Raw genomic sequence first — 46,925 nt, 5'->3', positions numbered from 1 at the left:
GGTCTGGACAGACAAGAAACTGGGAGCCGATGGGCACTGTGATGTTGAACCCGGATCGGCAGCAGCAGACCGAGAAAAGAGCGGCATAGTTAGACGGCGACGCGACAACAACCTTGAAAAACGCCGCCGCTGGTAGCACCCATGCCAACGGTATTGTTTGGATCATCATGTTCGTCAGTCCTAAAAGCGGTCTCCTCAATATGGTAGACCTTCGGTTCTTCCGAAAAGTATCCCTCTAAGCCCATCATGAACAGCCGATGGTCTTCACTCGCTTCGAAGCCCGGCGTGTGATCTTCGAGTGATTGCCATCTCACTATCAGGTTGAACAGCTCGGGGCTTTCGATCCCTTGCGCTAGCAAGTGGCCGCCGTAGCCCTTTGCGCGGCTGAGCAAAGGAGCGACCTCGGCAAATGCACATCTGAACTTATCAATGTGTTCTTTGTGTACGGGGAGCAAAGCAATTTCATAAATCATGGCGTGCCTTTAAGTGAGTTCAACGGTTAAAAATACGCACTTACGGGATGAGCCTATGGCTCGACTGCGATCGCGATTTTTCCTTGAATGCCGTTGTTGGGACTCTCCAACCGGGCATGGGCGAGCGCAATGTCGGCAAGCGAATAGACAGCGCCAACGTGTGGCCGCAGCTGACCGCGCGCTACCAACGCGCTCAGTTCATCAAGCTTGCCGCGGTTTTGCCTGGTGAAAACGAAGTGATAACTCGCGTTCTTGCCCCAGGCCTGAACGACGTTTTGTGGCAGTGCAATGTCCACAATCGTGACCACGCGGCCAAGTTGTGCGAGCACGTCGGGGCTACGCGACAGTGTGTTGCCGCCGATGGTGTCAAACACGACATCGACTCCGCGGCCACCTGATTCCCGGATGATGGCGTCGACGTAATCCTCCTTTTCGTAGTCGATGACCACATCGGCACCTAAACTTCGTGCGAACTCGGAGTTTGCCTCGCGCACGGTCGTGTACACCCTTGCCCCCATGGCTTTTGCCAGCTGGATCGCCACATGACCGACTCCCCCCGCGCCACCGTGTATGAGGATGCTTTCCCCCACTCTGAGCGCTGCACGCACGACCAGTGCTTCCCACGCCGTCCCACCAACCAAGGTCAGGCTTGCCGCCTCAAGATGGCTCAGCGAGGGAGGCTTCTTCCCGACAATGCTTTCTGCAGCGACGTGGTACTCGGCATAACTTCCTGGCCCGTCAAATATTTGCGGGGTGTACCAGACTTCGTCTCCTGGTACGAAGGTCGTCACACCTGGCCCAACTTCTTCGACAACGCCAGATACGTCGTGTCCGGTAATGGCCGGCAGTTGCACCAGGTCGGGATAATCGCCACGTCGAACCTGGTAATCCAGTGGATTGATGGAGGTTGCGTGTACCCGGACCAGGACCTGTCCCGTGTGTGGCACGGGCTTGGGCACGTCGCAGAGTTCGAACGATTCAGGACCGCCAAATGATTTAAGTATCATCGCTTTCATAGTAAATCCTCGTATCTACAAAAAGGAATATCGAGATATCTAGATATATTGCGGTAAAAAAATTACAGATCTTTCCCAATGATCTCGGCAAGAGCACTGATGGTTGCCTCATTTCGTTTGTAGTAGGTCCACTGACCGATGCGCCTTACTTCGACCAGGCCCACTCGTTGCAACGTGGCAAGATAACCGGACACCGTTGACTGCGACAGTCCGATACCTTCTTGAATACTACTGACGCAGACTCCGACCGTGAGAACGTCACCTTCATCCTGCGGAGGGAAGTTCTTTGCGGGATCCTTCAAACCTTTCAAGATTTCAAGACGCGTAGGGTTTGAGAGGGCTTTGAATATTTCGATCAATTCCATAAGCTTAGGGTATCGAGATTTATCGATATGTCAATACGGGAGATTAGAACAATTTTGAACTTCGAATTGCCAACGGTTTCGTTGGCTAGACCGAGTGTCCGCTTCTGGCCGTTCTCTGCCGATCATGGTTACAAAGCGTGCTGGTCAAATCCGATGCGATCGGTGGTCAGGTCGAATGCAAACGGGTGGTCAAGTGGAGTGCAATTTCGCAGACAAAAGAGGCGGTCCGACAGGCCTCTACGATCAAGGCAAATTATTGGGCTTCAACCGCGGTATATTTTCTTGGCATCGTCGGCATCGTCGTTGCGACTTATTACGCCAATCAGGCCAACGTCATTGTAGCGATTCAAACGACTCTATCGGCGGTTCAAGCAGGCAAGGTTACCCCTCCACCTGACCCCGCGATGTTGCCATTACCGATCACGCCACCCTAAAAAACGGCCTTCAAAAGAAGGCCGTTTTTGTGGGCGTTAAACACTCGTTTATGGCATCTGCGGCAACTCTTGCGGGCGCAAGTCAAACACCAGCACTTCGGCATCCACGCCATTGCTCAAGGTCAGCACCTGCTCCTCGCGAACCCGCACGCCGTCACCTTCCTGCAACCGCTGGCCGTTCAGTTCAACGCTGCCACGCGCCACATGCACATAGGCGTAACGGTTGGCCGGCAAATCCAGCGTGGCGCTCTCTTTGCCATCGAACAGCCCGGCGAAGACTCGCGCATCCTGGCGCACGGTCAGCGAACCATCACGGCCATCCGGCGAGATGATCAGTTGCAGGCGACCGCGTTTTTTCTGCGCACTGAAATGCTCCTGTTGATAGCGCGGTTTGGCGCCGCCGACGTCCGGCACGATCCAGATTTGCAGGAAGTGCACAGGCTTGGTCGCCGAATGGTTGAACTCGCTGTGCGCCACGCCACTGCCGGCGCTCATCAGTTGCACATCGCCGGGGCGAATCACTGAGCCTGTGCCCAGGGTGTCTTTATGTTCCAGCGCGCCTTCGAGCACGTAGGAAAAGATCTCCATGTCGCGATGTGGGTGTTGGCCGAATCCTTTGCCGGCGGCAACACGGTCATCGTTGATCACCAGCAGATCGGAAAAACCCTGTTCACGCGGGTTGCGATAGCTGGCGAAAGAAAAGGTGTGGTACGACTTCAACCAGCCATGATTAGCGAGGCCACGATCGGAGGCTTTACGAAGAGTCAGCATGATGAAATCTCCTTGCGGGACGTGAATTCGTCCGAGTGAGGAGAAGGTTACTGGTTACTTTGCGATGCAATAAGTAGATGAAAATTGAAATACTGTCCCTCTCAGGTTGACAGTTTTGCGGTTCAGTTCACGCATTCTTTTTTAACGACTTCGCTGTACTTGGCCATAATGCTCACTCTGCCTCATGCCTTTCATTTTTGCTCTCAGTGAAGTCTCCCCATGAAAACCGTGGCAATGGTGTTGTTCCCCGACTTTCTTCTGCTCGACATGGCCGGGCCGCTGGAGGTGTTTTCGGTTGCCAACCGGTATTTGAAACCGCAACTGCATTATCAATTGACCACCCTTGGCACTGAACGCGGCCCTCTGCGCGCATCCAACGGTGTGCAAGTGCTGGCCGACTGCTCTATCGAAGACGCACCGCAGCGCTATGACTTGTTGCTGGTGCCCGGTGGTCCCGGCGCTTACAACGAAAAGCCTCCCGCATTGCTCGCTTGGCTAAAAGAGGCCGTCCCGCGCGCCGAGCGCTACGGCTCGATCTGCACCGGCGCGTTCATTCTTGGGCATGCCGGATTGCTCGACGGTTATCGCGTCACCACGCACTGGAATTACACCGAACGCCTGATCAAGGCATTCCCGAAGGCGAGCGTCGCGACCGATCAGATTTTCATTGAGGATCGCAACCTGATTTCCTCGGGGGGTGTCACTGCCGGCATCGACCTTGCGCTGGCGTTAGTCGCCCAGGATCACGGCAAGAAGCTGGCTCAGGATGTCGCCAAAGTGTTGCTGGTGGTGATGAAACGGCAGGGCGGGCAGGCGCAGTTCAGCCCATTGATGGCGGCAGTGGCGCCCCAGGAAACCCCGATCACGCGGGTGCAGACTTACGTGCTCGAACACCTCGACGAAGCCTTTAGCGTCGAACGCATGGCTCATTTGGCGAACATGAGTACGCGGCACTTCGCGCGGATTTTCGCCCGTGACATCAATATGACTCCCATGGAATTCCTGCAGAGTGCGCGCATCGACTGTGCGCGCAACCTGTTGGAAACCAGTGACCTGCCATTGAAAACCGTGGCCTACAAGAGCGGTTTCGGCAGCGTGCGGCACATGCGCTTGTTGTTCGCTGAAAAGCTCGGTCTGACGCCTGTGCAGTACCGCGAACAGTTCAGCTAGAGCCATTGTGTCCGTCACGCGCACTCGTATGTCCGTGATGCGCCCTGTGTGGTGGTTGTACCGTCAGCCGGGACTGCCAAGATAGCGGGTATGAACAACCGCCACGATGTGAACCCGGCGTCGGTGCTGTATTTCGGCCCCTACGCGTTTCATTTGCGCCAACGGTTGATCCTGGAAGGGGATCGGCCACTGCGTATGGGCGGGCGTGCGCTGGACATTCTGCAGGTGCTGGTCGAGCGAGCGGGGCGCGTGGTCAGAAAGGAAGAGTTGATTGCGCGGGTCTGGCCGACGTCAGTGGTTGAGGAAATCAACCTTCGCGTTCACATCGCGGCACTGCGCAGAGCATTGGGTGAGGGTGAGAAGGGGCATCGCTACATTGTCAATGTGCCGCAATGCGGCTATCGCTTCGCGGCGCCGGTGCACGGTGACAGCGCCGGGCAAGTGGTGTTCGAAGGTCTGCAAGCGCCCCTGCACAACTTGCCGGCGCGACTGACGCCGGTCACGGGTCGCGATTCATTGGTGGGCGCCATGGTGCGGCAATTGCCGCTGTGCCGGCTGATGACCGTGACCGGCCCGGCGGGCGTCGGCAAAACCACGGTCGCGTTGCGCGCGGCAGAGTTGTTGCTGGAGCATTTTGGTGACGGCGTGTGGCTGGTGGATCTGTCTGTGATCGACGAGCCCGCGTTGCTGCTCGATCATCTGCTGCAAACACTCGAAACCGATCTCGACGCGCTATCTCGCCGCCACACCTTGCTGGTGCTGGATAACTGTGAGCACCTGCTCGACGCTTGCAAGGCGTTGGTTGAACGCTTATTGGACGCAGCGCCCAGGCTGTCGATTCTTGCGACCAGTCGTGAAGCCTTGCACGCCAGCCTGGAGACCGTGCAACAACTGCCGCCGCTGGCCATTCCCAAATCCACGGCACTGAACAGTGTTGCAGAAGTCATGGGTTATTCGGCGGTGCAGTTGTTTGTCAGTCGTGCCCGCGCGCGGCAGCAGGGATTTACGCTGCGCGAACAGGATCTCAACGCTGTGCGTGACATCTGTCGGCGACTCGATGGTTTGCCGCTGGCGATTGAACTGGCAGCGGCACACATCGATGCTTTGGCGATGGTCGGGTTGCAGGCCCAACTCGACAACTGTCTACAGATGCTCAGTCATGGTCGGCGCACCGCCGTGCCTCGTCATCAAACCCTGACGGCCGCGCTGGACTGGAGTTATCAGCACCTGAGCAAGCAGGAACAACGGGTGTTGCACCGATTGTCGGTGTTCCAGACGGCGTTTGCCCTTGATGCCGCGTTGAGTGTGATCAGTTGCGCACAACTGCCGCCCTCGATGCTGGCCTTGATGATTGAGCGGTTGGCGCAGAAATCGTGGCTGGTGGTGGTGCGGGGCACCGGCGGGCTGCGCTATCGCATGCTCAACACCACCCGGCGTTATGCTCGCGAACGACTGGAACGCAGTGGTGAGTCGAGTGATTTCGAACACCGCCATGCACGCAGCCTAAGCCGCAGCCGTTGGCCTTCAGACTCGCAGTTGACTGCTCAACTCGTCGAGTAGCGAGCGCACCTTGCGCAAGTCCGGCGTGGCGTAGCCTTCGGTGAAGCGTTGGTAGATCGGGTTCAGCAGATCCAGCGCTTCGCGGCAGCGGTTTTGCCGTTGCCACAGTTGGGCCAGCGACGTGGCGCTGCGCAGTTCCCAAGCCAGGGCGCCCTGGGTTTGGGCGATCGAGAGTGCCTGTTGCAATACTTCTTCTGCCTGGCGGGTATTGCCGCCCGAACACCCTGATTCTTCAGCCAACAACCGATCCGCGCGAGCGCGCAAAATCTCCGCTGTACTCCAACCCGCTGCGCCGCTTTGCGCGCGTTCAAGCAATGCATCATCAACAAATCCGCTGTCCAGGGTCACCATGACTTCTCTGACTAGACCGCTGCTCTGCAACGGCATTGGCGTAGCGCTATCCGCGTCGATCACCTGCGCGTAGTGCCGTGCCCACGTATAGAACAGCATGACCGAATGCTTCTGTGCCTGCTCCAGCAACAGATGCAGCAGCGCACGGGCGTTTTGCCGGTCACCGTTGTAATGAGCAATCAAACAACTGGCCAGCGCCAAGGTGTAACAGATCGAGGTGCCGTGGTTGATCTGCACGGCAATATCCAGCGCCTGTCGCGCGGTGCGCCAGGCTTGCTCCGGGAAACCTTGCAGCCACAGCACACGGGCGAGCACTGTCAGCGAGGCGACGCTCTGGTCGTACTGCACGCCAAAACCGTGGGTAAAACGGTTGAGGTGACCGCTGTGTGCCATCCGTTCGATCACCTGCTCGGCATGAATGCGCGCCTGCGTCTGGTCGCCCGCGTAGTGCAGGGCCAGCACCCGCAACCGGTGCATGCTCAGCGACAGCAGCGGGTCGCCATGCAGGCCAATGCGGTCGAACTGCTCGCTCTGCTCCAGCGCTGCCTGGTAATGACCGCAACTGAGATTGACCGCCATGTGTCCGGACACCGCCCGCAGTTGCCCGGCGATATCGTCGTGTGCTTGCGCCAGCGTACGGGCGTCGACGAAGGCTGCGATGGTTTCCGGGGTGCCGCCCCAGGTGTGGTAGCAGGCACTGCCGAGCGCCAGTTTCAGAGCGATTTTCACACGCGGACAAGGTTCGGCGGCCTTGTCGAGCAGGGCCAGCGCCCGACGCACGTAACCGCCGTACTCCTTGAGCAGCGACAACTCTTGCCACAACGGTGCCGAGGTCGCGGCCAGATAAATCCCCACTTCATTGGGCCCGGCACCGTTCAGGCTCCAGTCCAGCGCAGCACGCAAGTCTTCGAGACCGCGTGCATAGCGTTCGATCCACAAAGCGGTCGAGGTGCTCTCCCAATCACTTTGCGCTTGATGCATCAGCGCCAGGCAGCGTTCGGCGTGGCGTTTGCGGGTGTCGGCAAGTTCCGCGCAGTGGTCGAGTTTTTCCAGGGCGTAGCGCCGGGTGGTGTCGAGCAAGCGGTAGAACACCTCTTCATCACCGACCTCGACGTTGAGCAGAGATTTGGCGACCAGTTGTGTGACGGAGCCAAAGACCTCGTCGGGTTCAATGTGCTGACCGACAATCACGGCGGCAGCGGACTCCAGTGTGAAACCGCCACGAAAGACGCCCAATCGTCGCAAGCAAGTCTGTTCGCAAGGCGTGAGCAGATTGAAGCTCCAGTCCAGCGTCGCGCGCAGGGTATGGTGGCGTTCCAGGCTGCTCTGATTACCTGCTGGCGAGGCGGGCAGGCGCCCCTGCAATTGGCTCAGCAAACCGCTCAGCCCCAGTTCGCTGACTTGCGCCGCCGCCAGTTCCAGTGCAAGCGGAATGCCATCCAGCCGTCGGCAGATTTCAATGACATGAGGCAACTCGGCATCCTGCAACTCGAAGCTCTCGTGAGCGGCAAGGGCTCGTTCGACAAACAGTTGCAGTGCCGAAAAGCTCAAGGCTTGCGCACGATCGAGCACCGCAATCGGCGGCGGGTAATCCAGGCATTCCAGGCGCTGCACATACTCGCCTTCGGCGCGCAGGCTCTCTCGGCTGGTGGCCAGAATGTGCACTTGCGGCGCACCGCGCAAAATGTGCTCGCTGAGCAGCGCTACGGCATCGATCAGGTGTTCGCAATTGTCGATCACCAGCAACATTTGCCGTTTGCTCAAGCCTTCGATCAACCTGTTAAGCGGTTCGCCATCGTGCAGCGACAGGTCGAGCAAGGTCGTCAGGTGCGAGCAGATCATTTGTGGGTCGTTGATTGGCGCCAGGTCCAGCAGCCGGATACCGTCCTGGTAGCGGCCGATCATCTGTTCGGCCACACGCAGGGCCACGGTGGTTTTGCCGATCCCGCCGGGGCCGACCAACGTGATGCAGCGCTGACGTGGCAGTTGGGCCACCAAGCTGTCGACCAGTGGCTGACGGCCGATCATCCGTGTGCGGCGCAGCGGCAGGTTATGCCGGGTGCCGCTATCGGCGAGCGGGCGCTGCCCGATGGACTCCAGCAGGGTCGGCGCGACAAAACTGTAGCCACGCTGCGCCACCGTGATGATGTAGCGCTGGCCGGCCTGGCCGTCGCCAAGGGCTTTGCGTAGCGCCGCCATGTGCACACGCAGGTTGATGTCTTCCACAACACTGTTCGGCCACACCTCGGCGATCAACTGCTGCTTGCTCACCACTTCGCCGGCGTTCGCCAGCAGGATCAGCAGAATGTCCATGGCACGTCGCCCCAGACGCAACGGCTGGTCGCCCTCAAGCACCAGCCGTTGTCCGGGATGGATCCGATAGGGGCCGAAACCGATGGCCTGATTCGGGGAAAGACTCAACAGCTCACTCCTGCAATGTTTTTATGATCCTGCCCGTACTGTGCGAAGCCTTTGTGACGAGCAGGGCGGAGGAAGAGAACAGCGCACGCAAGCCCTCTAATCCGCAGTATCGGGACATATTCCTCAGGTTCTTGCCTGCGTGCAACGTGCAGAAGGACGGCCTCGATGAACGCGAAGCGGCGCAACCCCCGTTTTTACGGACTGCCATGTTCCAAGCCGCGTCTTCAGGCGCGCCACAATTAACAACGATTAACTCGTCTGTGTCCGGTCTAGCCCCAAAAATCCAATCAGACAAGTTCAGCGACAGGCACCGGCCTGCTGGCTGCAATGGAATGCACACGTCCGGAGGACGGCGCAATGAGCAACGTGGTGGTTGTCTATCACAGCGGCTATGGGCACACGCGGGTCATGGCCGAAGCCGTGGCGCGAGGCGTCGAACGGCATTTGGGCAGCACCTGTCGGTTGATTGCGGTAGAGGAAGTGGATGCCCATTGGGATGAGTTGCATTACGCCGATGCGATCATCTTCGGTGCGCCGACCTACATGGGCAGCGCTTCGGCGGGGTTCAAGCAATTCATGGAGGCCAGCGCGGCGTTCTATCTGGCCAAACCGTGGCGCGACAAAATCGCCGCCGGGTTCACCAACTCGGGCAGCCTGTGTGGCGACAAGCTCAACACGCTGCTGCAAATGGCGGTGTTTGCCGCGCAACATTCGATGATCTGGGTCGGTCTCGACCTGCTTCCGGCGCGTTCAGCGGCCGGATGCTTTGATGGGCAATTGAATCGTCTCGGCAGCTCACTTGGCGCCATGTCGCAATCCAATGTCGAACAGACGCCCGACCAGGCGCCACCGCCTGAAGACCGGTGCACAGCGGCGCACTTGGGCGAGCGGGTCGCGCGTTTGGCGCAGCGCATGGCGCAAACGTGAGCCCCACCCTACAAAGCGATGCAAACGCTTGCGACTGGCGCAGGCTGCGATCGTTTGATTTTGCTGCCTTGCGCCTCACGACAGCGCCAGGCGAACGGATTGATCCCCTCGCTGCGGGTGAAGATGTGACAGAAGTGCGCCTGATCGCAGAAACCGCATTCCAGGCTGATTTGCGTCAGGCTCAAGTCGGTGTGCAGGATCAAAAGCTTGGCGCGGGCGATGCGTTGGGTGCGGATCCATTCTTGCGGTGAAAGCCCGGTGCTGCACTTGAACGCCCGGGAAAAGTGACTGCGCGACAGCGAACACGCTTGCGCCAGTTCCGTGACTTCCAGACTGTCGTCCAGACGCTCCAGAATCAACTGTTTGACCCGCCGTTCGCGTTGCGGACTGAGACCGCCGAGGCGCGGTGCGTGAGGTTCGCTGGCAGGGGCGAGGGCGACGCTGTGTTGTACGTGAACCATGGCCAATGTCCGTGTCGGTGGGGAACGCACGTTCGGCACTTTCCCCCAGGTCAAAAAAACAACGTTTCGCTGAGGGTTTCATTGTTGGGCGGGGCCAGAGGGCTGACGAGTTAAACGTTGTTAATTGCGCCGCGAAGCGTTGAACTCAGCACATCGCTGCAAGTCAGCCTGTGGCAGATCGGCGAAGATGATGAAGACGCCGGGCGCGTCCGCGTGTCCGCTGATGTTGGAGGCACGCAGAGTGGCTGTCGGGGGTGTAAGGCCCTGACAAACCCGCCGCCAAAGTGCCGTTGATCGAGTAAAGTAAGTCGCACTCGCGCCTGACTGAACAAGACTTCCAAGTAAGGAACAGATGCTCATGAACCGTAACGATCTGCGTCGCGTCGACATGAACCTGCTGGTGATTTTCGAAGCCCTGATGTTCGAAAAAAACCTCACCCGGGTCGCGGAAAAACTGTTCATGGGTCAACCCGCCGTGAGCGCGGCGCTTGGTCGTTTGCGTGATCTGTTCGATGATCCGCTGCTGCTGCGCAACGGTCGCGCCATGGAGCCGACCGCCCGCGCCCTGGCCATTCTCAAGGAATTGCAACCGGCGATGGACGTCATTTCCGGCGCTGTCAGCCGGGCCAAGGAGTTCGAACCGGCGAGCAGTTGCGACGTGTTCCGCATCGGCCTGTCGGACGACGCCGAATTCGGTCTGTTTCCGCCGCTGTTGCGTAACCTCCAACAAGAGGCGCCGGGGATCGTTGTGGTCGTACGGCGTGCCAACTACCTGCTGATGCCGGCGTTGCTGGCCTCCGGCGAAATCTCCGTCGGCGTCAGCTACACCACCGACCTGCCGGCCAATGCCAAGCGCAAGAAGCTGCGCGACATCCCTTGCAAAGTCCTGCGCGGCGACGACCGCCCGGGGCCAATGACGCTGGACGAATACTGCGAGCGTCCGCATGCGATGGTGTCGTTCTCTGGCGATTTGAGCGGCAACATCGACCTGGATCTGGCCAAGCTCGGCCGTTGCCGTCGCGTGGTGCTCGGCGTGCCGCAATTCAGCGGCTTGCGCGCGTTGCTCGCCGGCACCGAAATGATCGCCACCGTGCCCGATTACGCCGCGTGCGCGCTGGTCGATGGCTGCGCTCTACGCGCTGAAGACCCGCCGTTCCCGATTGATGCCGCGCAACTGTCGATGGCCTGGAGCGGGGTGCATGACAACGACCCGGCCGAGCGCTGGCTGCGATCCAGGATCAGTCAGTTCATGTCGGCATCGCTGGACATCCCGCCCGCCTGACGCTGCACACCTTTCCTGAAAATGACACAACACCCTGTGGGAGCGGACTTGCTCGCGAAGACGTCGGATCAGCCAGCATCATCGTTGAATGACACAGCACTTTCGCGAGCAAGCTCCGGCAGGTCTCTTTAGTTCCTTTTGGTTTTTGCTCGATCTGAGAAGAGAGCACATCCATCCAATTTCTCCCCGCCCCGCATTGGCATTATTGAGTTCAATGACATTTAAAGGGTCGGGTCATGAATGCCTTGCAACGCGACGAACGGGCGCGCGACGTCGGTTTACTGTTTCTACGGATCAGCGGCGGTCTGTTTCTGCTGTGGGTGCACGGTTTGCCCAAGCTGCTGGACTTCACCGCGCAACTGCAACTGATCGAAGACCCGTTCCACCTCGGTGCCCACCTCACGCTGATTCTGGCGATCTTCGCCGAAGTCCTCTGTCCGCTGCTGATCGTCGCCGGTGTCCTGGCGCGATTGGCCTGCTTGCCTATTCTATTTGTGCTGCTGGTCGCGCTGTTGGTCGTGCATCCGCAATGGAGTGTGGCCCAAGGGCAGTTCGGCTGGTTGCTGTTGATCGTGTTTGCCACTGTGTTTATCGCCGGGCCGGGACGGCTGGCGCTCAATGTTCGCCTGTCCGGAGTGCTGCGTTATGCCTGATAGCCCCTTTCAGAATGCACCCGGGAGCGATGAGATTGTCACGCTGATCGTCAAGCATCGGGTCAAGGCCGGTTTTGAAAAGCCCTATGAGGCCTGGTTGCGCAATATCGTCAGTGTGGCGGGGCGCAGCGACGGGCATCTGGGGGTCGATGTGATGCGCAGCAAGCATGGCGGGCTGGATCTGTTCACCTGCGTGCTGCGGTTTTGCTCGACCGAGGCGATGCAGCGCTGGCTCGACTCTGAGCAACGCCAGGCCCTGATCAATGAAGCCGCACCGATGCTCGCCGACGGCGACCAGACCGAAGTCGCACCGATCAACGAGTTCTGGTTCTCCCCACTGGCCGATGCCGCGTCACCGCCACCGCGCTGGAAACAAGCGGTCATCACATTGCTGGTGATTCTGCCGCACACCTTGCTCGTGCCGCTGATCTGGGGGCCGCTGCTCAAGCTGCATCCGCTGCTTTCCAACTACGTGGTGGCCACGTTCCTGATCACCCTGACCATCGTCGTGTCAGTGGTGTACGTGTTCATGCCCCGCGTGACCCGTTTGTTCGCGCCGTGGCTGGAAGCCAGTCAGGCCCATGAACACATTGACCCCGACGAACACCCGTCACGCTGAACCCCATTCACTTTTGTCGAAGGAACTGCGATGAACGCTGATCTGATTCTGTTCAATGGCCAATTTCATACCGTAGACCGAACCAAACCGCTGGCCAGCGCCGTGGCGATCAAGGACGGTCGCTTCGTGGTCGTCGGTAACGACACCCAAGCCATGGCCCTGCGCGGCTCGGCCACACAAGTGGTCGACATGCACGGGCGCTGCGTCATCCCCGGTCTCAATGACTCGCACTTGCACCTGATCCGTGGTGGTTTGAACTACAACCTCGAACTGCGCTGGGAGGGCGTGCCATCGCTGGCCGATGCGCTGCGCATGCTCAAGGAGCAGGCCGACCGCACACCGACCCCGCAATGGGTACGCGTGGTCGGCGGCTGGAACGAATTCCAGTTCGCCGAAAAACGCATGCCGACCCTTGAAGAACTCAACCAGGCCGCGCCGGACACCCCGGTGTTTGTCCTGCACCTGTACGACCGCGCCTTGCTCAACCGCGCCGCGTTGCGTGTGGCCGGTTACACCCGCGACACGCCCAACCCGCCGGGTGGCGAGATCGTGCGCGATGCCAACGGCAACCCGACCGGCATGCTGGTGGCAAAACCCAACGCGATGATTCTGTACTCGACCCTGGCCAAGGGGCCGAAGCTGCCACTGGAATATCAGGTCAACTCGACCCGCCAGTTCATGCGTGAACTCAATCGCCTCGGCCTGACCAGCGCGATTGATGCCGGCGGCGGTTTCCAGAACTACCCGGACGATTACCAAGTGATCGAGCAGTTGGCCAAAGACGACCAACTGACCGTGCGCATCGCCTACAACCTGTTCACCCAGAAACCGAAAGAAGAGCTGACCGATTTCCAGAACTGGACCGGCAGCGTCAAGTTGCACCAGGGCGACGACTTCCTGCGGCACAACGGCGCCGGCGAGATGCTGGTGTTCTCGGCAGCGGACTTCGAAGACTTCCTCGAACCGCGCCCGGACCTGCCGCAAACCATGGAACAGGAACTCGAACCGGTGGTGCGTCACCTGGTCGAGCAGCGCTGGCCGTTCCGTCTGCACGCCACCTACAACGAATCGATCAGCCGCATGCTCGACGTGTTCGAGAAGGTCAACCGCGACATTCCGTTCAATGGTCTGCCGTGGTTCTTCGACCACGCCGAAACCATCACCCCGCAGAACATCGAACGCGTAAAAGCGCTGGGCGGTGGCATCGCGATTCAGGATCGCATGGCGTTCCAGGGTGAGTATTTCGTCGACCGCTACGGCAAGCAGGCCGCTGAAGCCACACCACCGATCAAACGCATGCTCGCCGAAGGTGTGCCGGTTGGCGCGGGCACTGACGCAACACGGGTTTCGAGCTACAACCCATGGACGTCGCTGTACTGGATGGTCAGCGGTCGTACCGTCGGTGGCCTGGCCTTGTACGAGGAAGGTTTGCCGCGCACCACCGCGCTGGAGCTGTTCACCCACGGCAGCGCCTGGTTCTCGTCCGAGCAGGGCAAGAAAGGCCAGATCAAGGTCGGACAACTGGCGGATCTGGCGGCGCTGAGCGCCGACTTCTTCCACGTCGAAGAAGAAGCCATCAAGTGGATCGAGTCAGTGCTGACCGTGGTCGGCGGCAAGATCGTTTACGCCGCAGGCGACTTCCAGGACCTCGGCCCGGCCAGCGTGCCGGTGCTGCCGGACTGGTCGCCGGTGGCGAAAGTCCCGGGCCACTGGCGCCAGAACGCGCCATTGCAGGCGCAAGTACACCAGTGCGTCGGCGCGTGCGCCGTGCACTCGCACAGCCATGAAAAGGCCCGCCTGTCGAACGCACCGGTCAGCGATTTCGCCGGTTTCTGGGGCGCGTTCGGTTGTTCCTGCTTCGCGTTCTGATCCTTACAACAAAGCGCCGACCCCGACGGTCGGCGTCTCACGCAACAACCATCCACCGAGGAGTTTCACATGAGCAACGTTCCTTACTCGCGCCTGAACAAAGACGATGCCGTCGTGTTGTTGGTCGATCACCAGACCGGTCTGATCTCGCTGGTGCAGGATTTCTCGCCGAACGAATTCAAGAACAACGTGCTGGCACTGGGCGACATCGCCAAGTTCTTCAAACTGCCGACCATCCTGACCACCAGTTTCGATGCCGGCCCCAACGGCCCGCTCGTGCCTGAACTGCTTGAACAATTCCCGGATGCGCCGTTCATTCAGCGTCCAGGCCAGATCAACGCCTGGGACAACGAAGATTTCGTCAAGGCGATCAAGGCCACCGGTCGCAAGCAACTGATCATCGCTGGCGTGGTGACCGACGTTTGCGTGGCATTCCCGACCCTGTCGGCGATTGCTGAAGGCTATGAAGTGTTTGTGGTGACCGATTCGTCCGGCACCTTCAACACCACCGTGCAGCAAGCGGCATGGGCACGCATGTCGGCCGCCGGTGCACACCTGATGAACTGGTTCGCCGTGGCTTGCGAGCTGCAAGGTGACTGGCGCAACGATATGGAAGGCTTGGCACATTTGCTCTCGGAACGCCTGCCGAACTACCGCAACTTGATCAACAGCTATACCAAGTTCACGGCCAAGTGATGAACTGAAAAATGCCCGCAAATTTGCGGGCATTTTTGTCTCTTCTCCGCCGCAATACTGCGTTGGCAAACGCTGTGGCGAGAGATTTCGCTTAGTTCAGATGAGTCTTGAGTTCAGCCGCTGCCTGACGTACTGCAGCCTTCACCTCAGGAATCTGACTCAGCGGGTTGAGCAGCCCGAAGTCATGAATCATCCCGTTGTAACGCACGGCGGTCACCGGCACACCCGCTGCATCCAGATGCCGCGCATAGCCTTCGCCTTCATCACGCAACACGTCGAATTCGGCAGTCTGCACCAATGCAGCGGGCAAACCCTTGAGTTGTTCGGCGCTGGCATTCAAGGGCGAGGCGTGGATCTGTGCACGTTCGGCCGAGTGGGTGGTGTAGTTGTCCCAGAACCACTGCATCATGTTTTTGGTCAGGAAGTGGCCCTCGGCAAACTGCTGGTACGAACCGTCGTCGAATTGTGCGTTGGTCACCGGCCACATCAGCAACTGGAAACGCAGGGCCGGGGTTTTCTGTTCCTTGGCCATTAACGCTACGACCGCCGCCATGTTGCCGCCGACGCTGTTGCCGGCCACCGCCAGACGCTTGCCGTCGACGCCGATGTCCTTGCCGTGCTCAGCCACCCATTTCGTGGCGACGTACGCCTGGTTGATTGCGGTCGGGTACTGCGCTTCCGGCGACGGCGTGTAATCGACGTACACCGCGACGGCGCCGGAGCCTACCACCAAGTCACGAATCAGGCGCTGGTGCGTCGGGAAGTCCCCCAACACCCAGCCGCCACCGTGGAAGAACATGAACACCGGCAACTCGCCTTTGACCTTGGCCGGACGCACCACTTTCAGGTTGATGGTCTGACCGTCGACGTTGATGGCCTTGTCGCTGACTTCCACGCCGGACAGATCAACCTTCACCGAAGCCTGTGCGCCGGTCAGCACGGCACGGGCGTCTTTCGGGCTCAGTTGCTCAAGCGGTTTGCCACCGCCAGCCGCGAGGGCTTCGAGGAAGGCTTGAGTGTTGTGTTCGACGCCGGGGCTGCCCGCGGCAAACGCGTTGCCGATGGAAAGAGCGAGGAGGGAAGCGGTCAGGGTTTTCTTGACGAGGGTCATGGTGGAAATCCTTTTGAGTGTTTTTAGGGGATGTGCCTTGATGGCGGGCTGCTGTGGCACTGGGGTTCAGGCCTCAGCAACACCGTGAGCACAGATTAGTGGGGTGCCGAACAGCGAAAAAGCGGCTATAAAGCGTTTAACTGTCCACCAGAGAGTGACAATGAACCCGTTCGAAGACATGCGTATTTTTTGCCAGGTCATGGACTCCGGCAGCTTCACCGCAGCGGCCGATCAGTTGGGCCTGTCCAAGCAGTTCGTCAGCCGTCGGTTGATGCAATTGGAAGAGCGCCTTGGCGTGCGCTTGTTGAACCGCTCGACCCGGCGCCTGGACGTCACGCCGCTGGGCCAGAGCTATTACGAGTCGGCGCTGCGGCTGCTCGGCGAAGTCGAGCAAGTGGAGCAGAGCATCGCCGGACAAACCGCCGAGCCGCGCGGGACGATTCGCCTCAGTGCACCGCTGTCGTTTGCCGTGGCGCATCTTGGATGCCTGCTGCCGGTGTTTTTGCAGCGCTATCGTGAAGTGACGGTGGAAGTGGATCTGAGTGATCGCCCCGTTGACTTGCTGGGCGAGGGTTACGATCTGGCGCTGCGCATTGGCGTGCTGGAAGACTCGACCCTGATCGCCCGTCGCATCGCCTCCATCGAGCGGGTGTACTGCGCCAGCCCCGCATACCTCGCCGAGCGTGGCACGCCGCTCAACCCCGAAGACTTGCACAGCCATGACTGCTTGCCTTACGGGCACGGCCGCTCGGTGCAATGGCGGTTCAATGCCGGGCAAGGCAAGCCGGTGTTGGTCAACGTCACCGGACGAATGCGCGTGAACAACGGCGAGTTGCTCAGGGACGCGGCGGTGCAGGGGATGGGGATCACTTACCTGCCAACGTTCATTGTCGGCGCGGCGCTGAAGGACGGGCGACTGGTGCCCGTACTGGATGACCTGCGTCCCGAGCCGTTGACGTTGTCAGCGGTGTATCCGCAGCATCGTCAGGCCTCGCGCCCGGTGCAGGCGCTGGTCGAGTTTTTGCGTGAGCGGTTGAATCCGAACTTGGCTACCAACCCCTCGTAGGGCTGTCGAGGGAAACGAGGCGGCTCAAAACAGCGGTATTTCACTATCACGATCTGTATTTCAATTCGGTATGTTTAAAGTTTGTTTTGAAAATCGGACGCTTCCCATAAGGTTTTCAGGTTGTCCGTCGGACGTCCCGTCTCTAGCCTGTGCACGTCGCTGCCAATTCAGCGACCAGGACTGGAAACCCCGATGGGTATTAGTGGCGCGTACACGCCTTTCATAACGTATCCGTGCGCACTTTGAACGCGTGCACTCCGTTATGGCGGCTGTGCGCGGGAGACCTTCGGGTCGACCGCGTCGCCGCTGCCCGGGTTTCCAACCTGCGTACAGCTGCCACCTCTTCGTCCGGAAACCGAATGGGGCAGCTCCAACTTTTCAGTGGAGCTCCACCAAAAAAATCTACGCCGAATCCCCCCGAAACAAATACCGATCCAACATCCCCGTACGCTATCCATCGATAGCAAAAAACTCCACGAAGCGGCCGACCGCGCCCTTGATCACTACCTCAATCCGAACGCTCACATCAGGCGTCCACTCGCACCCCCGAGCCCATGTACCTCGCCACCCCGGTGTACGACACCGAATCGCTGCTGGCCAATGCCAGCGAAACACTCGGCTCGGTCACCGAGATGCTCAACAACTTCGCCGCGATGCTCGAACCTCACACCGCAAGACCGCGCTGGGGATCGCGCAAATCGTCATGCTGAGCGAGTTGGCGGTCAATCAGACGCTGGATAACGTCCAACCCACCGCATAACCCTGTGGGAGCGGGCTTGCTCGCGAAAGCGGTGGTTCCGGCAAGGAGGATGCTGAATGTACCGACGCCTTCGCGAGCAAGGCCGATCCCACAGTCGTTGGCGGGCGACGGCTTACAAAGTCGCAACAACCACAATTGCCGGGCTGATCTAGACTCCGACCGCTCAATCAAGAGCATCGTGCGGAGTACGCCATGGAAGTGCCGAGCAATAAGAACGCTATCGAAAGCAATCGTCAGGCGTGGAACGATTCCGCCCGCCACCATCAGGACTCCCCTGACTGGCAGGCGCTGCTGACTGACGTCGCACAGGCAGGTTTCTCGTGCCTCGACGACACCTTGCGCGGCGTGCTGGAACAGGTCGGCGTTGACGGTAAAGATGTGATTCAACTGGGCTGCAACAACGGTCGCGAAAGTCTCTCGCTGTTCGCACTCGGTGCGCGGAATGTGGTGGGTGTGGATCAGTCGAGCGCGTTTCTCGATCAGGCCCGCGAGCTGAACAGCCGTTCAGCGCACAACGCCGAATTCGTTGAATGCGATATCCATCACCTGCCGGCGTCGTTGCAAAACCGCTTCGACGTAGCGTTGATCACCATCGGCGTACTGAACTGGATGCCGGACATCGGCGAATTCTTGCGCCACGTCGCACAGACCCTTAAACCGGGCGGGAAACTGGTGATCTACGAAACCCATCCGTTTCTGGAAATGGTCGATCCTGACGCCGAGGACCCGTTCCGCCTCGCCAGCTCCTACTTCCGCGCCGAACCGTTTGTGCAGCAAGAGCCCATCGTCTACGTCGGCAAGGTCGAGCAACCGGCGGCGAAGTCGTACTGGTTCGTGCACACCCTCGGCGCGATCTTCAGCGGCGCCATCGGGGCAGGGCTGAACATCGCGCACTTCAAGGAGTATGCGCATTCGAATCGGGAAGAACTGTACGACCGGTACCTGAATCAAGAGGCGCAGTTGCCGTTGTGTTTCACCCTGGTTGCCAGCAAGAGCTGACGCTGTCGCAGCCACTGGCCGCGAAGGCGGCACCAAAGCCGCCACACCTTTTGGGGTTGATTCAAGTCTGCGCCGCCGCACTCACCACTGGCCGCCCCGGTTTGCGCAGTAGCTCCAGGCGTGAGCCCTCGTAGCGGGTCTCACGGAAGAACCGCCACCGCCCAAACAAGCAGTAGAGGTGCGTCACGCGGCCCTGTTCTTGATAGCCCATACGAATGTGCAGTTTCATTGCCGGGATGTTGCGGGTTTCGCAGACGTCGACGACTTTGTTACAGCCCTGGGCGGCCATGGCTTCCCACAACGCCACTTGCACGTCCACCGACAGGCTGCTGCCGAAATAGGCGCGGGTCATTTCGCCGCCGAATTCGAAGAACTCGCCGGGTTTGACCGGGAAGTTGCAGCCGTAATAGTGGCGGTCGTGATAGTCGCGAATGCTGCCCCAGATGAACGCCACCGCGTGACCGTCGGCGTCGAGGTACATGTGCCCGGTGTGACCTTCGGCGGCGAGTTCGGCCATGGTCGCCACGCGGTCACCAAAATGCTTGGCAAACGCGCCGGCATTGTGCGGTGTGATATCGACTTTGCGCAGGCCCTCATAGGGGCGCAGCTTGTGCGGCGGCACCGGGCTGACCAGGTCACGTTCCATCCACAACAGTTCCCAATGGAAGAACACGTAGCGTTTCCACAACGTGCCGACGGTGTGGCTCAGGCCTTTTTGCTTGATGCGTTCACGCAGTTTTCCGATAACGTTCATGATGCCCTCTATGGCCGAAGCCAGTGTTGTGGATGTCGCTTTTTGTGGTTATAGATCAAGCCTTTACATGCCTTTCAGAGTGCCATTTTCGAAAATGCTGCAACGTATGCAAGTCAATCGAGTGCCGTGGCACCGCTTGGAAAGTCCTTGTTCAGGTCGGCGTAGCAAACCCGTGGAACGCCCATCAGCCGCTGCGCTAACACGCGGCTCAGGGATTCGCCGGGGTTGAGATACGCGTCACCAAAGTCGGCCCCGAGTTGAGTCGGATGGGTGACGATTTCCAGTACGCCGTCGGTCGGCGAGCTGCCGTTGCGCAAATCCACGGGGGTGCACACGTAGTCCGCCGTTGCGCCGGCCAGACGCTGCAAACGCCAATTGAGCCAACCTTTGAAAACGCGTTTGGGCAGATTGAGGTTTTGCCCCAGATTGCGCGCCAACCGAATCGGTACACCGTGATGCGCAGCGAAGCGCGCGACGATCTCGCCGATCGGCAAAATGTTGTGCACATGCTGGTGCGAGTCGATGTGACTGGGACGCACGCCATGATCGACGCAGCGTTGCCACTGCGCCTGCAATTCTTCATGCACCGCCTCACGGTCTTCGCGACTGAGCCACAAACGGTGGCGCGGCAGGTTGAGGTCGAATACGCCATGGCTGTCGCAGAACGTTCGGCGCTCCACAATCGTCCGGCTCAGCGGTCGCCCGTAAGTCAGGTTGAAGTGCAGCCCGACCCGGCCCTCAAGCAAGGGCTGCCGAGCCATGGTGCACGCGGCTTCGAACGCTGGCATGTTGGCCATGGCGGTGGCGGAACTGATGACCCCGGCCTGAAACGCCGCGAAGATCACCGCGTTTTCGTTCGGGCTGAGGCCGAAATCGTCAGCGTTGACTATGACTTGGCGAGGCATGTTCGCCCTCCGTGGTGATCGCGACAGGTTTGACGACAGGTGCAGGTTTGGCCGCACGTTTTGCCCGCCACCGTTGCAATGGCGGTTTGAGCCGGTGCCAGACACGTAATGCCAGACCCAGCGCCAGGCCACTCGGGCGCCAGGAATAGAAACTCCAGCGCCAGTGTTCCAGTTGCCCGGTCATGCGTTCGTGCAGTTGGTGGCTGGAGTTTTCCAGGCTGACCCGTGAGGCATCGATCCAGCGCCAGTGGTCGTCCAGGCCCCAGCGAATCCATTCCTCCAGCAGCACCCGGCCGCTGCCCAGATCGGCGTATTGCGGCAGGAAGGCGAGGTTGTAATCGTAGAGCCGGCCCTGTTCGAGCAAGCCCAGGCGATAGCTGATGCAGCGCCCGTTCAACTCCAGCGTCACCACCCGCACCAAGCCTTGGCCGGCGAGGGCAATGAAAGCGCGCTCGATCAGATGGCGACTGCGTTCGCTGGCGAAGATCCCGACGCCTTCGTCGCCTTTCCAACTGACCGCTTCGACTTCGCCGATGACCTGCAACAGCGGACCCATGCTGATCGCGTCCGGAATGATCCGCCGTACCTGAGCCCCGCACGCGGCGATGCGCTTGCGAGCCCGGCGCAGTTTGTAGCGTGGATCGCCGGACACTTCCTGATGATCCGCCTCGCTGATCAGGTGCACAGGCGCCCGACAACTGAGCCGTCGCTCGCCCGCAGAGCTGTGTGCCATCCATTCGGTGAGGCTACTTTCCTCACCGGCCGGCTCCGAGAGTTCGTTGAGCTGAAGCAGTGCATGGGGCAGGCGTTGGCGAATCAATACAAGGGCCTTGCGCATGTCCTCGCCGGCCAGCAAAGAGAGCAGGGCCAAGCGATCAGCCAACGGATACCCCAAGTGGTGCAACACCCGAAACCGCAACCCGGCGAAGCGCTCACGACTCGCCACCAGCGGTAGGCACAGACGCAATTGATCCGCCTCCCATCCCAGCAGGATGTGCAGGCGCTCACCCTCGCCAAGGGCCTGCTCGGCCGCACACAACCAGCCAAGGTTGTTGAACGGCGTGTGGTCCGTCACGCGCAGGCGCAGCGCTTCATACGCTGTTGCCGGAAAGTCGGCGGCGCACAATGAAGTACGCCATTCGAATCGCGTCGCCATGGGCTCAGGCCGCCGTTACTGTGACGGGTGGACGGGAAGGTTTGCGTAGCGCTTCCAGGCGCGAACCGCTGTAGCGGGTTTCGCGGTAGAAGTTCCAGCGACCGAACAGGGTGTAAATGTTCATGATCCGGTGTTGCTCGGTGTAGCCCATGCGCAGGTGCAGTTTGAGCGCCGGGATGTTGTGGAATTCGCAGACGTCCACGACCTTGTTGCAGCCCTGGGCGGCCATGGCTTTCCACAGCGCCAGTTGCAGATCCACCGACAGTTCGCTGCCCCAGTAGGCTCGGGTCAGTTCGCCGCCGAATTCGAAGAACTCGCCGGGTTTCACCGGGAACATACAGCCGTAGTAATGCCGGTCGAGATAGTCCCGCGCGGTGCCCCAGATGAACGCCACGGCGTCGCCCTGATCGTCCAGGTGCATGTGCCCGGTGTGGCCTTCTTTGGCCAGTTCGGCCATGGTGCCGACGCGGTCGCCAAAGTAGCGGGCAAAGGCACCGGTGTTGTCCGGCGCGATTTTCACCACCCGCAGCGGCGGGTAGGGCTTGAGGTTGTGCGGGGGGACGGGACTGACCAGATCACGCTCCATCCACAGCAATTCCTGATGAAAGAATACGTAGTGCTTCCAGGCCTTGCCGAAGGTGGCGCGCAGGCCTTTTTGTCTGATGTGTTCGCTGAGTTTTTGCACAATGTTCATGGTCTTGACTCCTGATGACGATGCATCGCGTGGCCCAGGCCAACGCGGCGGAACATCAAAGGACGGTTCATGACGCTCTCCAGCGGAGCGAGAACAGGGTTTGCCCCGGCAGGTCGAAGCGCACGCGTCCGTCCTTGCAGGCAAACGGCGCATCGCGGCTGCGGTTGTCGGCGCCGAAGTAGCGCAAGGCGCCATTGTTCAGCGGACACTGGGTGCCGCTCAGGTCTACACGTTGCAGGCGGGTGCCTTTGTTGACGCCCAGCAAGCCACGCTGCTCATCGCTGGACATCGCCAGCACGTCGACTTCAAACCCATCGTTGTCCAGCGCCAGGACGTTATGCAGCCAGTGTTGCGCGATGAATTGCTGGGCCAGACCCACTGGTTTGAGTTCGAAGCGTTGTTCATCGGCCGAGACGCGCAGCATGCCTTTGGGGTACTGCGGTTCATCGGCGGCCTGGAACCAGTTGAGCATGCTCAGCAAGCCGTCCTGGGAGGCGTTGATCACCACCGACGCCCACCACAGCGCGGCGTAATGGGTTTCCTGATCGTAGGGGCTGAGGCTGGAGCCGCTGGACAAATTGGTCTGATCGAGCAGCAAGGCTTTGCGTGGCTGGCCTTTGTCGTCGAGGCCAACGAGTTCGGCGGCGCGGCGTACGCTGTCGCGGTAGACGCGGGTGGCGAGCAGGTCGCGAATCATCCATTCGTGCCACGCCAAGGCGTCGACCTGATCGCCGGATTCGCTCAGCAAGCGCCGTGCCCAATCGATACCACGCTTGTCTGCCGCGTTGTCAGCGAACGGCCCGTTGACCAGTCGCGAACTGGCCGGCATGGCGATACGCACGCCAGCCTTGGCGTTCGCCGGGTCGCTGCGCACCTGCCGGGCCATGCTGGCGAAGATCGCCTGATACTGCGCGTAGCTGGAGTAGTTGAGGTTCGGTTCGTCGGCAAACCCGATGTAGTGGGTGCCTTTGCCGCCGAGCGTGCGGGTACTGGCGAGCCACGCATCAAGGCCGCTGTTGCTTTGTACGTCGGCGCGCAGATCAGCCTGACGCTGGCTGCCGGCGAGCAAGGTGATGTCCTGCTGGATGCCGAAACGATTCTGATAGAACTGACGGAACGCGTCCTCGAAATGCCGGTTCTTCGCCGTCACATCAACAAAGCTGTAGTAACTGGCGGCAGTGGGTTTCAGCGCATCGAGGGCGGCATAGCTGGTGGTGGGCGGCATCACATAGGGCAGGGCGATGCCCAGATCCGGCGTGCGCCCGAGCACTTTGTCGTGCAGGGTCAAGCGGGTCTGGCCGACGTCTTCGCGCAGCGGTTTGAGCTGTTGTGGATTCTGTGCAAACAGATTGGCCGTGCCGTCGAGCCAGAATGCGGCTTTGCCGCTGCCTTGCAGGCGCAGGCGCCAGACTTGTTCACGCTCACTGACCGGCAGCGCGACCTGATCGAACTGCCAATAGGCGCGGTACGGTTTCAGGGCCAGCGTCAGTGCCTGACCATCACCCACCCGTTGCGCCTGCAGCGCACTGACGCCGCCATGAAATTTACCGGCCAGCACCGCGCGCTCACCGGGCGCGACTTTGAAATACAACATGTCGCCGTTCTGGGCTTGAACGCTGAAGTGCACTTTGGCCGGGGCGAACAGCGCGACCGTGTGTTCATCGTGTTCTATCCGGTAATTGCGGAAGCTGTAGCCGGGGATTTCCAGTCGATAGCTGGCGGCGCCGGGCGCCAGACTCCAGCGCTGGCTACCACGGGTTTCACTGGCCTTGATGAACCTGTCACCTTGCAGTTTGCCTTGGCCGTCGAGCAGGTACAGATGCTCTTCGTTGGCATCCGCTTGCCACGCCGGGGTCCAGCGCACGGTCACGTTATCGGGTTGATCGGTTTGCAGGTACAGGCTGGCGTCGCGGATTTCGCCCCAACGCATCGACGCCGCGAAGGCGTCCAGCGAGAGGCCGAGACCGAACAGCAGGGCCAGGCCTTTCATGCGGCTTTGCGACGTTGCAGCATCAGCCACATCGGGGTGATGTCGCTGGGCAGGATGATCAGGGTTTGCCAGAACGGCACGCCGCTCAGACGGCAGTACAACACCAGCATCGCCACCGTGACGGCGAGATAGGCAATCGACGAAGCCGCCGCTGCGCCGACAATCCCGTAGGCCGGAATCAACACCAGGTTCAGCGCCAGATTGAGCAAGGCCCCCAGCCCCATCAGCAAGGACACCGTGCCGGGGCGATTTTTGCCCAGCAAGTCCAGACGCAGAATGCTCGCATAGCACAAACCCAACAGCCCCGGCAGTAACGTGAGCAGCGCCGGATAGGCCGGTTGGTAGGCGATGCCGAACAGGGTGACGATCAGCCAATTGCCGATCACCGCCATGCTCAGGCATGCGCCGAGCATCACCGTTGCGGTCAGGCGTAGCGCCAGCGGGGTGACTTTGTCCATGCCTTCGTCCTGTTGCAGCAGGCGTTTCATCAACGGCGTGGTCACCGCTTCCGGGACGATCAGCAGCAGTTCGGCGGCGGCGCTGGCCATGGCGTAATGACCCAGCGCGGTGCTGCCGAGCAGGGCGCCGATGAACAAATAATCCGAGCGCAAAATCACTTGCTGGAACAACAGGTCGGGATGGCTGCGGGCGCTGTAACGCAGCAGCTCTTTCTGGCTGGCGCGATCCCATTGCAGTTGCAACGGTTGCGCCCGTTTGAGCCAGACCCAACCGACCAGCACCACCAGGCTGATCCCGGCCAGCCAACTGATCAGTGCCGCTTCAAGGGCGGCGCTTTTCCACATCCAGAAAAGCCCGAGAAACATCAGCAGCGGTGCCAGCGACTCCACCAGGCGCAAGGCATTGAATGCGACCACGCCGCCGGACGCGTTGTGCAACGTCAGCAAGCCGCTTTTCAACACCGTCAGCGGCACTGCCAACAGCAACAGCCAGGCGAGCAGGCCAAGCTGCGTGGTCACATCCAGTTCACCGCCAAACTCGCGCACCAGCGCGACCACCAGCAGGGTTAACAGCGCCGCCAGCAAGCATCCGAAAACCAGCACCTGACTGAGCAACACCCCCAGCGGCCTTTGTTTGGCGGCCTGATAACCGACCGCCGAATTCAGCCCGCCACTGGTGGCCGCGCTGATCAGGTCGGGCAAGGTGCTGAGCAATGCAAACAGCCCGCGTTCACTCGGCCCGAGGATCCGCGCCAGCAGCACGTTGCGCAGTAAACGCAAGGCGATCATCGCCAGTTTGGTGCCCATGCTCAGCGCCAAGTGCTTGAGGTAGCGGCCTCGGCTCATGGTCGTGCTCCGCGAAATATCCGCCACGACAGCAGTTGCGGATTGCGCGCCGTGCGCTGACTGACACCGAAACGCGGCAGGTTCAGCGGATCGCCTTCACCGCGATAGAGGCCGGTGCTGGTGCCTAGCGCAAACGGATAATCGTGATCGGCAACCTGCTTGCGCACGCGCTCGTCGTTGTCGCCGTTGGGGTAGCAATACACCGGCAGCGGCCGGTTGCAGCCGTTGTGCAAGGCATCGCGGCTGCGGCTGATTTCTTCGCTCAGGCGCACATCGTCAAGGCCGGTAAGGATCGCGTGACTGGCGCCGTGGGGGCCGAAACGCACCAGACCTGAGGCTTCCATCGCGCGCACCTGATGCCAGTCCAGTGCCTGCGGTTGCGATTCTTGCGGGCACTCATCGGTCAGGCGTTCAAGTTCTTGCGGTGCCAGTGTCTTGAGCCCTTGCAGGTAATGCAGCAGTGCCAGGCTGCGCCGATCGACATCAATGTCATCGAGCAACACCGGCAGCGGATGGCCCGTGGCATGCAAGCGCTCGATCAAATGCATCCGTGCCTTGTCGCCGTGGCTGCCCCACAGGGTTTCGCCCACGGCCTCCCACCAAAAACGTTGACGGCTGCCGATGAAATCGGTCGAAAGGAAAATGCTCGCCGGCACCTGGTGTTTTTGCAGCAGGGGGAAGGCGTTGACCGCGTTGTCGCGCCAGCCGTCGTCGAAGGTCAACGCCACCCGTGGGCGTTCGGTGCGCAGGGAGTTGGGCTGAAGGATTTCCATCAGCGGTACGCATTCGAAGTGGCGACGCAGCCACACCAGCCAATGCTCGAAGGCCTTGGGCCCGACGCACAGCTCATTGCGGTGGGGCAGGTCGGCGGCGCGGTCGTTGGACAGCACCCGGTGCAACATCAGAATCACCCCGGCGCCCTGCAACTGGTTTCGGCCCACGGACGAGTTGAGATAGAGCCAGCCACTGGTGCTTTTTATCAATTGTTTGATCGCCATGGCTTCGGTCCTTTTAGCGGTTCTGTTCAGGATTCCACTGGGCATAGCGCTGGCCGCGCAGGAACTGCCACAAGCCAAGACTCATCCCGGCGAGGGTGACCAGCACAAAGGCGGCGAGGCGGAAGGGTTTGGGCAAGCGGTGTTGCGAATCCATCAATCCGGCTATCGCCACGGCGTAGCCGAACAGTTGTGCAATGAGGCTCAGGCGATAGAAACCGTGCTCGCTCCACAGCCAGAAATTGCTCAGCAACAATGGCAGCAAAAGGATTGGTGCCAGGCGGCGGATCAGTTTGTGGCTGATCAGCGCGATCGAATACAGGCCATATTTCAGCGGATTGAGCAGTTCGCGGCGCTGAGCGAGGCTTTGCAGCCCGCCGACGGTGACGCGTTGACGACGACGGAACTGTTTGTCGGCTTCATCGACGCCTTGGTCGATGACTTGCGCTTGCGGTACATAGACGATGCGTTTGTGCGCGACCGGCGCGCAGGTGCTGATAAAGAAATCGTCGTTAACCTCTGCCGGCACGTTCTGGAACAACTCGCGGCGCAACGCGAGCAGGGCACCGTCGGCGGACACCATGCAACCGGTGCGGTTTTCCACCCGGCGCAGCCAGCCTTCGTAATGTCGATACAGGCTATCGCCGACGCTCAAGCCGCCACCGGTGACCGGGATCACCATGTGCCCGGCACAGGCGCCGACTTGCGGGTCGCTCAATGGCGCCAGCAAATGTCCGAGGGTGTCGCGTGACCATTGGTTGTCGGCATCGGTGAACACCAGAATGTCGCCCGTGCTCAGGGCCACGCCGGCGTTAAGCGTCGCCGCTTTGCCTTGGCGCGGCAGGTCGAGCACGGTAATGCGCGGATCGACGACGTTGTGTGCACAAGCCACGGTGTCATCCGTCGAGCCGTCGCTGGCGAGAATGATCTGCAAACGGGCAGGCTGATAATCCTGGGCCAGCAGCGTGCGCAACTTGTGCTCGATGTGCCGCGCCTCGTTGTGGGCGGCAATCACGATGCTGATGTTCAGCGGCGGCGTTGGGCCATGCCGGCTGGCCGCGAACAGAGGCGCCAGTATCGTCAGCAAAAGCGGGTAACCCACATACGCGTAGACCGGTAGCAACAGGCACATCCAGAAAATGAACTCAGCCACGGGCAGGCCTCCTGGCATTCCAATGACACAGACTGAGAATGAACGCGGCGCCGGCCAGGTGCAGGCGTACCCAGTGCAGGCCCCACAGTTGCAGGGTCAGCAAGAGGTCACGATGCTTGATGCTTTGGCGAATGCTCAGCACCAGCCCCGGCACCAGGGTCAATATCAGCATGGCCGCCGCGTGATGAGGAAAATTGTCGAGCAGGGCCGAGATCGCCAGAAAGTCGAGGAGCCAGACCAGCAGCGAAAGCATCGGGAAACGCAGCAGACGCAGGCTGTAACCGTGGGTGCGCAGCAGTTGCAGATGACTGCCCTGACGCCACATTTCCTTGCCCATCCACTCGCGCCAGTTCATTTCGTAACCCCAGTGCAGGGCTTCGTTGTCGTTGATCGACAGCAGCAACGCACCGTTTTCACGCAGGCGCAGGGTGAACTCCTTGTCTTCGCCGGTACGCAGGCTTTCATTGAAACCGCCGACCTTGTCGAACCAGTCACGGCGCATCAGCAGGTTGGAGCTGGGCAGCCAGTCCACGACGTGCGAGGCCTGCGCGCAAATACGCTGGGTGCGACGCTGCCACGCGATGGCGTACCACGGCGCTTGTGCCGGGATGCCCAGGTCCAGCGCAAACACATCGGCCTGACCACTGGCGTGCAGATCGAACAGCGGCTGCAGCCAGTCTTGCGGCATCTCAACATCGGCATCAATGAAGGCCAGCCAATCACCGGTTGCGACCGCCGTACCGCGATTGCGCAGGGCGCCGATCAGCAAACCCGGATGCACCAGCACTTGTGCGCCAAACTGGCGGGCAATGTGCGGGCCGTCATCGCTCGAACCGTTGTCGACCACGATCAGCTCGCACTCGACGCCGGCGGCGTGGGCGGCTCTTTCTGCCGACAACAAGGTGCGGCCAATGTGCCGGGCTTCGTTGTACATCGGGATGATGATGCTGATTCGGCTCATGCGACGGCCTCCGTGATCGGTTCTTGTTCGGCTTTCAGGCGCAGCACCCAGGTCATGGCAAGCATGATCCACACGTATTTCTGGTTCGGCGCACTGAGGAACATCAGGAACAACGTCAGCGACAGGAAACTCACGCTCAGGTGGGTCATCAGGTCCGCCTGTTGCCAGTCGCGTCGGCGCATCCACACGGCGCGTGCGCGGATCAGGTTGTACAAGCCGAGCCCGAGCATGCCGACGAACATCAGGCCGGCGGGAATACCCAGTTCGCTGAAGATTTCCAGATAAGTGTTGTGAGCGCGGCGATAGAGGTCACCGATCTTGCGGTTGGCCGAAAACGCCTTGGCGTAGCCGGTGGTCGCGTAGTGCAGCGCGAAGGTGCCGGGGCCGGAGCCCAGCAGCGGGTTCTCGCGGATCATCTGCGTACCGACAACGATGTAGGAAGCACGGCGGCCGAGGGATTCGTCGTTATGGCCCTTGGCGCCGGCACTTAATACGCTCAAGGATTGAATGCGCGCCAGGTAACCGGCGGGCATCGCATAGATTGCCAGCGGAATCACGATGGCCGCGCCGAGCATGGCGAAGCCCAGGTGCCGTGGGCGAATTCGTGTCATTTGCGCGCGGTAATGCCAGCCGCCGATCAACAGACTCAAGGCCACGACCACCAGCCCTGAGCGCGATTCGGTCTTGGTCATGCCGCCGAGCAACAGCAGGCAGCACGCGCCCCAGAACAACCGATGCAGCAGGTTAGGGCCGCGAATCACCAGCAGCAGCCCCAGCGGGATGGCGAAGGCGATCAGCATCGCGAAGGCGTTGGGGTCTTCGAGCAGGCCGGCAGCGCGGCCCTGATCCTGGAATCTGGTCGAGAACATCGCCATCGCGCAGGTGCTGCTGACGGCAAGGGTGACCAGTCGGGCGAACAGGTCGAGGTTCAGCTCGCGGCCGATCAACAGGGTGATGACAAACAGGATCAGCCCGACGCTGAGCTCGCGCAGATGCTCCAGCGACATGCCCATGTCATCGGTGTTCAGCAGGCTGAGGAAGTACAGAACCATGAACCCGATCAGGTAACGCCAGATATTGCTGCGCAGGCGTTCGGAGGGAATCTGATGCAGCGCCAGTTGCAGCATCAGAATCACCGCCAGCGAGGCACCGAGCAGTTTGCTGCCGGACAGCGAACTGTCCTTGAAGAAACCTTCGAACGGCACCAGTGCGGCGATACCGAGCAGGCCCCAGGTTGGCTTGCGGTACAACACCGTGAAACCCACCAGGCCCAGCACCGCTCCCGGTGCCAGATACGGATAGGGGCTGGCCAGCAAAGCGATGCAGACCAGACCGAGCAGACTGACGATCGAGAGCGGGAAAATCATGCGCGTGCCTCCCGTGCCGTGCGGATGTAGAGCTGCGACCAGCGTTCGGCCAGGGCCTTGAGGTCGTAGCGATCCTGTTGCGTGCGTTTGGCGTTGTCGCGCAGTTGTCGCGCCAGTTTGGGCTCGCTCAACAACGTTTCGAGCTGATGGGCGAGGGCGGTGCTGTCGGTCGGAGCGGCGAGCAAGCCGTTGTGCCGATGTTCCAGCACATCGGGAATCCCGCCGACACCAAACGCCACCACCGGCACGCCGGCCTGCATTGCCTCCAGCAAAATCATCGGTGTGCCTTCGGTGCGCGAGCTGATCACCAGCGCATCGAGCTGCTGCCACCACGGTTGCATGGCCGTCTGATAACCCGGTAAACGAATCCGTTGCTGCAAACCGGCGTTGTCGATGCGTGCCTGCAACGCCTCGCATTCCGGCCCGTCGCCGAGCATCACGGCGTCCAGTTGCGGGTGCTGATGACACAGCGGGATCAGCGCATCGAGAAACAGATCCGGGCCTTTCTCGCTGCTCAATCGGCCAACGTAACCGGCCAGCCAGCGTTGCCGACCCGCATCGGGAACCATCGCCGCAGCCGCCGGCAAACCATTGGGGATCACCTGCAACTTCTCGGCCTGTACGCTGGCTTCGCGGTGCAACACCGCGATGCTTTCTGCCACGCAGACCACCCGATCCACCGACGCGGTGCGGCACAGTTGCAGGCTGAGCCAGGTGTAGAACTTCTGCTTGCGACTGCGCGGCGTGAAGCCGTGTTGGGTGATGACCAGCGGCAGGCGCAACAGTGTCGCGCCCATCCAGCCAAACAGCAGGCCTTTGAAGTTGTGCGTGTTGATCAGCGGCTTTTCACTGCGACGCTGACGCAGGTGCCGCAACAACTCCCCAAGCCCGCCGCAGCCACGGCCATCCACCCCGGCTTCGCGAAAGCGCTCGATCAATTCTGGCGGCGCGTCGAGAAACAGCACCTGATGCTGCCCCGGCGTCGCCAGACAATGATCCAGCAACATCCGCTCGGCCCCATAGAAACCGCCGCTGCTGAGCAAATGAATGATCGGCAGCGCGGTCTTCGGGGTGGACACGGTGTTCAATTGCGCACCCAGTGCAGGAAGCTCGGCACCGTCCAGTTTTTGTGCGGATTGCTCGGTAGCACGTTCTCGTCGTTGATCACCAGCAACACCGGCAGACCAAGCTCGTGGCTGATTTGCGCCGGGTGTTTGAAGCGATGGTCGAAGAACTCACGCACATAGACCAGGGCAATGGCCAGCAGCAGACCGGTGAACAGGCCGAATGGAATGATCAGCATCGGTTTCGGGAACGCCGCTTCGGTGGGTTCGAACGGCGGGCTGAGCACCCGGGCGTTGGACAGATCGTCGTTCAGCGCGCCGACGGTGCTGCTCTCGGCGAAACGCTGGGCGTAGGTCGAGAACGCGGCGTGCATGGCGTCGATTTCGGTGTCCATCTGCCGCAGCTTGCTTTGGGTTTGCTGCAGGTCACGGATACGGTTCTTGAATTCGGCGATGCGTGCGGTTTTCTGATCGATCACCTGCTTGACCACCGAAAGATCGTTGGTGCGCTCCTGAATCCGGTTGCTCACCACCTTGAGGAACTGCTGGCGGGTGCGGCCGATTTGCTCGCGGGTCAGCAACATGGGTTCACTGCCAGGCTGGAACACCGCAAGGTCGTTCATGTAGCGGCTGACCTGAGTGGTCAGTTGCTCGCCCAGTTGTTTTATTTCCCGATCTTCGAACGCCACATTGTCGACGGTCGTGGTGAAGGTGAAGGGGAAGGTGTAGTCGTTGAGCTTGTTGTTGCTGCTGGCGGCGGCCAGCGCGGTTTTCAGGTATTCGAGCCAGCGCTGGCTTTGCAGCAGGCGATCGCGGTACAGGTTCAGTGCCTGTTCCTCGGTGTTGATCGCGTTCAGGCGGAAGGTGATTTCTTCCTTGGGATCCGCCGCACCGACACTTTCGAGCAGTGCCTGACGGTTGCCTTCCAGGCCGTCGAGCCGTACTTGATACAAGTGCTTTTTGGATTCGTAGAAGGACTGCGGCAGGTCGATCGATTGCAGCGCCTGACGGCTCACCAGATAGTTTTGCAGCAGGGCCGTGACAAAGGTCGTGCCTTGGTGCGGGTCCGGGAAGCTGTAGATGATCGAGATCACGTTGGAGCCCGGCAGGGTCTCGATTTTCAGGCTGTCGATGGCTTGTTGGGTCAGCGCATCTAGGGCTGTGTCACGCACCGGATCGGTTTCCAGCCCGAGCATGTTGCGCGTCGGGTTGATCACGTATTGACGCAGTGGCGAGGTGACGTAGCGCTTGAAGGGCTCGCTCACCAGTTTGTTGAACATGCCGGGCGAGGGCGTGTATTCGCCTTTGTCGCGCAGTTCGCTGATGGTCTGACGGATCAGCGCCGGCGAACGGAGGATGTTGCTCTCGGTTTCCATGTCCGCCAGCGACGGCGGAATGAACGTGGCGTTATCGACCGTCAGTGACGTGGTGGCGTCACCCTGGGAGAGTTTTTTCGACTGCACGATCACCTGTGCGGTGATATCAAAGCTCTGTTTGAGCACCAATGGCAGCAGCAGGGCGATGACTGCAAAGATCAGGAAGACCCGTTTCACCAGTTGCTTGTTGGCGAAGAAGATCCTGAAGAACTCATGCAGGTAGTTTTCCTTTGGATTCATGATCGTTCACCTGGGAGTCAGTTACTGCTGCTGCTTTTATTGTCGACGCGGTAGCCGAAGCTGAACCCGACGCCCTGGAACAACACCACGTCGGCCAATTGCCGGGCGAGTTCGCCGGCGCTGGCCAGTTTGGTTTTCGGTACGAAGAGCATGTCGTCCGGTTGCAGATACGCGATCTGCGAGGCGTCGCCGGCCAGGGCTTTTTCCACGTCGTAATGCACGGCCTGCACCTGATTGCCGTTGCGGCGCATGATCACCACCGAATCCAGGCGCGCCTTGACGTTGGTGCCGCGCGCCAGGGTCAGCGCTTCAAGCACCGACACCGGCCGACGGATCGGATAGGAACCCGGCTGGCCGACTTCACCCAGCACGTAAATCTCGTTGCCGGCGGTGGATTTGAGCAGCACATCCACGGTCATCCGCCCCGGCAGTTGTGCGTATTTCTGGTTAAGGAACGTTTCCAGTTGATTGACGGTCATGCCTTGCAGGGGCACGGCGCCGATCTCCGGGAAACTCGCGTAACCGTCAGTGCCCACGGTGATCTCGCGGCTCATGCCGGTGGCCGGGTGGTTCAGCGCACTTTTCAGGTTCTGCTCGTTAGTCAACGGGCTGATGATCTGCACCGTCAGTTGATTGCGGTTGGGCTGGAACAGTTGTTTGCGCTGATAGGCCCGCTGGATTTCCTGACGGGCCTCATCACTGGTCAGCCCGGCGATTTTCACCGAGGTGTTGGCGCCCGGCAGTTCGATGGTACCGTCGGGCAGCACCAGTTGATTGCCGTTGAGCTGGCTGGCAGCGGTGAAGTTCAGGCCGATCTGGTCACCTGACTGCACGCGGTAGGCGTCCGAGCCGCTGGTGCTGATGTGGAAGATCACGTCCAGCACATCCTGCGGGCGCAGGGTCTGCTCGATCTTCGGCATGTCGGTGGCCTGGGCGTTGGCCGGAGTGGCGGTGAGAATATTCACCGGCATGGTCTGGACTTCGGAAGTGCTGGAGCAACCTGCAAGCGGCAGCAACAGCAGGACAAGCATTCTGGCGTTCATGGCGTCATCCTTCGCGGTGGCCTAGAGGTTTTTGTAAAGCCATTTGGGCATGTAGTACTTGCGCCGGTTAAACACGCTGCCGACCACTTTCGCCCCGGCCTGGGTCAGGCGTTGCACGGCGGCCTGGGCGACTTCCCAGCGGGTGTCTTCGGCGCGTACGACGAACACCACGCCATCGACCTGAGTGCTGATGACCAGCGTGTCGGCGGCGGAGTACACCGCGTCGCCATCGATCACCACAAAGCGGTACTGGCTGCCCAACTGGTCGAGCAACGGGCTCAGGCGCTCGGCGGTCAGGTGTTCCATGGTGCGAATCGGCCGGCCGTTGGGCAGCACATGGAAGGGCAGGCTTGAGACCTGCACCACACAGTCCTGCAACAGCGGCGGGTTATCCGGGCTGAACAGCAAATCCCGCAGGCCGCGCTCCTTGCCCAGGTTCAACTGCTGGGTGAGGTTGCTCGCCGACTGGCTGGCATCGACCAGCAGCACTTGGCCGCTGCTCATTTGTGCCAGTTGACTGGCCAGCGCCAGAGCACTGGTGGTGGTGCCGGCACCGGGGTTGGCGGCGGTCAGGAACAGGATCCGCAGATTGAGATCCAGCACGGTCGAGGTCAGGTTCGATTCGCTGGGACTGGCGATGCTCAGGCTTTTGTTGGTTGAACCGTCCATTAGCTTGCTCCGTGGCCGCTGAATACTTTGAAGGGGGTTTTCAACAGGATCTTCAGATCAAGCAAAAGGCTTTGCTCGGCGATATAGCTGAGGTCCAACTCAACGCGCTGGTCGAAGTCGATGTTGCTGCGTCCGGAGATCTGCCACAGACCGGTCATGCCGGGGTAGATCGCCAGACGTGCGAGGTGGTTGTCCTTGTAGCGATAGGCGTTGAACGAAGTCGGACGAGGGCCGACCAGGCGCATGTCACCGGTCACCACGTTGATCAGGTTGGGCAACTCGTCAAGGCTGGTACGCCGCAGGAAACCGCCGATGCCGGTGATGCGGGGGTCCTTGTCGATCTTGAAATCGATGGCTTCGGCACCGTGCTTGTTGAGATGGCGCAGCGACTCCTTCAACTCTTCGGCGTTGGCGACCATGGTGCGAAATTTGTACATGCCGAACTTGCGGCCGCGATAGCCGGTGCGTTGCTGCACGAACATCACTGGCCCCGGGCTGGTGAACTTGATGGCCAGGGCCAGGCCCAGCAGCACGGGGGAAATCAGCAGCAGAATCAGCAGCGCGCCGAAACAGGCGACCACCCGATTGGTGCGCGACAGTTGCCATGGACGACCGCCATCGCGCCCTGTGAACCACCCGCGGCCTTGGCGGTGGATCGCCGCATCGAGGCGCATTCGGTGCTCGGGGTCGACGCGCTTGTCACGCCGCATCTCTTGGATCGGCACACCTTTTTCATGTCCAGTCATGGAGTCCTCCACATAAACTCAGCCGCGAGCGGCGCGTGGGCGATAGGCAGTGGGGTAGTAGTCGCGGAACCAGGCGATGAAACGCCCCAGTCCTTCATCCAGTTCTATCCGCGGCTGGAAGCCGGTGGCCTGGGCCAGATCGCTGGACTCGGCGCAGGTGTTAAGCACGTCGCCCGGTTGCAGGGGCAGCAGCTCGACAATGGCTTTGAGGCCAAGGTGTTTTTCTATCAGGGCCAGGTAGGTTTTCAGCTCCACCGGGTGTTGCCCGCCGATGTTGAACAGCCGCCACGGCGCCATGCTGCTGGCCGGGTCGGGTAGCTCGCGATCCCATTCAGGACGGGCCAGCGGTGGCTGGTCGGTGAGGCGGGCGATGCTTTCGACGATGTCGTCGATGTAGGTGAAGTCGCGCTGGTGTTCGCCGTAATTGAACAGCTTGAGCGGCGTGCCTTGAGTGATTGCGCGGGCAAACTGGATCGGCGACATGTCCGGCCGACCCCAAGGGCCGTACACAGTGAAGAAGCGCAGCCCGGTGCAGGGAATGCCGAACAGGTGGCTGTAACTGTGGGCCATCAACTCATTGGCTTTCTTGGTCGCGGCGTACAGCGACAGCGGATGATTGACGCCGTCCTTCACGGAGTAGGGCGTGTGCTGGTTGGCGCCATACACCGAGCTCGACGAGGCGTAGATCAAATGCTCGACGGGGTGGTGACGGCAGCTTTCCAGGATATTCAGGAAACCGTTGAGGTTGCTGTCCAGATACGCCCGAGGATTGTCCAGCGAATAACGCACGCCGGCCTGCGCCGCGAGGTGGACCACCACTTGCGGGCGTTCGCGGACAAACAGCGCTTCGATGGCCAGCGCATCGGCCAGGTCAACCGTGGCGAGCTGGAAATCGCCGACCTGCTCGCGCACCCATTGCACGCGGTCGTGCTTGAGTTGCGGGTCGTAGTAGGCGTTGAAATTATCCAGACCGACCACCGAATGCCCGTCGCGCATCAGCCGCAACACGCAATGGGCACCAATGAACCCGGCCGCACCGGTGACCAGAATCTTCATGGCCGCAGCCCTTCAGGGGCGACATGGCGCAGGCCGATGCCGCTGTAGTGCAGGCCGGCCGCCGCCAGGTGTTGCGGGTTATAGAGGTTGCGGCCGTCGACCACGACCCGCGAGCGCAGTTTGCTGGCCAGCAACTCGAAATCGACCACGCGGAAGTTTTTCCACTCGGTGCAAATCACCAGGGCGTCAGCGTCTTCCAGTGTGTCGTCGCGGGTGGCGCACAGATGCAGGTCGTTGCGATAACCGTAAAGGCGCCGGCATTCGGACATGGCTTCCGGATCGTAGGCCTGCACGCTGGCGCCTTCGGCCCACAGTGCGTCCATCAGATAACGGCTGGGGGCTTCGCGCATGTCATCGGTGTTTGGTTTGAACGCCAGGCCCCAGATGGCAATGGACTTGCCGGCCAGACCTTGTGGGAATTGCGCTTTGAGTTTGCTGAACAGAATGTGCCGCTGAGTGTCGTTCACGTCGGTGACGCTGCGCAGCAGTTTCAGCGGCATGCCGTTGTGTTCGGCAGTGTGCAGCAGGGCACGCAGATCCTTGGGAAAGCACGAGCCACCGAAGCCGCAGCCCGGATAAATAAAGTGGTAGCCGATGCGTGGATCGGAGCCGATGCCTTTGCGCACCGCTTCGATGTCGGCGCCGAGCAGTTCGGTGAGGTTGGCCAACTCGTTCATGAAGCTGATGCGGGTGGCGAGCATCGCATTGGCCGCGTACTTGGTCAGCTCGGCGCTGCGGTTGTCCATGAACATCAGTTTTTCGTGGTTGCGGCAGAACGGCGCGTAGAGTTCGCTCATCTGCTCGCGGGCCTCGTCGTCGAGGGTGCCGATTATGATCCGGTCCGGGCGCATGCAGTCAGCGAGCGCGCTGCCTTCCTTGAGGAATTCGGGGTTGGAGACCACGCGTACGGTCAAGGTGCTTTTGCCACGACGCAGCAGTTCGCTGTTGGCGGCGGCCAGCACTTCATCCGCTGTGCCGACCGGTACGGTGGATTTGATGATCAGGGTGCGATCAGCCTCCATGTGCGACGCAATCTGCCGGGCGACGTTGAGCACATGGGAGAGATCAGCGGAGCCGTCCTCATCGGCTGGCGTGCCGACGGCGATGAAGATCAACTCGGCATGGGTGACGGCGTCGCTGGCCTGGGTGCTGAACAGCAGACGACCAGCCTTGATATTTTCTTCAAGTGTGTTCGACAAACCCGGTTCGCTAATGGGCGGCACCGCTTGTTGCAGTTGTTTAATCTTGTTCGGATCAATATCAACGCATAAAACGCGATGTCCGACATCGGCAAGTGCGGCGGCTTGAATCAAACCAACGTAGCCCGTGCCAAATACACTCACGTCCATAATGCGCACCTCTCAAAAACAAAATGAGAACTTAAGAATTGAACTGTCAAAATGGGTATAGCGCAGCGTGCGCAAAGCGTGTCAGCAAAATGACATGTTGCACGTGTATAACACCCGGCTTTTTTCAGGCTATTGGCCATCAAGTGCTTGCTATTACTGGGTTTGTCGCGTTCTTGACGCTTTTTCCCTGTTGAGAAGAAAGCGATAAACGGTCGAGAGCCCTGAAATTAAAGACTTGTAGCCGCTGGAGTGTGTCAGGAATGAGTCAACGTTTTTTTGACGCTTTAGGGAAAAACCAGTCTTTTCTTGCGGTTTGATGGCCGGGTGCTAGTGTCAGGTTTTGACCGACAAACTATTGACCCAATACCGTTTTGTACGACCGGGATTGCCATGTTTCGATATTTGAAAGAACTGCTTTTAGTTGTTTATCTGCTGCTTTATTCCGAATATTACATTGAGCGGTTAAATGCTATCGGTGTTGGTTTTGCTGTACTCCTTTTTGGCGCGATGTTTTTGGCGCTTACTTTAGCGTTATATCTAACGGCTTATATTCGTCAGGCGCTCATTCGGCATTTATTCGCGATAACGATGTTTGTTTCGGCGGTGTTTTTTGATGTCTACACCCGGGTTACGGCCGATTACCTGAGCTACAGCAGCTTCGTCTCGCTGGTGTATTCCGGCGGTTTCATTCAGGAAGCGGCTTACCAGTATCGCGATGCGATCATCCACGGTGCGCTCAGTGGCTTGCTGTTGTTGGTGGGCATCGGTCTCAAACCGCGGCATTCGCTTGTCGTGCCCAACGCATTGCGCGTGGCGGCGCCGATCTGTGGCGTGATCGTGCTCAGCGCTGTGCTGTTTCTGCGCGCCGGTGAGGGCGCCCGGGGCTTGCCGATCATGTACACGCCGCTGGCCTATCTGAACCTGTTCGCCTATGAGGCGCTGCACAACACGGTCGGTCCGCGTGAACCCGTCACACTGGCGCGCAATGGCCAAGCGGTCGGGCATGACATCGTGCTGATCATCGATGAAAGCATCTCCGGCAATTACCTGGACATCAACGCGCCATTCGGTGTGCACAGCAACCTCAAACAACCGCACGCGGGCGTCGACATCTTCAATTACGGTTACGCCGCGTCCATCGCCAATTGCAGCGCCGACACCAACGTCACCTTACGCTACGGCGGCACCCGCGCCGACTACATGCGCATCAACAGTACGCTGCCGTCGATCTGGCAGTACGCAAAAAAGGCCGGGATGCGCACGGTCTACATTGACGCCCAGCGCACCGGCGGTCACTTGCAGAACCTGATGACCGACGCCGAGAAAAAGGACATCGACAAGTTTGTCCAGTTCGACCGTACCAGCGTGCGAGATCGCGACATGGCGGCCGCGCAGAAACTGATCGGTTTGCTCAACGACGACACGCCCGAACTGATCCTGATCAACAAGGTCGGCGCGCATTTTCCGGTGCACGACAAATACCCGGATGCGTTCATGGCTTACCGTCCGACCTTGCCGCGCGGACAGTTCACCGAAGTCGCCGACACCGGCAAACGCGATGGCTTCAATGGTCAACCGGATGACTGGGTGCTGTATCGCAATGCCTACAAGAACACGGTTTTATGGAACGTCGGCGAGTTTTTTGCGCGGGTGTTTGCCCAGGCCAATCTCAACAATGCGCTGGTGATCTATACCTCGGATCACGGTCAGGATCTTCATGAACGTGGCAACCCTGGGCTCAATACGCATTGCGGCGGCGATCCGGTGGAGGAGGAGGGCCTGGTGCCGCTGGTGGTGATTCAGGGCCGCGACTTGAAGACGCTGGATTGGTCGGCGCAACTGGCCGCCAACAAGGATCGCTCCAGTCACTACAACATCTTCCCGACGCTGTTGCAGTTGATGGGTTACGACCTGGCGGGGATCGAGGCGGTGTATGGCAAGCCGTTGACAGTGCCAACGGCGGATGAATTCACCTTCAACTACCGCTTCAACGCGCGGCTGGGGGCCAAGCCTGAGTGGAAACATATTGATCTGGGCAGCATTGTCACGCCGTCGCAGGCACCGACCAGTGTGGCGGCGGGGCAGTAGATTTCGAGGCAAACGCTCAGTCGGCTTGCAAGGCAAACACCCAGATCGCATCGGCTGACGAGTCACAGACATACAGCTTCTGGCGGTCGCGACTGAACACAGGGCTTTGCGGATATTCGCCAGCCGTAAACGTGTGAATGCTGCGCCGCGATACGGTATCGATGATTGAGACGGTTCGTTCGCCGGCACTGCAGCAGCAGGCGAGGCGGCCGTCCGCGCTGACGACAAACCCGTGAGGCAACTGAGCGGTCGGGATCAAGTCAATCAGTTTGCCTACGCCCAGATCAATGACCGCCGTGCTGCTATCGGCGTTGCGATAGGGTACGTAGGCCAACTGATTGTCGGGGCTTAGCGTCACTTCCTCAAAGGAGTTGGGGAGGGTCAAAACACTCTGCGTCTCGGTATTGCGGGTGTTCAGGAACCGCAGTTCATGATGGATGTAGTCGCAGTAGTACAACCGACCGTCGGCACTCAATGCCGCGCCACTGGTGAACGGCCCGGTATCGACGCAGGCGACGACCTTGGCGTTCGCCGTATCGATTTCATGGATGTGCCCGTTCACATGACTGTTGCTGTGCACAAACAACCGCGCGCCGTCAGCGCTGAGCACCAACGAATGTCCCTGGGCAGCGCTGATGGTCTGACGGATACGTTGGCGGCGGGTATCGATGGCCAGTATCAGCGGTTGATCGAGGCCGGTGATGTATGCGGTCACACCACTGTTTTCGATAACGATTGCCATGGGCCGGATTGGTAGCGGTATCACCGCGCTCACCCTGTGCAAGTGCAGGTCGATGATCGACAGGCTGCGGCCTTCGGTATTGCACACGTACGCAACCGGCAGTTTCGGGTGCAGGGCGATGGCTCCGGGTTCACGCCCCACGGTGATGACCTCGATGACCTGGGAGGTGCATTTGATCGGAGCAGTGAGCGTTTCATACATGATTGTTGTCTTCATGGCGGAGTGGCCTTTTGGATTCAACTGCCTCTGTTCGACGGCCTGTTTATTAGATACCCGTGCCCTTTGCTCCGCTACTGTCAGAGTTGACAGGTACCGGCACACAAAAAACACTCGCGGCCGCTATCCTAGAGCCACTTGCAAACTTTGGATGACGGCATGCTTCAGGTTCTGGATGTCTTTAAAAGTTACCTCACCCCCCAAGGCCCATTACCGGTGCTGCAAGGCGTCGACCTGACGCTGGAACCTGGTAGTAGCTTGGCGCTGATGGGCGAGTCCGGCAGTGGCAAAAGCACCCTGCTGCACCTGGTGGCCGGCCTCGACAAGGTCGACAGCGGCAGCATTCGCTGCGGTGAGCATCGACTTGAAGCGATGAACGAAGCGCAACTGGCGAACTGGCGCCGAACGGAAATCGGTCTGGTGTTCCAGCAGTTCAACCTGATCGGCAGTTTGCGCGTCGAGGACAATCTGGCGTTTCAGGCGCGTTTGGCCGGGCGTCATGAACCGCGTTGGCTGGCGCATCTGGTGCAACGCCTGGGGCTGGGCGATTTGCTCAAGCGTTATCCCGAGCAACTGTCCGGTGGCCAGCAGCAACGGGTTGCACTGGGGCGTGCGCTGGCCTCGCAGCCGAAATTGCTGTTGGCCGACGAACCCACGGGCAGCCTCGACGAAGCGACCAGTGATGAAGTACTGCGACTGTTGCTCGAACTGCTTGACGACACGCCGACGACGTTGTTGATGGTCACCCACAGCACGCGTGTGGCGCAACGGTTGGCGCAGCGTGCGGTGTTGTCCAGCGGGCGTCTGCTGTGATCGTCTTCAAACAAACCCTGCGCGCGCTGCTCAGCCATTGGCGGCGGCATCCGGTGCAGTTTTTCAGTGTGCTGACCGGGTTGTGGCTGGCGACCAGCCTGCTGACCGGCGTCGAGGCGCTGAACAGTCAGGCGCGTGACAGTTACGCGCGCGCCAGCCAGTTGATTGGCGGCGAGCCGCAAGCCAGTCTGAGCACACCGAGCGGCGCAACATTCCCTCAGCAATGGTTCATCGATCTGCGCCGTCAGGGCTGGCCGGTCTCACCGTTGTTGCAGGGCCGCTTGAGCCTCAAGGATCACGACAACCAACGTCTTCAGTTGATGGGCATCGAACCGGTGTCGCTGCCGGCCGATTCGGCGGTGGCCGGGCAGGCGATGCCGATCGAGCGGGTCGTCGAGTTTCTCACGCCGCCGGGCAGCACCTGGATTTCCCCGCAAACCTTGCAGGCGTTGAACCTGCAAGAAGGCGCCACGCCGCAAACCCTGGGGGGCCAGAAATTGCCACCCTTGCTGGCGCAAAAAGACATGGCGCCGGGCGTGTTGCTGGTGGACATCGGCATTGCGCAAACCCTGCTCGAACAACCCGGGCAACTGTCACGCTTGTTGTTGCCCAAAGATTTTCACGGCGAGTTGCCGCCCACGTTCAAGGGGCAGTTGCAACTCAAGAGCCGTGGCGAGGAAAACAATCTGGCGCGACTGACCGAGAGTTTTCACCTCAATCTCGATGCCTTGGGCTTTCTCTCGTTCGTCGTTGGTTTGTTCATCGTTCACGCCGCCATTGGGCTTGCGCTGGAACAACGGCGTGGCCTGCTGCGGACCTTGCGAGCCTGTGGTGTCAGCGCGCGGATGTTGATCGGCTGCCTGATCGTCGAACTCGGTGTGCTGGCGCTGATCGGTGGCGTGTTTGGCGTCATCAGTGGTTATTGGCTGGCCAGTGTGTTGCTGCCCGATGTCGCCGCCAGCCTGCGCGGTTTGTATGGCGCGCAGGTGGCAGGGCAGTTGCAACTGAGCCTTTGGTGGTGGTTCAGCGGGATCGGCTTAAGCCTGCTCGGCGCCTTGCTGGCCGGTGCCAACAGCCTGATACGGGCGGCGCGTTTGCCGCTGTTGGCGGTGGCCGATCCGCAAGCCTGGCATCAGCAATATGCGCGCTGGCTGCAGCGCCAGGGTTGGCTGGCTTTTGTGTTGGGCGTGATCGCGCTGCTGGCACTGATCTGGGGCGACAGCCTGGCCAGCGGTTTTGTGCTGATGGTCGGGCTGTTGATCGGCGCCGCGCTGGCCTTGCCGGTGTTGCTCAGTGCGCTATTGAATCAGTTGCTGGGGCGCCGTCGTTCAGTGCTCGGCCAATGGTTTCTCGCCGACTGCCGACAACAACTGCCAGCGCTGAGCCTGGCGTTGATGGCGTTGCTTTTGGCGCTGGCCGCCAATATCGGCGCCGGTAGCATGACCGCCGGTTTTCGCCAGACCTTCAACGACTGGCTCGAACAACGTCTGAGCGCGCAGTTGTACATCAATCCGGTGAATCCGGCACAGGCCCGCGAGATGCACAACTGGCTCAAACAGCAGCCACAGGTCACGGCGATACTGCCCAACTGGCAGGTGTCGGTGACGCTGCATGGCTGGCCGGCGGAGGTGTTCGGGGTGATCGACGATGTCTATTACCGTCAGCACTGGCCGTTGCTCGACTCGGTTGGCGGTGAACCGTGGGCGCATCTGGCGACGGATGATGCGGTGATGCTCAGCGAACAAATGGCCCGACGCTTGAAGGTCCACCCCGGCGATCACATGACGATCCCGACACCCAACGGGCCATGGTCACCGCGCATCGTGGGTATTTACGCCGATTACGGCAATCCCAAGGGGCACCTGCTGGTCAACGTCAATCATCTGTTGCACAACTGGCCGCAACTGACGCCGAACCGCTTCAACCTGCGCATCGACCCGCAGAATATTGCGCCGTTGCTCAGCGCATTGCAGGCGCGTTTCCAACTCGATGACAGCCGTATCGTCGATCAGGCACAGCTCAAGGGCTGGTCGGTTCAGGTGTTCGAACGCACCTTTGCGGCGACGGCGGCGTTGAACAGCCTGACCCTTGCGGTCGCTGGCGTTGCGCTGTTCATCAGCCTGCTGACCCAGAGCCAAAGCCGCCTCGGCCAACTCGCACCGCTGTGGGCATTGGGCGTGACACGACGGCAATTGATGCTGCTCAATCTCGGCCAGACCTGGCTGCTGGCGGTGCTGACGCTGGTCTTGGCGTTGCCGCTGGGGATCGCGCTGGCGTGGTGTCTGGATGCTGTGATCAACGTGCAGGCTTTCGGCTGGCGCCTGCCGCTGCGGGTCTTCCCATGGCAACTGCTGCAACTGATGGGGTTGGCGTTGCTGGCGACATTATTGGCCTCGGCCTGGCCGCTGTATTCGCTGTACCGCACGCAACCTGCAGATCTGCTGAGGACGTTTGCACATGAGGATTAAGCGGGTTGTGCTGTGTGTCGCACTGCTGCTGGGCGGATGTGATCAGTCCACGCCCGAACAGAAGGGTTTTGCCGGAATGGGCAATCAGGCTCAGTCGTTTAAGCCGGTGGTACCGGGGCGAGCGTTCAGCTTTCCGGCCGATCATGGCGCGCACGATGGTTTTCGCATCGAATGGTGGTACGTGACGGCCAATCTCAAGGATCAGCAGGGCAATGATTTCGGTGTGCAATGGACGTTATTTCGCAGTGCGTTGAAACCTGTGCCGGAGCAGGCGGGGTGGGGCAACCAAACCATCTGGCTGGGGCATGCGGCAGTGACCTCCCGTTCTGTTCATCATGCGGCCGAGCGCTATGCGCGGGGCGGTGTGGGGCAGGCGGGCGTGCGGCTGGCGCCGTTCGAAGCGTGGATCGACGATTGGCGGTTTGCCAGTCAAGCGCCGGACCCTCTCAGCGATATGCAGCTGAGTGCTCGTGACACGTCATTCGCCTATCAACTGCACCTCACTTCGAGCCGTCCGTTGGTGCTGCAAGGTGACAAGGGCTTCAGCCAAAAGTCCGAACAGGGCCAGGCCTCGTACTACTACAGCCAGCCATTTTTTCAGGCCAGCGGCACTTTGCAGGTCGACGGTCAGACCTACACTGTCAGCGGCCCGGCGTGGCTTGACCGCGAGTGGAGCAGCCAGCCACTGACGGCCAACCAGACGGGTTGGGACTGGTTCTCGCTGCATCTGGACAACGGCGAACACCTGATGCTCTATCGCATGCGCCAGAAGGACGGTGCGCCCTACCTGACCGGCACCTGGATCGCCGCCGACGGTCAGACGCAAACCCTGCGCGCCGAACAGATCAAACTCACTGCGCAAGACACCGCCGATGTGGCCGGCCGCTCGATGCCGGTGAAATGGTCGATCAGCATCCCTGACAAACACCTCGACATCCGCCTCGACGCACTCAACCCCAACGCGTGGATGAACTTGCGCATTCCTTACTGGGAAGGCCCGGTGCGCATCAGCGGTAACCAGGGTGGGCAAGGGTATCTGGAAATGACAGGTTACTGAGCGTCCTAAAGAACTGACAGTCGGGCGGAGCGTTATTGTCACTTACACGGATGTATTAAAAGTGACCCGTCAGTGTGAAAGTTGAGTATTAGCTCTATCGATGTTTGTTCTTGTACAGGTTGAGGCATGAGGGCACTACATATAAAAGTATGCGTTGAAACTTTCTCGGTAAATTTCGGCGAGATACAGTTTTTAACTTTTCAGTACATAAATTTCATCATTATCCATGGCGACATATACGCCAACTTCCATTAAAATCCTCCCCGTTCGCCCAGTGTCAGGGCTCTTTACCGGTGCATGGATTGCCAGGCCATAACACTGGGCGAACACCATGCAGGAGCAGTTGTATACAATTTCACATAAAAAAGGGGCGACTTTGAAGTCGCCCCTTTTTTTTCCTTGAATCAGACCGGCGTTTGCATCCCGGATTTACCGTGTTGCCCTTGAAAGCGTTTGAGCGTCGCCTGATACATTTTCGTGCGCCGGTGATCTTTCCCGTAGGTGCCTGCCGCAGCGACGGTTCCTGCCTGAATGTGATCCAGATAGCTGAAAATCTTGCGCGGCGACAGGAACTTGATGCCGTAGCCCAAGCCTGCCATCCGGTCCTGCAGCGTATAACCGGGCACTCGGTCATCCATGCAAAAGTGCAGCCCCAGAGACTTCATCAAGCGGACATTCCACAGCGTACAAAAACTTTTGAGGTGAGTTTCCTTATAGGGCTTCGGCTCTTTTGAATGCAGGCCCAAGTGATTCTTTGCGCGTCGAACATGATGCTTGCAGAAACGCGAAGTTAAACGCCAGGTATCTCTCACCACGCCACGATTGATTTGCTCGACACAACCGACGGCGGCGATATCCGGCGTCTTTGTACATTCGCGCATCATCATGGCAAACACTTCCTTGTCGTAGACAAAGGTATCGGTGTGCAGCAGAAACAGATAATCGCTGTCGACTTTTTCCAGCGCCATATCCAGCGCCTTGCCATGCGCAATATGCCCGGCCTCTTTGCAAGGCGATGGCCGTTCGATCAGATTGATCCAGTCCAAAGAACGCAAGTAATCCAAGCTTGCATCCGCCGAATCGTTGTCCACCACCCACACCGCAATACGTTGCTCTTTGACGTGCTCACGCAAAAGCTCAAGGCACATCCTGGTGATGTCCAAGGTTTTGTAATTTACCAAGACAAGGCTGAAGTTCGCCGGTGGCTGGGCTGGTAAATCAATGGCTTTCATATCTGAAGGACTCATCCGCGATTCATGGGCAACAGTGGTTTCATGAGCCGCAACGGTAGCGAGGCAACCTTAGGCGAAGCTTAATTTCCGGGTTCGCGTGGGTGACAGGCTAAACTGCGCGCCCATTTACGCTTCAAGGAAGAGAAGGCCAGCGCCGTTACCTCACGGATGAACCCACTTTCCCTCTACCACCTGGTCCTGTAATGGCTGTGCGTGTGGCCAAAAAAACTGTTCCGCCAAATTGCCCGGCATTGCTCGCGCAAACGCTATGCACGTCTCGCCGGCGCCGTTGAGCGCTTGCTGTTTCGCTACCTCAAACACACCTCAAAACTGAGTAAGCGCTCCATAAACCCCACCGTGTTCGGGTAGTTCGTGGATGACTTCGATACGCGGCAGATCAGCCGACAGTGGCTTGCGTTTGCCTCGGCGCGGTGTCGCGGCAACAACTTCTTCATCAGCGTCGCCAACCAACGGCATGGGTTC

41 protein-coding genes and 2 pseudogenes are annotated in these 46,925 nt (G+C 60.1%); 16 read left to right on the top strand and 27 right to left on the bottom strand.

Annotation, left to right across the window (positions count from 1 at the left end):
- Positions 1 to 89: 89 nt before the first annotated feature.
- The 3 genes from AACY11_RS24050 to AACY11_RS24040 all read right to left on the bottom strand — a co-directional run bounded on the left by AACY11_RS24050 (position 90) and on the right by AACY11_RS24040 (position 1,854).
- Complete coding sequence (locus tag AACY11_RS24050; protein ID WP_339495861.1) at positions 90 to 473, bottom strand: antibiotic biosynthesis monooxygenase family protein; 384 nt, start codon at positions 471 to 473, stop codon at positions 90 to 92.
- Positions 474 to 526: 53 nt separating this feature from the next.
- Positions 527 to 1,489 (bottom strand): zinc-dependent alcohol dehydrogenase family protein, encoded by a 963-nt coding sequence (locus AACY11_RS24045; protein WP_339432537.1) that lies wholly within the window; start codon positions 1,487 to 1,489, stop codon positions 527 to 529.
- 62 nt (positions 1,490 to 1,551) lie between these two features.
- Positions 1,552 to 1,854, bottom strand: coding sequence for an ArsR/SmtB family transcription factor (locus AACY11_RS24040; RefSeq protein ID WP_017338400.1), 303 nt, complete (start codon positions 1,852 to 1,854; stop codon positions 1,552 to 1,554).
- A 137-nt stretch (positions 1,855 to 1,991) separates the two neighbouring features.
- Between AACY11_RS24040 and AACY11_RS24035 the strand changes: the two genes are divergently transcribed.
- Complete coding sequence (locus AACY11_RS24035; RefSeq protein WP_339495860.1) at positions 1,992 to 2,288, top strand: hypothetical protein; 297 nt, start codon at positions 1,992 to 1,994, stop codon at positions 2,286 to 2,288.
- A 48-nt stretch (positions 2,289 to 2,336) separates the two neighbouring features.
- Here AACY11_RS24035 and AACY11_RS24030 read toward each other — a convergent pair whose 3' ends face one another.
- Entirely contained in the window at positions 2,337 to 3,059 is a 723-nt protein-coding gene (locus AACY11_RS24030) for a pirin family protein (RefSeq protein ID WP_339495859.1), read from the bottom strand.
- Between the two features lie 219 nt (positions 3,060 to 3,278).
- On the opposite strand from AACY11_RS24030, the gene AACY11_RS24025 reads away from it, so the two are divergent.
- Both AACY11_RS24025 and AACY11_RS24020 read left to right on the top strand, forming a co-directional pair.
- Positions 3,279 to 4,229 (top strand): GlxA family transcriptional regulator, encoded by a 951-nt coding sequence (locus tag AACY11_RS24025; protein ID WP_339465663.1) that lies wholly within the window; start codon positions 3,279 to 3,281, stop codon positions 4,227 to 4,229.
- Positions 4,230 to 4,319: 90 nt separating this feature from the next.
- Positions 4,320 to 5,789 carry an ATP-binding protein gene (locus AACY11_RS24020; protein WP_339432533.1) on the top strand — a complete coding sequence of 490 codons (1,470 nt, stop codon included), beginning with the start codon at positions 4,320 to 4,322 and terminating at the stop codon, positions 5,787 to 5,789.
- Here the strand turns inward: AACY11_RS24020 and AACY11_RS24015 are convergent.
- Positions 5,754 to 8,561: an ATP-binding protein gene (locus AACY11_RS24015; protein ID WP_339495858.1), complete on the bottom strand. Its 2,808-nt coding sequence runs from the start codon at positions 8,559 to 8,561 to the stop codon at positions 5,754 to 5,756. The genes AACY11_RS24020 and AACY11_RS24015 overlap by 36 nt on opposite strands.
- A 357-nt stretch (positions 8,562 to 8,918) precedes the next feature.
- Here AACY11_RS24015 and AACY11_RS24010 point away from each other — a divergent pair, with 357 nt between their 5' ends.
- Positions 8,919 to 9,488 carry a flavodoxin family protein gene (locus tag AACY11_RS24010; protein ID WP_339432531.1) on the top strand — a complete coding sequence of 190 codons (570 nt, stop codon included), beginning with the start codon at positions 8,919 to 8,921 and terminating at the stop codon, positions 9,486 to 9,488.
- An 8-nt stretch (positions 9,489 to 9,496) separates the two neighbouring features.
- On the opposite strand, the gene AACY11_RS24005 is transcribed toward AACY11_RS24010, so the two are convergent.
- The gene (locus tag AACY11_RS24005) at positions 9,497 to 9,949 is read right to left on the bottom strand and encodes an AraC family transcriptional regulator (protein ID WP_339432530.1); all 453 of its coding nucleotides are present in this window, start codon (positions 9,947 to 9,949) and stop codon (positions 9,497 to 9,499) included.
- Between the two features lie 358 nt (positions 9,950 to 10,307).
- Between AACY11_RS24005 and AACY11_RS24000 the strand changes: the two genes are divergently transcribed.
- The 5 genes from AACY11_RS24000 (at position 10,308) to ycaC (ending at position 15,068) form a co-directional block, all read left to right on the top strand.
- Positions 10,308 to 11,231, top strand: coding sequence for a LysR family transcriptional regulator (locus AACY11_RS24000; protein ID WP_221729543.1), 924 nt, complete (start codon positions 10,308 to 10,310; stop codon positions 11,229 to 11,231).
- A 236-nt stretch (positions 11,232 to 11,467) separates the two neighbouring features.
- Positions 11,468 to 11,884, top strand: coding sequence for a DoxX family protein (locus AACY11_RS23995; protein WP_339495857.1), 417 nt, complete (start codon positions 11,468 to 11,470; stop codon positions 11,882 to 11,884).
- On the top strand, positions 11,877 to 12,503 hold the full coding sequence (locus AACY11_RS23990) for an antibiotic biosynthesis monooxygenase (protein WP_339495856.1): 627 nt from the start codon (positions 11,877 to 11,879) through the stop codon (positions 12,501 to 12,503). Before AACY11_RS23995 ends, AACY11_RS23990 begins: the two co-directional genes overlap by 8 nt.
- A 30-nt stretch (positions 12,504 to 12,533) precedes the next feature.
- On the top strand, positions 12,534 to 14,372 hold the full coding sequence (locus AACY11_RS23985) for an amidohydrolase (RefSeq protein WP_339432526.1): 1,839 nt from the start codon (positions 12,534 to 12,536) through the stop codon (positions 14,370 to 14,372).
- Positions 14,373 to 14,441: 69 nt separating this feature from the next.
- Positions 14,442 to 15,068, top strand: coding sequence for an isochorismate family cysteine hydrolase YcaC (gene ycaC / locus AACY11_RS23980; protein WP_339432525.1), 627 nt, complete (start codon positions 14,442 to 14,444; stop codon positions 15,066 to 15,068).
- 91 nt (positions 15,069 to 15,159) lie between these two features.
- On the opposite strand, the gene AACY11_RS23975 is transcribed toward ycaC, so the two are convergent.
- Positions 15,160 to 16,179, bottom strand: coding sequence for an alpha/beta hydrolase (locus AACY11_RS23975; protein WP_339495854.1), 1,020 nt, complete (start codon positions 16,177 to 16,179; stop codon positions 15,160 to 15,162).
- A gap of 160 nt (positions 16,180 to 16,339) precedes the next feature.
- Here AACY11_RS23975 and AACY11_RS23970 point away from each other — a divergent pair, with 160 nt between their 5' ends.
- The 3 genes and pseudogenes from AACY11_RS23970 to AACY11_RS23960 all read left to right on the top strand — a co-directional run bounded on the left by AACY11_RS23970 (position 16,340) and on the right by AACY11_RS23960 (position 19,004).
- On the top strand, positions 16,340 to 17,245 hold the full coding sequence (locus AACY11_RS23970) for a LysR family transcriptional regulator (protein WP_221729549.1): 906 nt from the start codon (positions 16,340 to 16,342) through the stop codon (positions 17,243 to 17,245).
- 359 nt (positions 17,246 to 17,604) lie between these two features.
- Positions 17,605 to 18,005: pseudogene (locus AACY11_RS23965) on the top strand (DUF6124 family protein).
- Between the two features lie 192 nt (positions 18,006 to 18,197).
- Positions 18,198 to 19,004 (top strand): class I SAM-dependent methyltransferase, encoded by an 807-nt coding sequence (locus AACY11_RS23960; RefSeq protein WP_339495852.1) that lies wholly within the window; start codon positions 18,198 to 18,200, stop codon positions 19,002 to 19,004.
- 61 nt (positions 19,005 to 19,065) lie between these two features.
- Here AACY11_RS23960 and AACY11_RS23955 read toward each other — a convergent pair whose 3' ends face one another.
- From AACY11_RS23955 to AACY11_RS23875, 17 genes are all read right to left on the bottom strand, one after another.
- Positions 19,066 to 19,758 carry an N-acetyltransferase gene (locus AACY11_RS23955; protein WP_339432521.1) on the bottom strand — a complete coding sequence of 231 codons (693 nt, stop codon included), beginning with the start codon at positions 19,756 to 19,758 and terminating at the stop codon, positions 19,066 to 19,068.
- Positions 19,759 to 19,871: 113 nt separating this feature from the next.
- Positions 19,872 to 20,663 carry a ChbG/HpnK family deacetylase gene (locus tag AACY11_RS23950; RefSeq protein WP_339495851.1) on the bottom strand — a complete coding sequence of 264 codons (792 nt, stop codon included), beginning with the start codon at positions 20,661 to 20,663 and terminating at the stop codon, positions 19,872 to 19,874.
- Entirely contained in the window at positions 20,635 to 21,819 is a 1,185-nt protein-coding gene (locus tag AACY11_RS23945; protein WP_339465656.1) for a GNAT family N-acetyltransferase, read from the bottom strand. Before AACY11_RS23945 ends, AACY11_RS23950 begins: the two co-directional genes overlap by 29 nt.
- Positions 21,820 to 21,823: 4 nt before the next feature.
- Positions 21,824 to 22,513: an N-acetyltransferase gene (locus tag AACY11_RS23940; protein WP_339495849.1), complete on the bottom strand. Its 690-nt coding sequence runs from the start codon at positions 22,511 to 22,513 to the stop codon at positions 21,824 to 21,826.
- A 67-nt stretch (positions 22,514 to 22,580) separates the two neighbouring features.
- Entirely contained in the window at positions 22,581 to 24,503 is a 1,923-nt protein-coding gene (locus AACY11_RS23935) for a hypothetical protein (protein WP_339432517.1), read from the bottom strand.
- A complete protein-coding gene (locus AACY11_RS23930) occupies positions 24,500 to 25,807 on the bottom strand; it encodes an oligosaccharide flippase family protein (RefSeq protein WP_339495848.1) in 1,308 nt (435 codons plus the stop codon). Before AACY11_RS23930 ends, AACY11_RS23935 begins: the two co-directional genes overlap by 4 nt.
- A complete protein-coding gene (locus AACY11_RS23925) occupies positions 25,804 to 26,805 on the bottom strand; it encodes a polysaccharide deacetylase family protein (protein WP_339432515.1) in 1,002 nt (333 codons plus the stop codon). Before AACY11_RS23925 ends, AACY11_RS23930 begins: the two co-directional genes overlap by 4 nt.
- A 13-nt stretch (positions 26,806 to 26,818) precedes the next feature.
- Positions 26,819 to 27,955, bottom strand: coding sequence for a glycosyltransferase family 2 protein (locus tag AACY11_RS23920; RefSeq protein WP_221729557.1), 1,137 nt, complete (start codon positions 27,953 to 27,955; stop codon positions 26,819 to 26,821).
- Complete coding sequence (locus tag AACY11_RS23915; RefSeq protein ID WP_339495846.1) at positions 27,948 to 28,916, bottom strand: glycosyltransferase; 969 nt, start codon at positions 28,914 to 28,916, stop codon at positions 27,948 to 27,950. The genes AACY11_RS23920 and AACY11_RS23915 overlap by 8 nt, the downstream gene beginning before the upstream one ends.
- Positions 28,913 to 30,283 (bottom strand): O-antigen ligase family protein, encoded by a 1,371-nt coding sequence (locus AACY11_RS23910; RefSeq protein WP_339432512.1) that lies wholly within the window; start codon positions 30,281 to 30,283, stop codon positions 28,913 to 28,915. Before AACY11_RS23910 ends, AACY11_RS23915 begins: the two co-directional genes overlap by 4 nt.
- Entirely contained in the window at positions 30,280 to 31,371 is a 1,092-nt protein-coding gene (locus tag AACY11_RS23905) for a glycosyltransferase family 4 protein (protein WP_339432511.1), read from the bottom strand. The genes AACY11_RS23910 and AACY11_RS23905 overlap by 4 nt, the downstream gene beginning before the upstream one ends.
- Complete coding sequence (locus AACY11_RS23900) at positions 31,368 to 32,963, bottom strand: GumC family protein (protein ID WP_339495844.1); 1,596 nt, start codon at positions 32,961 to 32,963, stop codon at positions 31,368 to 31,370. Before AACY11_RS23900 ends, AACY11_RS23905 begins: the two co-directional genes overlap by 4 nt.
- 17 nt (positions 32,964 to 32,980) lie before the next feature.
- Entirely contained in the window at positions 32,981 to 34,006 is a 1,026-nt protein-coding gene (locus tag AACY11_RS23895) for a polysaccharide biosynthesis/export family protein (RefSeq protein WP_221729562.1), read from the bottom strand.
- Between the two features lie 21 nt (positions 34,007 to 34,027).
- Positions 34,028 to 34,675: a CpsD/CapB family tyrosine-protein kinase gene (locus AACY11_RS23890; protein WP_339465650.1), complete on the bottom strand. Its 648-nt coding sequence runs from the start codon at positions 34,673 to 34,675 to the stop codon at positions 34,028 to 34,030.
- Complete coding sequence (locus tag AACY11_RS23885; RefSeq protein ID WP_339432508.1) at positions 34,675 to 35,421, bottom strand: sugar transferase; 747 nt, start codon at positions 35,419 to 35,421, stop codon at positions 34,675 to 34,677. The genes AACY11_RS23890 and AACY11_RS23885 overlap by 1 nt, the downstream gene beginning before the upstream one ends.
- Before the next feature lie 18 nt (positions 35,422 to 35,439).
- Positions 35,440 to 36,477, bottom strand: coding sequence for an NAD-dependent epimerase (locus AACY11_RS23880; RefSeq protein WP_339465649.1), 1,038 nt, complete (start codon positions 36,475 to 36,477; stop codon positions 35,440 to 35,442).
- Entirely contained in the window at positions 36,474 to 37,826 is a 1,353-nt protein-coding gene (locus AACY11_RS23875; protein ID WP_339432506.1) for a UDP-glucose dehydrogenase family protein, read from the bottom strand. The genes AACY11_RS23880 and AACY11_RS23875 overlap by 4 nt, the downstream gene beginning before the upstream one ends.
- Before the next feature lie 390 nt (positions 37,827 to 38,216).
- Between AACY11_RS23875 and AACY11_RS23870 the strand changes: the two genes are divergently transcribed.
- Positions 38,217 to 39,914 (top strand): sulfatase-like hydrolase/transferase, encoded by a 1,698-nt coding sequence (locus AACY11_RS23870; protein ID WP_339495842.1) that lies wholly within the window; start codon positions 38,217 to 38,219, stop codon positions 39,912 to 39,914.
- A 16-nt stretch (positions 39,915 to 39,930) separates the two neighbouring features.
- Here AACY11_RS23870 and AACY11_RS23865 read toward each other — a convergent pair whose 3' ends face one another.
- Positions 39,931 to 40,872, bottom strand: a complete 942-nt coding sequence (locus tag AACY11_RS23865) for a YncE family protein (protein WP_221729568.1) — start codon at positions 40,870 to 40,872, stop codon at positions 39,931 to 39,933.
- A gap of 159 nt (positions 40,873 to 41,031) precedes the next feature.
- Here AACY11_RS23865 and AACY11_RS23860 point away from each other — a divergent pair, with 159 nt between their 5' ends.
- Genes AACY11_RS23860 through AACY11_RS23850 form a run of 3 tightly spaced genes read left to right on the top strand, consistent with a single transcriptional unit; the run spans position 41,032 to position 45,210 of the window.
- Complete coding sequence (locus AACY11_RS23860) at positions 41,032 to 41,685, top strand: ABC transporter ATP-binding protein (RefSeq protein WP_339495840.1); 654 nt, start codon at positions 41,032 to 41,034, stop codon at positions 41,683 to 41,685.
- On the top strand, positions 41,682 to 44,153 hold the full coding sequence (locus AACY11_RS23855) for an ABC transporter permease (protein WP_339495838.1): 2,472 nt from the start codon (positions 41,682 to 41,684) through the stop codon (positions 44,151 to 44,153). The genes AACY11_RS23860 and AACY11_RS23855 overlap by 4 nt, the downstream gene beginning before the upstream one ends.
- Entirely contained in the window at positions 44,143 to 45,210 is a 1,068-nt protein-coding gene (locus AACY11_RS23850) for a lipocalin-like domain-containing protein (protein ID WP_339432502.1), read from the top strand. The genes AACY11_RS23855 and AACY11_RS23850 overlap by 11 nt, the downstream gene beginning before the upstream one ends.
- 404 nt (positions 45,211 to 45,614) lie before the next feature.
- Here the strand turns inward: AACY11_RS23850 and AACY11_RS23845 are convergent, their stop codons facing one another.
- The gene (locus AACY11_RS23845) at positions 45,615 to 46,442 is read right to left on the bottom strand and encodes a glycosyltransferase family 2 protein (RefSeq protein ID WP_339432501.1); all 828 of its coding nucleotides are present in this window, start codon (positions 46,440 to 46,442) and stop codon (positions 45,615 to 45,617) included.
- A gap of 357 nt (positions 46,443 to 46,799) precedes the next feature.
- Positions 46,800 to 46,925, bottom strand: a pseudogene (locus tag AACY11_RS23840) (IS66 family transposase); the annotation flags it as partial.

Origin of the sequence: Pseudomonas sp. RA_105y_Pfl2_P56 (assembly GCF_963970845.1) — a bacterium.
Lineage (GTDB): Bacteria > Pseudomonadota > Gammaproteobacteria > Pseudomonadales > Pseudomonadaceae > Aquipseudomonas > Aquipseudomonas baetica_A.
Note: the sequence above shows the minus strand (reverse complement) of the source record. Positions and strands in the feature narration are given on the sequence as shown.

Excerpts from the sequence above, each read along its gene's own strand:
- AACY11_RS24050 (WP_339495861.1), bottom strand. The coding sequence starts at position 473 with ATGATTTATGAAATTGCTTTGCTCCCCGTACACAAAGAACACATTGAT.
- AACY11_RS24045 (WP_339432537.1), bottom strand. The coding sequence starts at position 1,489 with ATGAAAGCGATGATACTTAAATCATTTGGCGGTCCTGAATCGTTCGAA.
- AACY11_RS24040 (WP_017338400.1), bottom strand. The coding sequence starts at position 1,854 with ATGGAATTGATCGAAATATTCAAAGCCCTCTCAAACCCTACGCGTCTT.
- AACY11_RS24030 (WP_339495859.1), bottom strand. The coding sequence starts at position 3,059 with ATGCTGACTCTTCGTAAAGCCTCCGATCGTGGCCTCGCTAATCATGGC.
- AACY11_RS24025 (WP_339465663.1), top strand. The coding sequence starts at position 3,279 with ATGAAAACCGTGGCAATGGTGTTGTTCCCCGACTTTCTTCTGCTCGAC.
- AACY11_RS24020 (WP_339432533.1), top strand. The coding sequence starts at position 4,320 with ATGAACAACCGCCACGATGTGAACCCGGCGTCGGTGCTGTATTTCGGC.
- AACY11_RS24010 (WP_339432531.1), top strand. The coding sequence starts at position 8,919 with ATGAGCAACGTGGTGGTTGTCTATCACAGCGGCTATGGGCACACGCGG.
- AACY11_RS24005 (WP_339432530.1), bottom strand. The coding sequence starts at position 9,949 with ATGGTTCACGTACAACACAGCGTCGCCCTCGCCCCTGCCAGCGAACCT.
- AACY11_RS24000 (WP_221729543.1), top strand. The coding sequence starts at position 10,308 with ATGAACCGTAACGATCTGCGTCGCGTCGACATGAACCTGCTGGTGATT.
- AACY11_RS23995 (WP_339495857.1), top strand. The coding sequence starts at position 11,468 with ATGAATGCCTTGCAACGCGACGAACGGGCGCGCGACGTCGGTTTACTG.
- AACY11_RS23990 (WP_339495856.1), top strand. The coding sequence starts at position 11,877 with ATGCCTGATAGCCCCTTTCAGAATGCACCCGGGAGCGATGAGATTGTC.
- AACY11_RS23985 (WP_339432526.1), top strand. The coding sequence starts at position 12,534 with ATGAACGCTGATCTGATTCTGTTCAATGGCCAATTTCATACCGTAGAC.
- ycaC (WP_339432525.1), top strand. The coding sequence starts at position 14,442 with ATGAGCAACGTTCCTTACTCGCGCCTGAACAAAGACGATGCCGTCGTG.
- AACY11_RS23975 (WP_339495854.1), bottom strand. The coding sequence starts at position 16,179 with ATGACCCTCGTCAAGAAAACCCTGACCGCTTCCCTCCTCGCTCTTTCC.
- AACY11_RS23970 (WP_221729549.1), top strand. The coding sequence starts at position 16,340 with ATGAACCCGTTCGAAGACATGCGTATTTTTTGCCAGGTCATGGACTCC.
- AACY11_RS23960 (WP_339495852.1), top strand. The coding sequence starts at position 18,198 with ATGGAAGTGCCGAGCAATAAGAACGCTATCGAAAGCAATCGTCAGGCG.
- AACY11_RS23955 (WP_339432521.1), bottom strand. The coding sequence starts at position 19,758 with ATGAACGTTATCGGAAAACTGCGTGAACGCATCAAGCAAAAAGGCCTG.
- AACY11_RS23950 (WP_339495851.1), bottom strand. The coding sequence starts at position 20,663 with ATGCCTCGCCAAGTCATAGTCAACGCTGACGATTTCGGCCTCAGCCCG.
- AACY11_RS23945 (WP_339465656.1), bottom strand. The coding sequence starts at position 21,819 with ATGGCGACGCGATTCGAATGGCGTACTTCATTGTGCGCCGCCGACTTT.
- AACY11_RS23940 (WP_339495849.1), bottom strand. The coding sequence starts at position 22,513 with ATGAACATTGTGCAAAAACTCAGCGAACACATCAGACAAAAAGGCCTG.
- AACY11_RS23935 (WP_339432517.1), bottom strand. The coding sequence starts at position 24,503 with ATGAAAGGCCTGGCCCTGCTGTTCGGTCTCGGCCTCTCGCTGGACGCC.
- AACY11_RS23930 (WP_339495848.1), bottom strand. The coding sequence starts at position 25,807 with ATGAGCCGAGGCCGCTACCTCAAGCACTTGGCGCTGAGCATGGGCACC.
- AACY11_RS23925 (WP_339432515.1), bottom strand. The coding sequence starts at position 26,805 with ATGGCGATCAAACAATTGATAAAAAGCACCAGTGGCTGGCTCTATCTC.
- AACY11_RS23915 (WP_339495846.1), bottom strand. The coding sequence starts at position 28,916 with ATGAGCCGAATCAGCATCATCATCCCGATGTACAACGAAGCCCGGCAC.
- AACY11_RS23910 (WP_339432512.1), bottom strand. The coding sequence starts at position 30,283 with ATGATTTTCCCGCTCTCGATCGTCAGTCTGCTCGGTCTGGTCTGCATC.
- AACY11_RS23900 (WP_339495844.1), bottom strand. The coding sequence starts at position 32,963 with ATGAATCCAAAGGAAAACTACCTGCATGAGTTCTTCAGGATCTTCTTC.
- AACY11_RS23895 (WP_221729562.1), bottom strand. The coding sequence starts at position 34,006 with ATGAACGCCAGAATGCTTGTCCTGCTGTTGCTGCCGCTTGCAGGTTGC.
- AACY11_RS23890 (WP_339465650.1), bottom strand. The coding sequence starts at position 34,675 with ATGGACGGTTCAACCAACAAAAGCCTGAGCATCGCCAGTCCCAGCGAA.
- AACY11_RS23885 (WP_339432508.1), bottom strand. The coding sequence starts at position 35,421 with ATGACTGGACATGAAAAAGGTGTGCCGATCCAAGAGATGCGGCGTGAC.
- AACY11_RS23880 (WP_339465649.1), bottom strand. The coding sequence starts at position 36,477 with ATGAAGATTCTGGTCACCGGTGCGGCCGGGTTCATTGGTGCCCATTGC.
- AACY11_RS23875 (WP_339432506.1), bottom strand. The coding sequence starts at position 37,826 with ATGGACGTGAGTGTATTTGGCACGGGCTACGTTGGTTTGATTCAAGCC.
- AACY11_RS23870 (WP_339495842.1), top strand. The coding sequence starts at position 38,217 with ATGTTTCGATATTTGAAAGAACTGCTTTTAGTTGTTTATCTGCTGCTT.
- AACY11_RS23865 (WP_221729568.1), bottom strand. The coding sequence starts at position 40,872 with ATGAAGACAACAATCATGTATGAAACGCTCACTGCTCCGATCAAATGC.
- AACY11_RS23860 (WP_339495840.1), top strand. The coding sequence starts at position 41,032 with ATGCTTCAGGTTCTGGATGTCTTTAAAAGTTACCTCACCCCCCAAGGC.
- AACY11_RS23850 (WP_339432502.1), top strand. The coding sequence starts at position 44,143 with ATGAGGATTAAGCGGGTTGTGCTGTGTGTCGCACTGCTGCTGGGCGGA.
- AACY11_RS23845 (WP_339432501.1), bottom strand. The coding sequence starts at position 46,442 with ATGAAAGCCATTGATTTACCAGCCCAGCCACCGGCGAACTTCAGCCTT.